The sequence below is a fragment of the Curtobacterium sp. ABR8 genome (assembly GCF_057812125.1).
Window position 1 is genome coordinate 392,501 of the sequence record NZ_CM173818.1, and the last position, 54,562, is coordinate 447,062.

Annotated in this window: 58 protein-coding genes (1 of these 58 only partly in view); 41 read left to right on the forward strand and 17 right to left on the reverse strand. The window is 71.6% G+C overall.

Annotated elements, in window-relative coordinates; genetic code table 11:
* Together ACXKZB_RS01925 and ACXKZB_RS01930 are read left to right on the forward strand one after the other, a co-directional pair.
* Positions 1-2,092, forward strand: partial view of an MMPL family transporter gene (locus ACXKZB_RS01925; protein ID WP_488824492.1) — the 3' portion only. Its footprint begins 35 nt before the window's first position; only the last 2,092 of its 2,127 coding nucleotides appear in the window; the start codon falls outside the window, past its left edge; the stop codon is at positions 2,090-2,092.
* Positions 2,093-2,104: 12 nt separating this feature from the next.
* Positions 2,105-2,755: a GntR family transcriptional regulator gene (locus ACXKZB_RS01930; protein ID WP_488824493.1), complete on the forward strand. Its 651-nt coding sequence runs from the start codon at positions 2,105-2,107 to the stop codon at positions 2,753-2,755.
* Between the two features lie 16 nt (positions 2,756-2,771).
* Here ACXKZB_RS01930 and ACXKZB_RS01935 read toward each other — a convergent pair whose 3' ends face one another.
* Both ACXKZB_RS01935 and ACXKZB_RS01940 read right to left on the reverse strand, forming a co-directional pair.
* A complete protein-coding gene (locus ACXKZB_RS01935; protein ID WP_123310817.1) occupies positions 2,772-3,548 on the reverse strand; it encodes an IclR family transcriptional regulator in 777 nt (258 codons plus the stop codon).
* A 29-nt stretch (positions 3,549-3,577) separates the two neighbouring features.
* The gene (locus ACXKZB_RS01940) at positions 3,578-5,824 is read right to left on the reverse strand and encodes an FAD-dependent oxidoreductase (protein ID WP_488824494.1); all 2,247 of its coding nucleotides are present in this window, start codon (positions 5,822-5,824) and stop codon (positions 3,578-3,580) included.
* A gap of 108 nt (positions 5,825-5,932) precedes the next feature.
* Here ACXKZB_RS01940 and ACXKZB_RS01945 point away from each other — a divergent pair, with 108 nt between their 5' ends.
* The 3 genes from ACXKZB_RS01945 (at position 5,933) to ACXKZB_RS01955 (ending at position 9,685) form a co-directional block, all read left to right on the forward strand.
* A complete protein-coding gene (locus ACXKZB_RS01945; protein WP_488824495.1) occupies positions 5,933-7,285 on the forward strand; it encodes an MFS transporter in 1,353 nt (450 codons plus the stop codon).
* 88 nt (positions 7,286-7,373) lie between these two features.
* Positions 7,374-8,867 (forward strand): LCP family protein, encoded by a 1,494-nt coding sequence (locus ACXKZB_RS01950; RefSeq protein ID WP_488824496.1) that lies wholly within the window; start codon positions 7,374-7,376, stop codon positions 8,865-8,867.
* A gap of 35 nt (positions 8,868-8,902) precedes the next feature.
* A complete protein-coding gene (locus ACXKZB_RS01955) occupies positions 8,903-9,685 on the forward strand; it encodes an endonuclease/exonuclease/phosphatase family protein (RefSeq protein ID WP_488824497.1) in 783 nt (260 codons plus the stop codon).
* A 1-nt stretch (position 9,686) separates the two neighbouring features.
* Here ACXKZB_RS01955 and ACXKZB_RS01960 read toward each other — a convergent pair whose 3' ends face one another.
* Positions 9,687-10,418, reverse strand: coding sequence for a hypothetical protein (locus tag ACXKZB_RS01960; RefSeq protein ID WP_488824498.1), 732 nt, complete (start codon positions 10,416-10,418; stop codon positions 9,687-9,689).
* A gap of 198 nt (positions 10,419-10,616) precedes the next feature.
* Between ACXKZB_RS01960 and ACXKZB_RS01965 the strand changes: the two genes are divergently transcribed.
* The gene (locus ACXKZB_RS01965; protein WP_222659239.1) at positions 10,617-11,558 is read left to right on the forward strand and encodes an SDR family oxidoreductase; all 942 of its coding nucleotides are present in this window, start codon (positions 10,617-10,619) and stop codon (positions 11,556-11,558) included.
* Between the two features lie 91 nt (positions 11,559-11,649).
* Here ACXKZB_RS01965 and ACXKZB_RS01970 read toward each other — a convergent pair whose 3' ends face one another.
* Positions 11,650-11,967, reverse strand: coding sequence for a hypothetical protein (locus ACXKZB_RS01970; protein WP_148061697.1), 318 nt, complete (start codon positions 11,965-11,967; stop codon positions 11,650-11,652).
* A gap of 173 nt (positions 11,968-12,140) precedes the next feature.
* On the opposite strand from ACXKZB_RS01970, the gene ACXKZB_RS01975 reads away from it, so the two are divergent.
* Entirely contained in the window at positions 12,141-12,824 is a 684-nt protein-coding gene (locus tag ACXKZB_RS01975; protein ID WP_340196004.1) for a TetR/AcrR family transcriptional regulator, read from the forward strand.
* 10 nt (positions 12,825-12,834) lie between these two features.
* On the opposite strand, the gene ACXKZB_RS01980 is transcribed toward ACXKZB_RS01975, so the two are convergent.
* The 3 genes from ACXKZB_RS01980 to ACXKZB_RS01990 form a co-directional block, all read right to left on the reverse strand.
* Positions 12,835-14,355, reverse strand: coding sequence for a threonine/serine exporter family protein (locus tag ACXKZB_RS01980; protein WP_340196003.1), 1,521 nt, complete (start codon positions 14,353-14,355; stop codon positions 12,835-12,837).
* Positions 14,356-14,413: 58 nt separating this feature from the next.
* The gene (locus tag ACXKZB_RS01985) at positions 14,414-14,662 is read right to left on the reverse strand and encodes a hypothetical protein (RefSeq protein WP_488824499.1); all 249 of its coding nucleotides are present in this window, start codon (positions 14,660-14,662) and stop codon (positions 14,414-14,416) included.
* Between the two features lie 94 nt (positions 14,663-14,756).
* Complete coding sequence (locus ACXKZB_RS01990; RefSeq protein ID WP_111085865.1) at positions 14,757-15,197, reverse strand: OsmC family protein; 441 nt, start codon at positions 15,195-15,197, stop codon at positions 14,757-14,759.
* A 266-nt stretch (positions 15,198-15,463) separates the two neighbouring features.
* On the opposite strand from ACXKZB_RS01990, the gene ACXKZB_RS01995 reads away from it, so the two are divergent.
* On the forward strand, positions 15,464-16,507 hold the full coding sequence (locus ACXKZB_RS01995) for an NAD(P)-dependent alcohol dehydrogenase (RefSeq protein ID WP_488824500.1): 1,044 nt from the start codon (positions 15,464-15,466) through the stop codon (positions 16,505-16,507).
* Positions 16,508-16,624: 117 nt separating this feature from the next.
* Here ACXKZB_RS01995 and ACXKZB_RS02000 read toward each other — a convergent pair whose 3' ends face one another.
* Positions 16,625-18,502, reverse strand: coding sequence for a gamma-glutamyltransferase family protein (locus tag ACXKZB_RS02000; RefSeq protein WP_488824501.1), 1,878 nt, complete (start codon positions 18,500-18,502; stop codon positions 16,625-16,627).
* 163 nt (positions 18,503-18,665) lie between these two features.
* On the opposite strand from ACXKZB_RS02000, the gene ACXKZB_RS02005 reads away from it, so the two are divergent.
* Both ACXKZB_RS02005 and ACXKZB_RS02010 read left to right on the forward strand, forming a co-directional pair.
* The gene (locus ACXKZB_RS02005; protein WP_123310787.1) at positions 18,666-19,862 is read left to right on the forward strand and encodes a peptidoglycan DD-metalloendopeptidase family protein; all 1,197 of its coding nucleotides are present in this window, start codon (positions 18,666-18,668) and stop codon (positions 19,860-19,862) included.
* Between the two features lie 116 nt (positions 19,863-19,978).
* Positions 19,979-20,629 (forward strand): DNA alkylation repair protein, encoded by a 651-nt coding sequence (locus tag ACXKZB_RS02010; protein ID WP_488824502.1) that lies wholly within the window; start codon positions 19,979-19,981, stop codon positions 20,627-20,629.
* Between the two features lie 37 nt (positions 20,630-20,666).
* Here ACXKZB_RS02010 and ACXKZB_RS02015 read toward each other — a convergent pair whose 3' ends face one another.
* The gene (locus tag ACXKZB_RS02015) at positions 20,667-21,035 is read right to left on the reverse strand and encodes a nuclear transport factor 2 family protein (protein ID WP_222659252.1); all 369 of its coding nucleotides are present in this window, start codon (positions 21,033-21,035) and stop codon (positions 20,667-20,669) included.
* 22 nt (positions 21,036-21,057) lie between these two features.
* On the opposite strand from ACXKZB_RS02015, the gene ACXKZB_RS02020 reads away from it, so the two are divergent.
* From ACXKZB_RS02020 to ACXKZB_RS02050, 7 genes are all read left to right on the forward strand, one after another.
* A complete protein-coding gene (locus ACXKZB_RS02020) occupies positions 21,058-21,945 on the forward strand; it encodes an aminoglycoside phosphotransferase family protein (protein ID WP_488824503.1) in 888 nt (295 codons plus the stop codon).
* A gap of 124 nt (positions 21,946-22,069) precedes the next feature.
* Entirely contained in the window at positions 22,070-23,263 is a 1,194-nt protein-coding gene (locus ACXKZB_RS02025; RefSeq protein WP_488824504.1) for a zinc-dependent alcohol dehydrogenase, read from the forward strand.
* Positions 23,263-24,351 (forward strand): NAD-dependent epimerase/dehydratase family protein, encoded by a 1,089-nt coding sequence (locus ACXKZB_RS02030; protein ID WP_488824505.1) that lies wholly within the window; start codon positions 23,263-23,265, stop codon positions 24,349-24,351. Before ACXKZB_RS02025 ends, ACXKZB_RS02030 begins: the two co-directional genes overlap by 1 nt.
* 107 nt (positions 24,352-24,458) lie before the next feature.
* The gene (locus ACXKZB_RS02035) at positions 24,459-24,812 is read left to right on the forward strand and encodes an SHOCT domain-containing protein (RefSeq protein ID WP_488824506.1); all 354 of its coding nucleotides are present in this window, start codon (positions 24,459-24,461) and stop codon (positions 24,810-24,812) included.
* On the forward strand, positions 24,809-25,063 hold the full coding sequence (gene ccmI / locus ACXKZB_RS02040) for a c-type cytochrome biogenesis protein CcmI (RefSeq protein ID WP_488824507.1): 255 nt from the start codon (positions 24,809-24,811) through the stop codon (positions 25,061-25,063). The genes ACXKZB_RS02035 and ccmI overlap by 4 nt, the downstream gene beginning before the upstream one ends.
* Before the next feature lie 9 nt (positions 25,064-25,072).
* Entirely contained in the window at positions 25,073-25,483 is a 411-nt protein-coding gene (locus ACXKZB_RS02045) for a DUF6314 family protein (RefSeq protein ID WP_488824508.1), read from the forward strand.
* A 34-nt stretch (positions 25,484-25,517) separates the two neighbouring features.
* On the forward strand, positions 25,518-26,183 hold the full coding sequence (locus ACXKZB_RS02050) for a pentapeptide repeat-containing protein (protein ID WP_488824509.1): 666 nt from the start codon (positions 25,518-25,520) through the stop codon (positions 26,181-26,183).
* Here the strand turns inward: ACXKZB_RS02050 and ACXKZB_RS02055 are convergent.
* Complete coding sequence (locus tag ACXKZB_RS02055) at positions 26,168-27,145, reverse strand: NAD(P)/FAD-dependent oxidoreductase (protein ID WP_488824510.1); 978 nt, start codon at positions 27,143-27,145, stop codon at positions 26,168-26,170. The two genes, ACXKZB_RS02050 and ACXKZB_RS02055, sit on opposite strands and share 16 nt — an antisense overlap.
* Positions 27,146-27,203: 58 nt before the next feature.
* Between ACXKZB_RS02055 and ACXKZB_RS02060 the strand changes: the two genes are divergently transcribed.
* A complete protein-coding gene (locus ACXKZB_RS02060; protein WP_425340789.1) occupies positions 27,204-27,821 on the forward strand; it encodes a helix-turn-helix domain-containing protein in 618 nt (205 codons plus the stop codon).
* 42 nt (positions 27,822-27,863) lie between these two features.
* Here the strand turns inward: ACXKZB_RS02060 and ACXKZB_RS02065 are convergent, their stop codons facing one another.
* Positions 27,864-28,541 carry a hypothetical protein gene (locus ACXKZB_RS02065; protein ID WP_488824511.1) on the reverse strand — a complete coding sequence of 226 codons (678 nt, stop codon included), beginning with the start codon at positions 28,539-28,541 and terminating at the stop codon, positions 27,864-27,866.
* Positions 28,542-28,635: 94 nt separating this feature from the next.
* Positions 28,636-29,391 (reverse strand): glycosyltransferase family 2 protein, encoded by a 756-nt coding sequence (locus ACXKZB_RS02070; RefSeq protein ID WP_488824512.1) that lies wholly within the window; start codon positions 29,389-29,391, stop codon positions 28,636-28,638.
* Positions 29,392-29,539: 148 nt separating this feature from the next.
* On the opposite strand from ACXKZB_RS02070, the gene ACXKZB_RS02075 reads away from it, so the two are divergent.
* The 9 genes from ACXKZB_RS02075 to ACXKZB_RS02115 all read left to right on the forward strand — a co-directional run bounded on the left by ACXKZB_RS02075 (position 29,540) and on the right by ACXKZB_RS02115 (position 36,170).
* Positions 29,540-30,316: a hypothetical protein gene (locus ACXKZB_RS02075; protein WP_488824513.1), complete on the forward strand. Its 777-nt coding sequence runs from the start codon at positions 29,540-29,542 to the stop codon at positions 30,314-30,316.
* Entirely contained in the window at positions 30,313-30,756 is a 444-nt protein-coding gene (locus ACXKZB_RS02080) for a phage holin family protein (protein ID WP_488824514.1), read from the forward strand. Before ACXKZB_RS02075 ends, ACXKZB_RS02080 begins: the two co-directional genes overlap by 4 nt.
* Positions 30,753-31,325 carry a DUF3618 domain-containing protein gene (locus ACXKZB_RS02085; protein WP_488824515.1) on the forward strand — a complete coding sequence of 191 codons (573 nt, stop codon included), beginning with the start codon at positions 30,753-30,755 and terminating at the stop codon, positions 31,323-31,325. Before ACXKZB_RS02080 ends, ACXKZB_RS02085 begins: the two co-directional genes overlap by 4 nt.
* Before the next feature lie 78 nt (positions 31,326-31,403).
* Complete coding sequence (locus ACXKZB_RS02090) at positions 31,404-31,829, forward strand: MarR family winged helix-turn-helix transcriptional regulator (RefSeq protein WP_123671116.1); 426 nt, start codon at positions 31,404-31,406, stop codon at positions 31,827-31,829.
* 57 nt (positions 31,830-31,886) lie between these two features.
* Positions 31,887-32,528 carry an MBL fold metallo-hydrolase gene (locus ACXKZB_RS02095; protein WP_488824516.1) on the forward strand — a complete coding sequence of 214 codons (642 nt, stop codon included), beginning with the start codon at positions 31,887-31,889 and terminating at the stop codon, positions 32,526-32,528.
* A 55-nt stretch (positions 32,529-32,583) separates the two neighbouring features.
* A complete protein-coding gene (locus tag ACXKZB_RS02100) occupies positions 32,584-33,273 on the forward strand; it encodes an HAD family hydrolase (RefSeq protein ID WP_488824517.1) in 690 nt (229 codons plus the stop codon).
* Between the two features lie 40 nt (positions 33,274-33,313).
* Entirely contained in the window at positions 33,314-33,796 is a 483-nt protein-coding gene (locus tag ACXKZB_RS02105) for a GNAT family N-acetyltransferase (protein WP_488824518.1), read from the forward strand.
* A gap of 50 nt (positions 33,797-33,846) precedes the next feature.
* Positions 33,847-34,467 (forward strand): TetR/AcrR family transcriptional regulator, encoded by a 621-nt coding sequence (locus ACXKZB_RS02110; RefSeq protein WP_488824519.1) that lies wholly within the window; start codon positions 33,847-33,849, stop codon positions 34,465-34,467.
* Positions 34,464-36,170 (forward strand): MDR family MFS transporter, encoded by a 1,707-nt coding sequence (locus tag ACXKZB_RS02115; RefSeq protein ID WP_488824520.1) that lies wholly within the window; start codon positions 34,464-34,466, stop codon positions 36,168-36,170. The genes ACXKZB_RS02110 and ACXKZB_RS02115 overlap by 4 nt, the downstream gene beginning before the upstream one ends.
* 282 nt (positions 36,171-36,452) lie before the next feature.
* On the opposite strand, the gene ACXKZB_RS02120 is transcribed toward ACXKZB_RS02115, so the two are convergent.
* A complete protein-coding gene (locus tag ACXKZB_RS02120; RefSeq protein WP_488824521.1) occupies positions 36,453-37,451 on the reverse strand; it encodes a LacI family DNA-binding transcriptional regulator in 999 nt (332 codons plus the stop codon).
* A 163-nt stretch (positions 37,452-37,614) separates the two neighbouring features.
* On the opposite strand from ACXKZB_RS02120, the gene uriH reads away from it, so the two are divergent.
* Genes uriH through ACXKZB_RS02150 form a run of 6 tightly spaced genes read left to right on the forward strand, consistent with a single transcriptional unit; the run spans position 37,615 to position 43,250 of the window.
* The gene (uriH, locus tag ACXKZB_RS02125; RefSeq protein WP_488824522.1) at positions 37,615-38,628 is read left to right on the forward strand and encodes a uridine-preferring nucleoside hydrolase UriH; all 1,014 of its coding nucleotides are present in this window, start codon (positions 37,615-37,617) and stop codon (positions 38,626-38,628) included.
* Positions 38,629-38,633: 5 nt separating this feature from the next.
* Entirely contained in the window at positions 38,634-40,064 is a 1,431-nt protein-coding gene (gene uriT, locus ACXKZB_RS02130) for a uridine transporter UriT (protein ID WP_123310749.1), read from the forward strand.
* Complete coding sequence (locus ACXKZB_RS02135) at positions 40,061-40,942, forward strand: ribokinase (RefSeq protein WP_488824523.1); 882 nt, start codon at positions 40,061-40,063, stop codon at positions 40,940-40,942. Before uriT ends, ACXKZB_RS02135 begins: the two co-directional genes overlap by 4 nt.
* 28 nt (positions 40,943-40,970) lie before the next feature.
* Positions 40,971-41,915, forward strand: a complete 945-nt coding sequence (locus ACXKZB_RS02140; RefSeq protein ID WP_123310745.1) for a Ppx/GppA family phosphatase — start codon at positions 40,971-40,973, stop codon at positions 41,913-41,915.
* A gap of 19 nt (positions 41,916-41,934) precedes the next feature.
* On the forward strand, positions 41,935-42,645 hold the full coding sequence (locus ACXKZB_RS02145; RefSeq protein ID WP_488824524.1) for a DUF998 domain-containing protein: 711 nt from the start codon (positions 41,935-41,937) through the stop codon (positions 42,643-42,645).
* The gene (locus tag ACXKZB_RS02150) at positions 42,642-43,250 is read left to right on the forward strand and encodes a TetR/AcrR family transcriptional regulator (RefSeq protein ID WP_488824525.1); all 609 of its coding nucleotides are present in this window, start codon (positions 42,642-42,644) and stop codon (positions 43,248-43,250) included. Before ACXKZB_RS02145 ends, ACXKZB_RS02150 begins: the two co-directional genes overlap by 4 nt.
* Here ACXKZB_RS02150 and ACXKZB_RS02155 read toward each other — a convergent pair.
* Together ACXKZB_RS02155 and ku are read right to left on the reverse strand one after the other, a co-directional pair.
* A complete protein-coding gene (locus tag ACXKZB_RS02155) occupies positions 43,247-43,867 on the reverse strand; it encodes an antibiotic biosynthesis monooxygenase (protein ID WP_488824526.1) in 621 nt (206 codons plus the stop codon). The two genes, ACXKZB_RS02150 and ACXKZB_RS02155, sit on opposite strands and share 4 nt — an antisense overlap.
* 46 nt (positions 43,868-43,913) lie before the next feature.
* Positions 43,914-44,921 (reverse strand): non-homologous end joining protein Ku, encoded by a 1,008-nt coding sequence (gene ku, locus ACXKZB_RS02160; RefSeq protein WP_488824527.1) that lies wholly within the window; start codon positions 44,919-44,921, stop codon positions 43,914-43,916.
* Between the two features lie 92 nt (positions 44,922-45,013).
* Here ku and ACXKZB_RS02165 point away from each other — a divergent pair, with 92 nt between their 5' ends.
* The 8 genes from ACXKZB_RS02165 to ACXKZB_RS02200 all read left to right on the forward strand — a co-directional run bounded on the left by ACXKZB_RS02165 (position 45,014) and on the right by ACXKZB_RS02200 (position 53,265).
* Positions 45,014-46,336 (forward strand): MFS transporter, encoded by a 1,323-nt coding sequence (locus ACXKZB_RS02165; RefSeq protein WP_488824528.1) that lies wholly within the window; start codon positions 45,014-45,016, stop codon positions 46,334-46,336.
* A complete protein-coding gene (locus tag ACXKZB_RS02170; RefSeq protein WP_488824529.1) occupies positions 46,333-47,817 on the forward strand; it encodes a class I adenylate-forming enzyme family protein in 1,485 nt (494 codons plus the stop codon). The genes ACXKZB_RS02165 and ACXKZB_RS02170 overlap by 4 nt, the downstream gene beginning before the upstream one ends.
* Before the next feature lie 33 nt (positions 47,818-47,850).
* On the forward strand, positions 47,851-48,741 hold the full coding sequence (locus tag ACXKZB_RS02175) for an SDR family oxidoreductase (protein ID WP_488824530.1): 891 nt from the start codon (positions 47,851-47,853) through the stop codon (positions 48,739-48,741).
* The gene (locus tag ACXKZB_RS02180) at positions 48,738-51,254 is read left to right on the forward strand and encodes an ATP-dependent DNA ligase (protein ID WP_488824531.1); all 2,517 of its coding nucleotides are present in this window, start codon (positions 48,738-48,740) and stop codon (positions 51,252-51,254) included. The genes ACXKZB_RS02175 and ACXKZB_RS02180 overlap by 4 nt, the downstream gene beginning before the upstream one ends.
* 166 nt (positions 51,255-51,420) lie before the next feature.
* A complete protein-coding gene (locus tag ACXKZB_RS02185) occupies positions 51,421-51,576 on the forward strand; it encodes a hypothetical protein (protein ID WP_488824532.1) in 156 nt (51 codons plus the stop codon).
* 266 nt (positions 51,577-51,842) lie between these two features.
* Positions 51,843-52,373 (forward strand): RNA polymerase sigma factor, encoded by a 531-nt coding sequence (locus ACXKZB_RS02190; protein ID WP_340195976.1) that lies wholly within the window; start codon positions 51,843-51,845, stop codon positions 52,371-52,373.
* Positions 52,370-52,939, forward strand: coding sequence for a hypothetical protein (locus ACXKZB_RS02195; RefSeq protein WP_488824533.1), 570 nt, complete (start codon positions 52,370-52,372; stop codon positions 52,937-52,939). Before ACXKZB_RS02190 ends, ACXKZB_RS02195 begins: the two co-directional genes overlap by 4 nt.
* Positions 52,936-53,265: a hypothetical protein gene (locus ACXKZB_RS02200; protein ID WP_123310728.1), complete on the forward strand. Its 330-nt coding sequence runs from the start codon at positions 52,936-52,938 to the stop codon at positions 53,263-53,265. The genes ACXKZB_RS02195 and ACXKZB_RS02200 overlap by 4 nt, the downstream gene beginning before the upstream one ends.
* A gap of 3 nt (positions 53,266-53,268) precedes the next feature.
* Here ACXKZB_RS02200 and ACXKZB_RS02205 read toward each other — a convergent pair whose 3' ends face one another.
* Positions 53,269-53,445, reverse strand: coding sequence for a hypothetical protein (locus ACXKZB_RS02205; protein WP_488824534.1), 177 nt, complete (start codon positions 53,443-53,445; stop codon positions 53,269-53,271).
* A gap of 11 nt (positions 53,446-53,456) precedes the next feature.
* Positions 53,457-54,443 (reverse strand): sugar phosphate isomerase/epimerase family protein, encoded by a 987-nt coding sequence (locus tag ACXKZB_RS02210; RefSeq protein ID WP_488824535.1) that lies wholly within the window; start codon positions 54,441-54,443, stop codon positions 53,457-53,459.
* Between the last annotated feature and the right edge of the window lie 119 nt (positions 54,444-54,562).

The following is a 54,562-nucleotide window of genomic DNA, read 5'->3' on the forward strand; positions in this document are numbered from 1 at the left end:
CGTCATCGTGGTCTGGCTCGCGATCGCCTCCGTCGGCGGTCCGTACTTCGGCAAGATCTCCGAGGTGTCGACGAACGACCAGACCTCGTTCCTGCCGGCGTCGGCCGACGCCACGACGGTGCAGGAGCGGTCGTCCGAGTTCCGGCAGGAGTCGGGCGCACCCGCGATCATCGTGCTCGAGCGCGACGGCGGGATGTCGTCGTCCGACCTGTCCGCGGCGAAGGGCCTCGCGACGCAGCTCGGCGACCGCGACGACGTCGAGTCCGTCAGCCCGGTGATCCCGAGTGCGGACGGCGACGCGGTGGAGATCGTCGCGACCCTCACCACGGCAGCCGACACCGGCGATGCCGTCGAGGCGATCCGCACCGACGTCCAGGACGCCCTGCCCGCCGGTGTGCGCGGCTACGTCACCGGACCAGCCGGGTTCACCGCCGACCTGACCGAGGCGTTCGCCGGCATCGACGGCCTGCTGCTCGGGGTCGCGCTCGCCGCGGTGTTCGTGATCCTGATCATCGTCTACCGCTCACCACTGCTGCCGATCCTCGTGCTCGGCGCCGCGACGTTCGCCCTGTGCGCCTCGATCCTGGTGGTGTGGTGGCTCGCGAAGGCCGGGATCGTCACCGTGAACGGCCAGGTGCAGGGGATCCTGTCGATCCTGGTGATCGGTGCGGCGACGGACTACGCCCTGCTCTACACGGCGCGCTTCCGCGAGGCGCTGCGCGACCACCGCACCGGCTGGGGTGCGACGAGGGCAGCCCTGCGGGGGAGCCTCGAACCGATCCTGGCCTCGGGCGGCACCGTCATCGTGGGCGTGCTCTGCCTGCTGCTCTCCGACCTCAACTCGAACAAGGCGCTCGGTCCGGTCGCGGCGATCGGCATCGCGTTCAGCCTGCTCGCCGCCCTGTCGCTCCTGCCCGCACTGCTGCTCGCGTTCCGTCGAGCCGCGTTCTGGCCGCTGCGTCCCGCGTACGGCAGCGCCCACCCGGTGCTCACCGGTCCGGAGGCCCGCGGCGTCTGGGCCCGGGTCGGTCGACTCGTCGCCAAGCGCTCCCGGGTCGTGTGGATCGTCTGCACGGTGGGTCTGATCGCGATGGGCACGGGCCTGGTCGGGCTCAAGGCCGACGGGGTCCCGCAGAGCGACCTCGTCATCGGGGCGTCGCAGGCACGTGACGGGCAGGACGTCCTCGCCGACCACTTCCCGGGAGGCTCCGGCAGTCCGGCGCAGGTCATCGGGTCGGAGCGTGACCTCGACGCCCTCGTCGACGCCGTCACGGCGGTCGACGGCGTCGACGGGGTCGTCGCCGCCGCGAAGGACGCCCCGTCCGGCACCGTGCCCGTGACGAGCGCCACGAGTTCCGCCGGCGGCGTCGCCGCCGAGCCCACCGTCTCGCGTGGGGACGTGCTGCTCGAGGCCACGTTGTCCGACCCAGCCGACTCCGACGCGGCCGAGCAGACGGTCCGTGACCTCCGCACCGCCGTCGAACGGGTCGATCCCGATGCGGTCGTCGGTGGCGTCACCGCGACCGCCGTCGACACGAACGACACCGGGATCCGTGACCGCACGCTGATCATCCCCGTGGTGCTGGTCGTGATCCTGCTCATCCTGATGCTCCTGCTCCGAAGCATCGTCGCCCCGCTCGTGCTCATCGGCAGCGTGATCGTGTCGTTCGCCGCGGCCCTCGGCGTCGGGGCGCTCGTGTTCGACCACGTGTTCCACTTCCCCGGTGCGGACCCGAGCGTGCCGCTCTACTCGTTCGTGTTCCTCGTCGCGCTCGGGGTGGACTACAACATCTTCCTCATGACGCGGGTGCGGGAAGAAGCGCTGCGGCACGGCCCGCACGAGGGGGTCCTGCGAGGACTCGGCGTCACCGGCGGGGTCATCACCTCGGCCGGCGTGGTGCTCGCGGCGACGTTCGCGGCCCTCGGCGTCATCCCGATCCTCTTCCTCGTGCAGATCGCGTTCGTGGTGGCGTTCGGCGTCCTGCTCGACACGATCGTCGTCCGTTCGCTGCTCGTGCCGGCGCTCGCGTACGACCTGGGACGGCGGGCCTGGTGGCCGTCGCGCCTCTCGCGCGCGAACCATCACATGTGACACGCTGGGTGCATGCCAGTTCCTTCGACGCAGCCCGCCGCCGAGCGCAAGCTCCTCCGTGACACCGTGCAGGACAAGATCCGCGACGCGATCATGGACGGCACGCTGGAACCCGGCGAACGGCTCAACGACGACGACCTGATCGCGTGGCTCGGGGTCTCACGCACCCCGATCCGCGAAGCGCTCGCGGAACTCGCCCGCGCCGGCCTGATCGAGATGGCGCCGAACCGCTACACCCGCGTGGCGGCCCCGACGAAGGACGAGCTCCTCGACGCCTACCGCACGCTCGGCGTCATCTACGGCGGCGTCGTGCGCCTGGCCGTGCCCAACTTCACGGAGCCGCAGCGCAAGAAGATCGTGAAGATGCTCGACGACGTCATCGCGCGGGTCGGTGCCGACGAGCAGGACCAGGTCGCCCGCGACGGCGCGGACATCTACTCGCAGTGGGCGGACGCCTGCGGCAACCCGTCGCTCGTGCAGCTCTGCCGATCGACCACCGATGGACTGTCCTTCAAGCTCCGGGTCCCCGAGCTCGCCGAGCTGGTGCCGGCCGCGGTGGTCCTGCCCGAGCTCGACAAGCTCAAGGCCGCCGTCCTGGCGAAGGACCCGATCGCGGCAGAGCTCGCGATGGAGGCCATCCACCTGCTGCCGTCGCGCGCGTAGCGCCGTCACGCGCGCGTCAGTGCGCGACGGCGCTGATCATCCCGAGGCCGACGCTGATGCGGTCGGCGACCTCGATGAGGTCCTCGGCGAGGGAGTCCAGGTCGCGGTCGCGCAGCTGCGTGAGGCGCCCCGAGATCGACAGTGCCGCCGCGATGCGCCCGGAGGCGTTGCGGATCGGTGCCGCGATGCAGAACCGGCCGAGCGCGAGCTCCTGGTTCTCCTCGCACCAGCCGCGCCCGGCCGAGGCGACCAGGTCGGCCGTCAGCGCGTCGTGGGTCGTGATCGTGTGGTCGGTGTACCGGGCCAGGTCGTCCCCGAGCAGTGCGCGCCGCTCGTCCTCCGACAGGTCGAGCATCAGCGCCTTGCCGAGCGCCGACGCGTGCATCGGCTGCCGCATGCCGATCATCGTGTGCGACTTCGGTGCGAGCGAGCCCTCGAAGTGGCAGAGGTAGATGCACGACGCAGCGTCCTGCACGCCGACGTTGGCGGTCAGCCCGACGCGGTGCGCGAGTTCCTGCGCCGCCGAGCGGCTCTCGCGGTGCACCGGGTTGTGGTTGAGTCCCTGGCTGGCGAGCTCGAGCACGGCTCGACCGACCGAGTACGCCTGGGTCTCCGGGTCGCGTCGGACGTACTCGAGCGACTCGAGCGTCGCCAGGAGCCGTCCCGTGGTCGAGGTCCCCAGTCCGATGGCCCGCGCGATGTCGGAGGCGCGCACGGCCCCGTCGGATGCGCCGAGCGCGCCGAGGACCGCTGCGGCTCGCTCGATGCTCTGGTTCGGAGGGGTGGTCGCCATCCCCTCATTCTGGCCCGTCCCGGCGCGCGTCAGGAGACCTTCACGGCGCTCGCGGTGACGAACGGGGATCCGTTCGTCGCGGTCACGACGACCCGCAGTGCGGCCGTGCGCACCGGTTCCACGTCGTGGATGCGGTGGCGGTGCCGGTTCGCGTCGACCGCGGCCAGCGTGCGCCAGGCCCCTTCGACGCACGCCTCGATCCGGTAGTCGCGGGCGAGTGTGGGCACGGCGTCCCAGGGGGTGCGGTGGTGGTGCAGGTTGATGAGGTCGGCGTCGACGTCGTCGTTCCAGACGATGCGCACTTGTCGGACGTCGACGGGCTCCGCCCAGTCGAGCGAGAGCACGGCTGCGCCGGCACCCGCGTCGGACGACCACATGTGCGGTCCGCCGAACGGGCGCTGCTGGCCGTCGGCGACCCGGGAGGCCCGCCACGCGTCCGTCTCGCCGGCTGCGGTGAACGCGAACGCGTGTCCGCGCAGGGCGCGCGCCTCCCAGCCGGTCACCGGCTGTCCGGACTCCTCGGGGATGTGGTCGTCGAACTGCTCGTCGTCGGCGCTGCGTGCGCGCAGCGCCATGACGCCGTACGGGTGGCCGTCGGTCAGGACGAGACGGACGCCGGGCTGCCGTCGGACCACGACGACCGCGTTGCACGACTCGTCCGGGTGGAAGGCCAGATCGACCACCGCTTCGTCCGGTCCGGCGGCGACGTGTGCGGTGTGGGTGCTGACGTGGTCGATCGGGGCGTAGTTCTGGGGTCTGCCGGTGGTCCAGAGCTCGAGGGTCAGGTCGGTGCCCTCGTCCGCCTCGGTGCGGAGCCGGAACTCGCCGAGCGCGGGGTCGGCGGGCAGGAGGACGGCGACGTCGCGGTCCAGGTCGAAGCGGTTCTCGGTCGCGAACGGCGTCGTGTCGATCGTGGTCAACTCGCTGCTCGCGGTGATGCGGGCGGTGCGGGCCAGGTCGGCGGGGTCGTCGGCGCGGACCCCGATGAGCGGTGCGTCCTCGCGCAGCAGGGTCTGCTGCAGCAGTTCGATCCGATCGGTGCCGAGGGACCGCGGTGTCGTGCCGTGCCGTGCCACGAGGTGCGCGGCGGTGCCGGCGGCCTGCCCCTGGGCGGCGCAGGTGGCCATCACCCGGGTGGACCCGAACGCGACGTGCGACGCGGAGATGTCCCGGCCGGCGAACAGCAGGTTGGACACGTTCGCCGAGTACAGCGAACGGAACGGGATGTCGTAGGTGCCGTCGGTGTACCGCTGCTGGGCGCCGGCGGTCTCGGCGTAGACGCCCTCGACGGGGTGCAGGTCGATGGACCAGCCACCGAACGCCACCGTGTCGGGGAACGCGCGCTGCTCGAGCAGGTCCTGCTGCGTCAGGGTGTGGTCGCCGACGAACCGGCGGTACTCGCGCTTCCCGGGGATCGCGCCCACCCAGTCGAGCGTCAGGGTGTCCGCGTCGAAGGCCCCCGAGTTCTTGATGTGGTCCCAGATGCCGTAGACGACGCCCCACAGCTCGTCGCGGATGCGCTCGTTCTCGGTGACGGTGTCGAGCGCTCCGCCCCACTCGATCCACCAGTAGTTGCAGCCGTTGTCGCCGGTCCTGATCGCCCGGTTCGCCAGGATCGGCGTCGTGGACAGGTCGACGGCGATCGACGGCGGGACGAACCGGTCGTGCCTGCCGGTGTCGTGCGTCGAGAAGAAGATCGAGCTGCCGAGCAGTTCGTCGTCCGCCTGTTCGGGTGCCCAGGCCTCGCCGTGTTCGTCGCGGCCCTCGCGCCCGATGCGGTACTCGGCGCCGGCGAGGGCCCCGACGAGGCCGTCTCCCGTGCAGTCGAGGAACACCGGGGCCGTGAACGTCGTCTCGATCTCGGACCCCATGGTCCAGCCCGTGACGGCGGTGAGGCGCGGTGCGCCGCGGTCGTCGTCCGCCGTCTGCACGGTCCGGACGTCGGTGTTGAGGTGGAGGTGCACGTTCGGCTCGGCCCGGACGAGGTCGAGCACGACCTGGTCCCAGTAGACGGCGTTGCCCTGCGGGTTCCGGTACTGGTTCTCGAGGAAGAGCTCGCCCATGATCCCGGTCTCGCGGGCGAACCGGTGCGTGCCGTGCGCCGTCGCGCCGACCACCCACACCCGGATCTCGCTCGAGGCGTTGCCGCCGAGGACCGGGCGGTTGGTGACGAGGGCGACGCTCGAGCCGAGGCGGGCGGCGGCGACGGCGGCGCTGACACCGGCGAGACCGCCGCCGACGACCACGACGTCGTGGTGCTGTTCACGGGATTGCATGCTCGGGACGGTATCACTCGGCGGCTCTTGTTTCCCACTGTGTGGCAATGTGTGCCCGGCGAGTGCTATCGTCAACGAATTCTCGACAACGAAGTGTGAGGCCCACCCATGAGCGACGGAACCCGGACGCAAGCCAGCGTCGATGCCGCCACCGCCCCCGACGTCCAGGTGGCCCTGGGCGACGACGCACGCCGCCAGGGCATGCGGAAGGTGATCGTCGCCGCGGGCGTCGGTCACTTCGTCGAGTGGTTCGACTTCGGCCTCTACGGCACGTTGGCGACCGTCATCTCGCTGTACTTCTTCCAGCAGGGCGATCCGCAGGTCGCACTCCTGTCGGCCTTCGCCGTGTTCGGCGCCGGCTTCGTCATGCGTCCGCTCGGCGGGCTGTTCTGGGGCTCGCTCGGCGACCGCGTCGGACGGAAGACCACGCTGGCGACGGTCATCCTCATCACGAGCGGCGCGACCGCCGTGATGGGCATCCTGCCGACCTACCAGAGCGTCGGGATGCTCGCACCGATCCTGCTCGTCGTGGTGCGTCTGGTGCAGGGGTTCGCCGCGGGCGGCGAGGGCGCCGGGGCGACGACCCTGTTGGCGGAGTACGCCCCGTCGAACCGGCGCGGCTTCGTGACGAGCTTCATCGACGTCTTCGGGTTCGCCGCGTTCATCGTCGGTGGCGGCCTGGTCTTCCTGTTCACGGCGCTCGCCGGGGACGGAGCGCTCGAGTCGTGGGGGTGGCGCGTCCTGTTCCTCGTCGCGGTGCCGCTCGGCCTGGTCGGGTTGTACCTGCGCACCAAGCTCGAGGACACCCCGGAGTTCCGCGCGCTCAAGGCGAAGGGCGAGGTCGCCGCGAACCCCCTGCGCCGCTCGCTCCGGACCGGCTGGAAGGCCCTGCTCTTCTGCGTCGGGTTCGTCGTCCTCAAGGCCGTCGGCCACTGGATCCTGCAGACCTTCATGCCCTCCTACCTGCAGGCGGACCTCGGGTACTCGCCGCTGGTGTCGTACGGCGTCGTCGTCATCGGCTTCCTGGTGATCGCCGGCCTCGTCCCGTTCTTCGGGCTGCTGTCCGACAAGATCGGCCGGAAGCCCGTCATGCTCGCCGGCTGCGCGGGGTTCCTCGTGCTGACGTACCCGACGCTCATGCTCATGGACGCCGGCAACTTCTGGGCGGCCGCAGCCGCGATGGTGCTGCTCGGCCTGTTCATGGCGGCGTTCGACGGGGCGGTGAGCGCGGCGATGGCCGAACTGTTCCCGACCGCGATCCGCTACGGGTCGATGGGCATCGCCTACAACATCAGCGTGGCGCTCTTCGGCGGCATCACGCCGTACTTCGCCACGTGGCTCATCAGCGCGACGGGGAACACCTTCGCGCCGGCCTTCTACGTGATGGCGGCCGCCGCGATCACCGGTGTGACGGTGCTCCGTGCACGCGAGACGCACAAGCAGGGACTCGTCGCCGAGTGAGCCGAGCGCGGGCCCGTCGCAGGGGCTGTGGAGTGACCTTCCAGGCGGATTCCATGTCCCCTGCGCGCGCTGCGGTTATGGTTTCCCGGTGAGCAACGAACCCGAGCAGACGACGGAGCCCGCGCGCCGCGGTGCCGTGACGCCGCGCCACGGGCGCCAGAAGCGACGAGCGGGAGTGGTGTTCCCGGCGATCGCGGGCGTGCTCACCATGGCCGTCGTGTTGAGCGTCGGGTACACGGCGTACGCGTACAACCAGCTGTCCGGCGGCGTCACGATCGTCAACGCGATCACCGGCAAGAAGGACACGAAGGACGACGTCGACGGCAAGGCGCAGAACATCCTGCTCGTCGGTGACGACCACCGGCCGGACAACGCCACCCCCGAGCAGATGGCAGAACTCAGCACGACGTCGGACGGCGGTGCGACCAACACCGACACGATGATCGTCCTGCACATCAACGCCGACGGCTCGCAGGCGACGATGATCTCGTTCCCGCGTGACTCGTACGTCGACATCCCGGACGTGGGCAAGGGCAAGCTCAACAGCGCCTTCTACTACGGCACGCTCAACGGTGGCGGCGACACCGGTGGTGCGAAGATGCTCATCAAGACCATCGAGAACCTGAGTGGTCTGCAGATCGACCACTACGTCCGTGTCTCGCTGCTCGGCTTCTACCAGGTCGTCAAGGAGCTCGGGCCGGTCGAGGTCTGCCTGAACCAGGCGACCAACGACCCGTACTCCGGCGTCGACCTGCCGGCTGGCAAGTCCTCGCTGAACGCGAAGGAAGCCCTGTCCTTCGTCCGTCAGCGCCACGGCCTGCCGAACGGCGACCTCGACCGCAACGTCCGCCAGCAGTACTTCCTGTCGCAGGAGGCCCGGAAGGTCACCTCCGCCGGCACGCTGCTCAACCCGGTCAAGATGGGCAACATCCTCAAGGCCGTCGGGGGGTCGATCCAGACCGACACGAACCTGATCGACCTCGCCTCGCAGATGCGCAACCTGCGACCCGCGAACATCCAGTCGGCCACGATCCCGACCCTCGGCACACCGACCGTCTACGTCAACGGTTCGGCGCTGTCCATCGTCGAGGTCGACACCGTCGGGCTGCCCGCCTTCGTGCAGGGCCTGGTCGGCGAGCCGGAGGCCTACGCCAAGGCCGGTCGCGCCCAGCCGGCGAACACCTCGGTCACCGTGCTGAACGGCAGCGGCGTCGAGGGGGCCGCGACCACGGCCGGTCAGGTCCTGACCAGCCGCGGGTTCCAGGTCGCACCGGCCGGTTCCTCGGCCACCACGAAGGTCACGCAGGTGCAGTACCCGGCCGGCCAGGAGTCGCAGGCGAAGGCGATCGCGGCGGCCGTGCCCGGTGCCGTCGCCGTCCGCACCAGCGCGGTGACCGGCGTCACGCTCGTGCTCGGCACCGACGGCAAGACCGCGAAGCCCGCGAGCGAGCCGAGCGCGACCGCGTCGAAGCCCGCCAGCACCGGCTCCGGGTCGAAGCCGAGCAAGCAGGCGACGAAGGAGCCCGCGCCGAAGTCGACCGACGTGCACAACTACGGCACCGAGGGCACCTGCATCAACTGAGGCCACGGCCGGGACTTCCTCGCTAGGTTCGAGGGGTGAGCAGCGCAGCGCGTCCGATCGTCCTGATGGCCTACAACATCAAGAACCCGGACCCGGAGCACGACTGGCCGGCCCGGCTCCCCGTCCTCCTCGACGTCATCCGACGGCACGACCCCGACCTGGTCTGCGTGCAAGAGGCGTTCGCGCACCAGCTCGACGACCTGCGTGCCGGCCTGCCGGACCACGCGGACGTCGGACAGGGCCGCGAGGGCGGCACCGCTGGCGAGCACCCGGCGGTGTTCTACCGACGCGACCGGTTCCGGCCGACCGACGAGGGCTCGTTCTGGCTGTCGGACACCCCGGACGAACCGGTCTCGAACACGTGGGACAGCCTGTACCCACGGATCGCGAACCACGCCGTGTTCCTGGACACCGACGGCCCGGCCATCACGGTGCTCACCACGCACCTGGACCACGAGCCGGGCGAGCACGGTGACGAGGTGCGCGGCAAGAGCGCGGCGCTGATCGTCGAACGGCTCGCGCGCGAGACCGGTCCCGTCGTCTTCGCCGGTGACTGCAACGAGCCGGCCGGCGCCGGCCCCGCGTCACGGGTCTTCGCCGAGGCCGGGTTCGACGACACCTGGCTGCTCGCGGGCGACCCGGAGGACCGGACCGCGACGTTCAACGACTGGCAGCCACCGGTCGACACCGCGGAGCGCATCGACTGGGTGCTGACCCGCGGCGTCTCCGGCGTCGACCGCGTCGTCATCGACCACGACGGTCCGGAGACGTGGTTCGCCAGCGATCACTTCCCGGTGATCGCGACGATCCGCGTGTGAGTCAGCAGCTCCGCTGCGCGTGCACGGGCATCGGTGATCCGAGCACCGTGACCGTGGTCTCGTCCGTCAGCGCCGAGACCCCGTTGGTGCCGGCGGGGTCGGCCGGGTGGTCGTCGCCGGAGGTGTCGTCGGCCCAGCCCTCGCGCAGCAGCAGCTGCCACGCGCGCGAGTCGTCCGAACCGTAGGACACCCGCTCGGAGCGGGGAGCGTCGGCGATCTCGTCGGCGATGTCGTCGCCGACCTGCACGCCGTCGGGGCCGGTCAGCTCGATCCGTGCACCGAGTCGGCTGCGGACCTGGTCACGCAGGACGCGGATCTCGACGGCGTTGCCCGCGCGCGCCTCGGTGGTCAGGGCCGCGACCCGGATCGCACCGCCCCACGTGGACGTGGTGCCGGCCGGGAAGCACGCGCCGCCGACGCCTTCAGCGGTCTGCGTGCGAGTCGGGGTGCCGAGCAGACGGTCGAGCAGGCTCACGGTCAACCGGGAGTCGCGCATCGACGACTCGACGACGGTCTTCCCGCCGTTGCGGAGCACCAGGGACTCGGCGTCGAGCTCGATCGAGTCGACCCGACGGAGCTTCGCGTTCGACACGTGCACCGGAGCGGCGTCGTGTGAGGTCTCGGCGGCCACGGCCGCGTCGGTGCCGATCCCGGTGGTGCCGTCGAACGCGAGCGCGCCGGCCGAGAAGGCGAGCACGGCAGCGCCGAGCGCCAGCAGGGTCCGAGGAGTCACCGTTCGACGGTACGACCCCGACCCGTCCAGAACGACAGGTGTTACCGAATCGGGTCCTGGCCGTCACCGGACCGTGACAATCGAGGAAGACGCAGGTGTGGCCCTGGACCGGTGGGGCCGGCGGACGTCAGCCGGTCCGCGCGCCGGGGGACAGCCTCCTGGACGGCCCGTGGTGGGCCCCTGCGTACCGTCGGCGGCATGACGGACCAGCAGAACGACCAGGCAGGGCTCGACCAGGCAGCGCTCGACCAGTACTCCATGCAGGACCCGACGAAGATGTACGCCGACAAGAAGCCGGACGAGCAGTACCTCGAGGGTGCCGGCACCGACGCCGAGATGGCGGAGAACGTCCCCGCCGACCACGGCGAGGACACCTACCGCGGCTCCGGCCGACTCGCGGGCCGCAAGGCACTCGTCACCGGTGGCGACTCCGGCATCGGCGCAGCGGTCGCCATCGCCTACGCACGCGAGGGCGCCGACGTCGCGATCTCGTACCTGCCCGAGGAGCAGGAGGACGCCGACCGCATCGTCGCGCTCATCGAGGCCGCCGGTCGCAAGGCGGTCGCGCTGCCCGGCGACATCACGTCCCTCGCGGTGTGCGAGCAGATCGTCGCCGACACCGTGGCGCAGCTCGGCGGGATCGACATCCTCGTGAACAACGCGGGCAAGCAGCAGAACGTCGACGACATCACGAAGATCTCCGACGAGGAGTTCGACGAGACCTTCAAGACGAACGCCTACGCGACCTTCCGGATCACCAAGGCCGCCGTGCCGCACCTGCAGCCGGGCTCCACGATCATCAACACGACGTCGATCCAGGCCTACGCGCCGTCGCCGCACCTGGTGCACTACGCGGCCACGAAGGCGACCGTGAACAACCTGGCGAAGGGCCTGGCGGCGCAGCTCGCGCCGAAGGGCATCCGCGTCAACGCCGTCGCGCCGGGGCCGATCTGGACCCCGCTGCAGCCGGCCGGTGGCCAGCCGCCCGAGGCGCTGCCGTCCGCGGGCGAGCAGACCTACCTCGGCCGCTGGGGGCAGCCCGCCGAGCTCGCGCCGGCCTACGTGTTCCTGGCGAGCGGTGAGTCGTCCTACGTCGTGGGTGAGACGCTGCACGTCGACGGCGGGATGCCGACGCCGTAAGGCGTCGCCGACGGGCTGACGGGAGGCGCGGTGCCGGTGGGCACCGCGCCTCCCGTCGTCCGTGTGGTCGGGTCCACGGCGCCTGGTCGCGTCAGCAGGTGACGGCGCGTGCCATCCGCTCGAGGAGCTCCCGCGCGGAGAGCGCGGCGGCGAGTTCGACCTCGACCGGGTTGATGCCGATCGCGTGCTCGAACGCGCGTCGGCGTGCCTGGTCGACGATCGGGACCTCGGGGCGTTGCGGCAGCACCGCGATGGCCCGTGCCGCGGCGTCGAACGCGCCGGCGGGGCGGCCGAGCTGCTCCCACATCGCGCGGACGTCGTGCGCGACCTGTTCCGGGTCGCCGCCGAACTCGAAGCCGGCCGAGGCCATCGTCGCGAGTCCCTGTGCGGTGGGGTCGTTCGGGGTCATGCCCGGCATGGTCACACGGATCCGTGCGAACCCGCTGGGCGTCGCTCCCGTGTCCCCCCATGTGCCGACACCCGTACCGGGGATTCTGTTGTCCCCCGTTCTGCGTTTGGATGGACGTGCCCCGGCTTCGGGGCGACCCCGGACAGGACGTCCGTGGAACGACGGAGGGCACGATGCTCGAACACACCAGCGCCGACACGCAGGCCGCAGCGGCCGCGGCGGCGACCCTGCACCTCCGGATCACGATCGTGGGGGCCACCGTCGACCTGCTCCGCGACGTCCCCTTCCACGAAGCACGCGCCGTGCAGGTCGCCGAACGGATGGGCATCTCCGTCGAGGAGCTCGAGCAGCACTTCCCGTCATGGGACGGCCTGGTGCTCGCCGCCGTCGACCGCTGGAACGGCGGCCGGATGGACGAGGTCACCCGGGAGGTCGGCGACGGCTCGACCGTCGAACTCCTGCGCGCGATCGTCGCGTCGAACGCCGAGGACCCCGCGCTCATGCGCCTGCTGGTCGCGCTGCTGTCCGTCGCGGGCAACCCCGAGCACCCGATGGCGACGTACCTGCGGTCGCGGTACCAGCTCTTCTACGCCCAGGTGAAGCGCGGCCTCGAGCGCGACATCGCCGTCGGTCGCGCACCGCACACGATGGAACCCCGTCGCGGCGCCGAACAGCTCATCGCGCTGTACGAGGGGCTGCAGCTGCAGGCCCTGCTCCGCTCCGACCTCGACCTCGTCGCGGCGTTCGACCGTGCGGTGGCCCGCCTCGAGCGCGGCTGGATGGAACGCTACGAACCGCACGCCGCACGCCGGCACGCCACGTGGAGCGACGGCGACGACGGCAGCTGGGACATCTGACCCCGGACCGTCAGCGCCCGTCGGACGCCGACCGCGACCCGCGCGGCACCGAGCCGTCGCCGGGGTCGTACCCGGTGTCGCGGATGACCCGGAGCGCCGTCGTGTCGTTGTGGACCGAGTGCACGACGACCCGGCGGGTCCGACGGAGCGCCCGGCGCGCGCCCGGTGTCGCGAACAGGCCACCGAGCACGAGCCCGGCGCCGATCCCGAGTGCCACGGACACCGCCGCCACGAAGTCGAGGGCCGCGCTCGACGACCCCGACATGAAGTTCAGCAGCGCGTTCGACACCGCGACACCGGGCAGCAGCGCCCCGCAGAACGCCGGCACCGCGATCGCCGCGACCGCGGTCCGCATCCGTGCCGCCGCGTAGGTCGAGAGCACACCCAGCAGGACGGCGGCCAGGAACGTCGCGCCGAGCAGCGGCAGGCCCAACTGCCGCAGCCCCCACAGCGAGGCACCGGCGGCCACCGAGAACACCACGGCGACGGGGATCACCCGCGCACTGGCCTGCTGCACGAAGCAGTTCGCCCCGGCCGACACCACGGTGAGCGAGAGCGAGGCCCACAACGGCAGCGCCTGGGTGACGATGCCGGACGGGTCGACCTCGAGGTGCAGCCACTTCGTCATCGCGATCCCCGCCGGCACCCCCACCACGATCGCGGCGATGACCAGCCCGATGTAGAACGCACGGGCGACCGCCATCGCCCGGAAGCCGGAGATCGCGTCCTGTGCCCAGGTCACGAGCGAGACGTGCGGCAGGAGCAGCACCACCAGCGCGGCGACCATGGTGGCGGCCCCTGCCGGGTGCAGCACGCCCGCGCCGATCGCCAGGGTGCCGATCACGGACGCGACCGCCCCCTGGGCCCCGGACACGAAGAACTGCGGGTAGCCACGACCCGTCAGCCAGCGCCCGGACAGGATGATCCCGAACATCAGCACGAACGCCCCGATGCCCGCCCGCCACCCGCCACCGGCCTGCATCGCGATCGAGGTCCCCAGGATCGAGAGCCCCACGTCGGCGAGCCACGTCGGCCAACGCGGCGGCATCCGCAGCACCGCGACGAGGGCGCTCACGGCCGAGGTCATGTCGCGCTCGTCGTGGACCAGGTCGTCGACGATCTGGTTCGCGCGCGCCAAGCGGTCCAGGTCGGAGCCGTCGGAACTCACTGTCCGGACCTTCACGAGCGGCGGGATGTCGGCCGGCGCGTACTGGATCGTCACCGAACTGCCGGAGAAGTCGAGGTCGAGCGGCGCCAGGTTCCACTTCGTCGACACCGCGACGACGGCGGTCTCGACGCTGCGGGTGTCGGCACCGGAGGCGAGCATCACCTCGGCCAGGTCGAGGCAGAAGTCGACGATCTGCGTCGCCGTGTACTGGTCGCGCCCCTTCGCGTCGGGCTCCACGTGCTCGTAGATCGTCCCGCGCAGGCGGGCCCGCGCGTCGCGCAGGTCGTGCTGCGCGAGACTGCGGCGACGTGGCCGGGGTGGGCGGCCCGGCTTGTGCGGGCCCGGGTGGTGCTGCTCGGCCATCCCGCCATGGTGCCAGTCCGCGGACCCCGAGTCCGGACGTCCGCTGGACGCGCTCGGGTCAGCTCCGGCGGCGCACGCTGAGCCGGCCGAGTGCGAAGCCCGCGACGACCGCGCCCACCAGCACGAGGACCGGGCCCACCGTCGCCTGCCAGGGGAGACTCCCCGCGACGAAGGCGTAGTCCGCCTCCGGTGCGAAGGCGGCGAAGCCGAACGTGGACGGCGGGGTGAGCAGGTTCAGGAGGATGCCGGCGGCGACGCCGGCCAGGCCGACCCAGAGGGTCACGTGGGTCCAGGTCGCGCGACGCATGGTGCCAGCGTACGTGCCGACGGACGGGAGGCCCGGTGCCAGCTGGCACCGGGCCTCCCGTCCGTCACGTGGTGACGTCGCCTGCGTCGCTCGCCTACTGCTCGAACGTCGCGTCGAGCGTGATGTCGACGCCGGTGAGTGCCTTGCTGACGGGGCACGTGGCCTTGGCGTCCTCGGCGGCCTTCAGGAAGGTCGCCTCGTCGATGCCGGTGACCTCGCCGTGCACGGTCAGGGCGATGCCGGTGAGCTTGAAGCCGCCGGCCGAGTCCGGGCCGAGCGAGACGTCGGCCTTGACGTCGAGGGCCTCGACCGTGCCGCCGGCCTCGCCGAGGACGGCCGAGAACTGCATGGCGTAGCAGGCCGAGTGTGCGGCTGCGATGAGCTCCTCGGGGCTGGTGCTGCCACCGGCCTCGTCAGCGGCGCGCTTCGGGAACGAGACGTCGTAGGTGCCGACCTTCGAGCTGGAGAGCTCGACCTGACCGGAACCGTCGTTGAGACCGCCGTTCCAGGCGGTGCGTGCGGTGCGCGTGGGCATGGCCGCTCCTTTCGTGTGGGGGATCGGTCCCGGACGGGACCGTCGCAGCCGAGTCAAGCGGAGAACGCTCGTTCTCGCAACCGGCTCACGGTGAAGACGCAGGGTTCGCCGGTGTTCCGTGCGTCCTTGGTGCCCCCGGCAACACCCGTTGCACAGGGCAACAGGTGTAGTATTACTGACCGGATCGTTCGATCCGCCGCGACGCCGCACCCCTCCTGACGCCCGACGGATCCCCGTCGACCCGCCGTCCACATCAAGGAGAACCCATGCGCGCCGTCGTGTTCGAGCAGTACCAGACCTTCCCGTCCCTCACGGACGTCCCCAAGCCCACGCCGGGTCCGGGGGAGGTGCTCCTCAAGGTCGCCGGTGCCGGTGCGTGCCACTCGGACGTCGCCGTGTACCGCGAGTTCCAGGAGGGGCAGCCGGGCGCGCAGTCCCCGTCGTTCGTCCTCGGGCACGAGAACTCCGGCTGGGTCGAGGCTGTCGGCGACGGGGTGACCGGGTTCACCGAGGGTGACGCCTACCTGGTCTACGGGCCGGTCGGCTGCGGGCACTGCTCGTACTGCTCGAAGGGGCAGGACACCTACTGCGAGAACGCCGCGACGAACCCGTACATGGGCATCGGTCTCGGGCGGGACGGCGGCATGGCGGAGTACGTGAGCGTCCCCGCCCGCAACCTCGTGCCGCTCGGCGACGCCGACCCGATCGCCGCCGCACCGCTCAGCGACGCCGCGCTCACGCCGTACCACGCGATCAAGAACTCCTTGCCGAACCTGGCGGGTGGCGGTCGCTTCGCGCTCGTCGTCGGGCTCGGCGGCCTCGGGCAGATCGCCGTGCAGATCCTCACCGCGCTCACCGGCGCCACGGTCATCGCCACGGACATGAAGCAGGACGCCATGGACCGCGCTGCTGCCCGGGGCGCGATCACCGTGCCCGGAGGACCGGACCAGGCCACCGCGATCCGTGAGATCACCGGCGGTCGTGGCGTCGACGCCGCGTTCGACTTCGTCGGTGCCACCCCCACGATCAAGGTCGCGCAGGCCTCGATGGCGGTCGGTGGCCGGTTCACCGTCGTCGGGATCGCCGGCGGTACCACCGAGTGGAACTTCTTCGCGACGCCGTACGAGTCGACGATCACGAACACCTACTGGGGCACGATCGAGGACCTGCACGAGGTCGTCGCGATGTACCGCGCCGGGCAGATCGTCCCCGACGTCGAGCGCTACGCGCTGGCCGACGCGCTCGAGGCGTACCGGAAGCTCGAGGCCGGCGAGCTCTCGGGCCGCGCGGTCGTCGTCCCGACGCTCTGACCACGGGTCGTCTCGCGGCGTACCTGGGCGAATCGGGCGTACCTGGTCGGGAGTTCTGACCAGGTACGCCCGATTCCGCTTTCCATCGCGAGTGTTCTGGGAAGGAACGAGCGCGGGTCAGCGGCCGGCGGCGTAGCCCTGCGCACCGCGGGGGTTCGCCGCGGCGCCGAGCACACCCGTCGCCGGGTCCCGCGTCACGCACGTCAGACGGCCGAGGCTCCAGTCGCCGGCGCGGGTGACCACGTGACCGCGTGCCTCGAGTTCCGCGATGACGTCGTCGCCGAGCCGGTCCTCGACCACGAGCCCGGCCGGCTCCCACGTGCGTGGCCAGAACGACCCCGGGAACGACGTCGTGTGCAGCGCCGGGGCGTCGATCGCCTGCTGCGGGGTGTACCCACCGACGATCCACCGCAGCAGGAACAGCAGCTGCCACTGGTCCTGCTGGTCGCCGCCGGGTGAACCGAGCGCCGCCACGGGCACGCCGTCACGGAGCACCAGGGTCGGCGTCAGCGTCGTGCGGGGCCGCTCGCCGGGGCGCAGGGTCGATGCCGTGCCCGGCTCCAGCCAGGTCATCTGCAGTCGGGTGCCGAGGCAGAACCCGAGCTCGGGGATCGTCGGCGACGACTGCAACCAGCCGCCGGACGGCGTCGCGCTGACGATGTTGCCCCAGCGGTCCACGACGTCGATGTGGCAGGTGTCGCCCCGGGTCTCGCCGTCGGGGGCCACGAACGGCTCGCCGCGGTCCTCGACGGGGACGACTGGGGTGGCCGGCGCGCGGTCGGCGTCCCGCGCGACCTGCACCGTGGGTTCGCCGAGACCAGCGCCGCCGCCGGAGGAGTACGACGTCCGGACCGGCGGCAGCACGTGGTCGACGCCAGCGACCGAGCCCGGTCGCAGCTCGGCCGATGCCCGGTCGCCGATCAGCGCCCGTCGCTCGTCGGTGTACGCGTCGGACAGGAGCACGTCGAGCGGGACGTCGCCGTCGCCGTAGAACGCCTCGCGGTCGGCCAGCGCGAGCTTCTGCGCCTCGACGACGGTGTGTGCGCCGACCGACGTCGACGGGTCGAGCAGTGCGTCGTCGAGCGGTTCGAGCAGCCGCAGGGTCTGCAGCAGCGCCGGCCCCTGACCCCACGGCCCGGTCTTCGCGATCGTGCAGCCGCGGAACTCCGCCGTCGCCGCGGGCTCGTACGACGCCCGGAACGCCGCCAGGTCCGACGCGCGGATGACCCCGGCGTGGTCGGTGCCCGACGCGTGTCGGTGCGGCGCCCGCACGAAGCGGTCGATCGCCTCGGCGACGAAGCCCTCGGCCCACTCGTTCCGTGCGGCGTCGATGCGCGCGGTCCGACTGCCGGAGCCGTCGCCGGCGTCGACGAGCCGGTCGAGCACTGCGGCCAGCGCCTCGTTGCGCACCAGGTCCCCGGGGACCGGCACGGTGCCTCCTGGCAGCCACTGCGCGGCGGACGTGGGCCAGTGGTCACGGAACAGGTCCTGCACGGCGGTGATCGTCCGGACCACCCCGGCTGCGACCGGGTGGCCGTCACGGGCGTAGCCGATCGCCGGCGCGAGGACGTCCGCGAGCTCCCACGTGCCGTGGTCACGGAGCAGCAGGAGCCACGCGTCGACGGCACCCGGGATGGTGGCGGCGAGCGCGCCGGAGCCGGGGACGAGGTCGAGACCCTCGGCGCGGTAGTGCTCGGGCGTCGCGCCCGCCGGTGCCGGGCCCTGCCCGACGAGCACGACCGGGGTCGGGTCCGACGCCGTCGCGAACACCGCCGTCAGGTCGCCGCCGGGGCCGTTCAGGTGCGGCTCGACCACGTGCAGGACGAACGCGCCCGCGACGGCTGCGTCGAAGGCGTTGCCGCCGCGCTCGAGCACCGACTGCGCGGTGGCGGTCGCGATCCAGTGCGTCGCGGCCGCCATGCCGAACGTGCCCTGGAGGTCCGGGCGCGAGGTCTGCGTGGTGGGCGGGACGAAGGCGGGGTTCGGAGTCGGCATGCACCCATCCTCTCCCCGGGGTCCGCCGCTCAGCCGCCGTGCGCACCCCCCTGTCAAGGGGTTGTGCGCCCCGCGCAGAAAAGCGAACATCGTTCGGTGACTCGTACAGGGCGAGCGCCGAACGACCGCGCAGTGGCGTGGTCGGTTCCGAGTCAGGGGATCCATGACCACCACTCCGTCGACCGTCGCACGTGCGCGCCGACTCCCACGCTTCGCCGGTGCCCTCACGGTGCTGGCCCTCGCAGCCGGTGCCCTCGTCGCGACGGCTGAACCCGCCGCAGCGTCGGCGGTGTGGGTCGGATCGGCACCCGCCGGCACGAAGATCAACCCGGGCGACCAGGTGACGTCGCCGAACGGTCAGTTCAAGCTCATCATGCAGGGCGACGGCAACCTGGTCGAGTACGGCATCGGGAACCGCGTGCTCTGGGCCTCGAACACCGCCGGTTCGCCCGGCGCGATCGCCGTCGTCGGCAAGAACCGTGCCCTCGACATCACCAAGAACGGCAAACGCCTGGCGCGCTGGGCCTCGGCCGGCACCGCGAACTCGACGGCACTGAAGATCCGCGCGGACGGCACCATGGCGCTGCTCGCCGGCAGGTCCGTCGTCGTGAACTGGACCACCTACCAGGACCGGGTCCCATCGGGGAACACACTGCTCGGCGGCACCGTGCTGCGCTCCGACACCACGAACACGCGCATCCTCAACATGCGCACCGACGGCAACCTCGTGCAGAAGGTCAGCGGCCGTGTCGTCTGGCAGTCGCGGACCGGCGGGCACCCCGGTGCCTGGGCCGAGCTGCAGCCCAAGGGCAACTTCGTCATCTGGACCCGTGACGCATCGCGCAAGAAGGTCGCGCTCTGGACCTCGCGCACCGGCACGGCCGGCTCCGGCAACCTGCTCGTGCAGGTCGACGGCAACGTCGTGCTCTACGGGTCGAAGGACACCCGCGTCTGGTCGAGCCGGCCCGTCACCGGACTGGCATGGCCCGTCAACGGGACGAGGATCACCGGCAAGTACGGCGACGACCGCGGTGCCGGGCACGTCCCGCGCTACCACCAGGGCACCGACGCGCCCGTGCCGGTCGGCACCCCGGTGTACGGCTCCGGCACCGGCGAGGTGACCAAGACGGTGGCGAACGACGCCTCGTACGGCAACTACATCGTCGTGACCTACGGCATGACCGCGGTGCTCACCGCCCACCTCAGCAAGATCGAGGTGAAGAAGGGCCAGATCGTGAAGCTCGGCACCGAGATCGCGAAGTCCGGCAACACCGGGCAGTCGACCGGCCCGCACGTGCACGTCGAGACGCGGCGCAACGGCACGCTCGTCGACCCGTTGAAGAACATGCACTTCCGCTGATCCGCGGTCTGTTGCGTTGTTCCGCTTCGTGAGCAGGAATGGTCGGGTCGCCTTCGGGCACCCGACCGTTCCTGCTCACGAAGTGCGGGCGGGGCGGCGCGGATACCCTTGACCGGATGACATCGCGCGGCGGGACCGGGGCTGGCAGCGCTGCCGATGCGGAGGCCGTGCTCGCGGCGTTCGCACGCACCGACGGCGACGTCGCGGCGGCGCGGCGCATCGCACGGCAGTTCCAGGGGCTCGACGACGGTGAGCGGTCGGCACTGCTGTGGAGCGAGGACGACGGGGCGAAGCTCGTCGCGGTGCTGCTCCTGGTGCAGGCGATGCGCGAGCACCCCGATCCGGAGCTGACCGACGAGTACCTGTCGGCGGCGAAGGCCGAGCGGTTCGACGACCCGGCGCTGGTCGACCTGGCGGCCGAGGAGCTCGTCGGTGCACCGCTCGTGGACAGCTCGACGGGCCCGCTGTTCGCGCTCGTGAAGTCCGACGTGGCGATGGTGCGGCGGATCGCGATCGTGGCGACCCTGGCGTTCGTGAAGCAGGGCGACGCCGAGGTGCCGCTCGGGATCGCCGGACGCCTGGTGCGGGAGCGGAGTGACACCGTGCAGTCGGCGCTGGGGTGGGTGTTGCGGGAGACCGGCAAGCGGGCGTCGGAGCCGGCGCTCGTGGCGTTCCTCGAGAAGAGCGCGAGGTTCCTGACCCCCGCGGCTCGCCACACGGCGACCGAGCACCTGTCTCCGCCCGATCGCGACCGCCTGCGCGGCTGACAGCAGGCCGGGGCGGGTGGCCGGCCGCCCCCGCGGTTCAGTCGGTCTCGAGCGGCTCGGCGAAGAAGGTGGTCAGGGAGACCACGACGCCGTCGCGGACCTCGATCACGTCGATGCCGCGCACCGCAGGGGCGCCGACCGGACCGAAGCCCCACGCCAGGGCGCCGTGCGTCTCGGAGGCGTAGCGGCGGCCCTCCTCGACGAACTGGAACGCGCCGGGCACCTGATCGAGCAGTTCGCCGGCCTTCTGGTCGAGGGCGTCCCAGCCGACGGCGGTGCCCTCCGGATCGGTGAAGGCGACATCGGGGGAGTACGTCCGCTCGATCGCGGCACGGCGGGAGGTGGCGTCTCGGTTCCCGAAGACGTCGTGGAGGTTCGCGGTCAGCAACTCGGACACGGTGGCCATGCCCGGAGCCTAACCTGGGGCGATGCACACCGAGGTGCCCCGGATCGACGTCGCACTCGTGGAACGACTCGTCGCGACGCAGTTCCCCGAGTGGAGCGGGCTGCCCGTGCACGAGGTGGAGCACCAGGGCTGGGACAACCGCACGTACCGACTCGGCGACGAGCTGTCTGTCCGGCTGCCGAGCGCCGCGGGCTACGTGCCCGCGGTCGAGAAGGAGCAGGCCGTCCTGCCGTACCTGGCCCGACGGGTGGACGTCGCGGTCCCCGAGCCGGTCGGCCTGGGCGAACCCGGCGAGGGGTACCCGTTCCCGTGGTCGGTCATGCGGTGGCTCGACGGCACGGTGGCCGCGCGTGCGGTCGACCTCGACCACGACCGCTTCGCCGCCGAGGTGGGTGCGGTGCTCCGGCAGCTCCGGAGTCTTCCCGCCACCGGGGGCCCGACCGCCGGCGCGCACTCGTTCCACCGCGGCGAGCACCCGTCGGTGTACGGCGCGCAGGTCGTCGCGGCGTTGGACACGCTGGGCTCGGAGGTCGACCGCGCGGCGTGCGAGCGCGTCTGGTCCGCAGCGACCGAGACCCTCTGGGGGCGCCCCGGCGTCTGGTTCCACGGCGACGTCGCGCCCGGCAACCTGCTCGTGGACGACGGCGGACGGCTCACCGCCCTGATCGACTTCGGCACGTGCGGGGTCGGCGACCCGGCCTGCGACCTGGTGCTCGCGTGGACGTTCCTCGACCCGGCGGCGCGCCCGGTGTTCCGCGAGGCGGTGGGGCTGGACGCCGATGCGTGGGCGCGGGCTCGCGGCTGGGCGTTGTGGAAGGCGCTCATCATGCTCGCCGGCAGTGCCGGGCCCGGCGACCGCACGGAGCACGAACGCGTCCTCGCCGCGGTGCTCGCGGATCCCGTCCCCTGACGCGGCGGCGCGCCCGGGGCCGTGCGTGGGGCTGTGAACGCACCACGGGACGGGCGCGTACCGAGGAGGCAGAAGCGAACCGCGCCTCCCGGCCGGCTCGAAGCGACCACGAGAGGAACGCGACGTGCGCGCACTGACCTGGCAGGGCACCGAGAAGGTGTCCGTCGAGACCGTCCCCGACCCGACCATCCAGGAACCGACCGACGCGATCGTGCGGATCACGTCCACGGCGATCTGCGGCTCCGACCTGCACCTGTACCGGGTCCTCGGCCCGTACATCGACAAGGGCGACGTCCTCGGCCACGAGCCCATGGGCATCGTGGAGGAGGTCGGCAGCGCCGTCACGAACCTGAAGGTCGGCGACCGCGTCGTCGTCCCCTTCAACATCTCGTGCGGCCACTGCTGGATGTGCAAGAACGGCCTGCAGTCGCAGTGCGAGACCACCCAGGTCACCGAGTACGGATCGGGTGCGGCGCTGTTCGGCTACACGAAGATGTACGGCCAGGTCCCCGGCGGCCAGGCCGAGTACCTCCGCGTCCCGCACGCGGACTACGGCCCCATCGTCATCCCGGACGACGGCACGCCCGACGACCGGTGGCTGTTCCTCAGCGACATCCTGCCGACGGCGTGGCAGGCCGTGCAGTACGCCAACGTGCCGGAGGGCGGCACACTCGCGGTGCTCGGCCTCGGACCCGTCGGCCAGTTCGCCGCCCGCATCGCCAAGCACCTGGGCTACCGCGTGCTCGCCGTCGACCCCGAACAGGTCCGACGCGACCTCGGGGCGAAGCACGGCGCCGAGGTCTTCGACCTGTCGAAGGACACCGTGCCGGAGCTCGTCGACCTGACCGACGGTCGCGGCCCCGACGGGGTCGTCGACGCCGTCGGCATGGAGGCACACGGCAACCCCGTCGCAGGCTTCGCCCAGCGGGCTGCCGGTCTGCTGCCCGACGCGCTGGCGAAGAAGGCGATCGAGACCGCCGGCATCGACCGGCTCGCAGCCGTGCACGCCGCGATCGACCTGGTCCGCCGCGGCGGCACCGTGTCCCTGAGCGGCGTCTACGGCGGCATGGCCGACCCGATGCCGATGATGACGATGTTCGACAAGCAGATCACCATCCGCGAGGGACAGTGCAACGTGAAGCACTGGATCGACGACATCATGCCGCTCGTGCAGGACCCGTCGGACCCGCTCGGCACGCTCGACCTCACCACGCACCGGGTGTCGCTCGAGGACGCCCCGCACATGTACGAGGTGTTCCAGAAGAAGCAGGACGGCTGCGTCAAGGTCGTGCTCGACCCCGCCCTGGCCGCCGCCTGATGCGGATCGTCGTCGTCGGCGGGACCGGCAACGTCGGGACGGCGGTGCTCCGCCGCCTCGCCGAGGCCCGGGCCGCCGCGCGAGCGGCGGGCGGCGCAGTCGCGCCCCCGTCCGACGACGGGCGGCACGACGGCAGCGTCGAGATCGTCGGCGTCGCCCGACGGCTGCCGGACGTGCACGCGGAGCCGTACGGTTCCGCGGTGTGGCACGCCGTCGACGTCGGGGCCTCCGACGCGGTCGGCCAGCTCACCGCGATCTTCACCGGCGCCGACGCGGTGATCCACCTGGCGTGGGCCCTCCAACCGACGCACGACATCCCCGCGCAGTACCGGACGAACGTCACCGGTACCGCGAACGTGCTGTCGGCCGTGGCGCGAGCAGGGGTGCCGCAGGTCGTCGTCGCGTCGTCGGTCGGGACCTACCGCGGCGTCGACGCTGCGGGCAAGCGGACCCCGGTCGACGAGAGCTGGCCGACCGACGGCATCCCCACGGCGACGTACTCGATCCACAAGGCCGCGAACGAGTCGGCGATGGACGACTTCGAGGCGGACCACCCGTCCGTCGTCGTCACGCGCCTGCGCCCCGGGCTGATCTTCCAGCGGGACGCCGCCGCCGAGATCCGCGGGCTGTTCCTCGGGCACCTCGTGCCGATGTCGATCGTGCGGTGGATCCGGTGGCTGGTGCTGCCCCTGCCGTACCCGTTCGTGTTCCAGGCGGTGCACGCCGACGACGTCGCGGACGCCTACTGGCGGACCGTCGACCAGCGGGCCGGCGGTGCGTTCAACATCGCCGCATCGCCCGTGCTCAACCCGCCGCGGTTGGCCCGGGCCTTCGGCATGCTCGGTGCCGTCCGGATCCCGCTCGGACTGCTGCGCGGGATCGTGACGCTCACGTGGCGGCTGCGGTTGCAGCCGACGGACGCCGGCTGGATCGACATCGCCGCCGGCGTGCCGATCATGCGGACCGACCGTGCCCGGTCGGTGCTCGGATGGGAGGCCCGGCACACCTCCGAAGACGCGTTGCGTGCGCTCGTGGCCGGGTTCGCGGACGGTGCGCACGTGGCCGCGTCGGACCCGCTGCGGGGGTAGCGGGGGCTGGCGCTGCCGGGTCTGATCTCCATCGCGGGTGTTCTGGGGAGGAACGGGCGCTCGGATCGCGCTACGCTTCGCTCGTCGTTGTGAGAAGGGGGAGCGCGATGGTGCTCAGTTGGTCGGCGTTCAGTGAACTCGAGGGACCGGGCGGCTCGGGGATGTCCGACCTGTTCGGCGGTTGGTTCGGCATCGCGTTCGGAGTCGTCGCAGCCCTGACCATCCTCACCACCCTGACGATCGTCGTCCTGACGCTCTACCGCGGCAAGCGGATGGCCGACCGCGGTCAGAACCCGCTCACCCTGCAGGAGGACATCGCGTACCAGGCGATGCGGAGCCGCACCCTCGCGCCCGAGAAGCCGCTCGAACATCGGCTCGCCGAACTCGACGACCTGCACGCTCGCGGTGTGATCTCCGACGAGGAGCACCGGGCGGCACGAGCCGAGGCGCTGCGCGGATGATCGCCTCCGAGGAGCTGCACAACCCGCTCATCCCGCCGCTGTACGACATCGTGTGGAGCGTGGCGATGGCGCTCATCGTGGTCGCCGTCGTCGTCATCGTGTGGATCGCGGTCGTCCGGAGCCGTCGCTCGAACGGAGCGCCGCGCACGCTCCGGGAGCAGCGGCTCGCCGAGCTCGACGACCTGCACGCCCGCGGGGTCATCTCCGACGACGAGCGCCGTGCTGCGCGAGCCGAGGCCCTGCGCGGTTAACCTGGGGCGGTGCTGCTGCCGACGGACCTGCTGGGGGACTGGGTCCTCCGCCGGACGCTGGACGACCGGCGTGCCGGCCTGCAGGGCGTCGTCACCGGCACCACGACCCTCACCGCGGTCGGTGACGACGAGGTCCGCTGGGACGAGACGGGCGTGATGACCTTCGACAGCCGGACCACCCCGGTGTCTCGGACGCTGACCGTCCGGCGCGACGATGACGACGGGTGGACCGTGCACTTCGCCGACGGCCGGGTGTTCCACGACTGGGTCTGGGGCACGAGTGTGGATCACGCCTGCGCACCGGACGACTACACCGGCGCCCTGGACGGCGACGAGCAGCGGTGGACCGTGCGCTGGGAGGCCCGGGGCCCGGCGAAGGACTACCGGCTCGACAGCGTGCTCACGCGGTCGCCGGCGTGACCACGACGTCACCGGTACGCGCCAGACTGAGCCCATGGCACGCTCTTCCGGCACCGACGCCCCGCGCATCACCCTGACCGAACCGACGGACCTCGAGGACTGGGCCCCGGCTCCCGGCGACGTCCTGACCGGTGACCGCATCGAGGGCAAGCGCATCGGCGTGCTCGACCTGGCGGGCGAGCGGCTGCCCGACCTCGAGATCGAGGAGTGCGTCATCGACACACTGCGGGGCGACGGCGCCGACTTCCGCGGGCTGCGGGTGCACGACTCGGTCATCGACACGCTCGACGCCCCGGTGCTGCGGGCGTCGAGCAGCTCGTGGCGCGAGGTCCGGGTGTCCGGCGGTCGCATCGGTTCCGGCGAGCTGTACGACTCCGGGCTGAGCGGCGTCGAGTTCGTCGGGATGAAGTTCGGGTTCGTGAACCTGCGCGGGTCGACGCTCACCGACGTGGTGTTCCGCGACTGCGTCATCGACGAGCTCGACATCGCGGACGCGAAGCTGCTCCGAGTGTCGTTCGAGGGCAGCAGCATCCGCGACGCCGAGGGGTCGAACACCCGGATCGACCACGTGGACCTGCGGGGCGCCGACCTCGACCGGGTCGAGCGCCTCGAGGGGTTCCGCGGCGCGACGATCGGCGCCGACCAGCTGTACACGCTCGCCCCGCTGCTGGCGGCGCAGGCGGGCTACCGCGTCGACTGACCGCCCGCAGCCAGCGCGGCGGCGAGGTCGGCCTGCACCAGGTCGCCGTGCGCGGCCGCTCCGGCCTGGACCCCGGCGGCTGCGGACGCGATGACCGTCGCCATCGGGTTCGCGACGTTGCCGGCCGCGTACACCCCGCGCACCGACGTCTGTCCGGCCGGGTCGACCGTCAGCGCGCTCGCGTACCGGAAGTCGCCCATGAACTGGTCGGTCGCGACCAGACCCAGGTCGGACAGGAAGTCCACGCGCGCCTCAGCAGTGCTCGCCGCGGCCAGGGCATCGAGTTCGACGACCTCGCCGGAGCCGAGCGTGACCCCGGTCAGTGTGCCGTCCGACGAGCGGACCTGCGTGACGGTGTCGTCCACGACTTCGATCCCGCGGGCCCGCAAACCGGCCAGGGCGGTGTCGTCGACGAGTGCCGGATCGGTGACGAACGCGGTCACGTGCTCGCTCAGCGCCCGGAACATGAGCGCGTGGTGCACGCCGTTCGGAGTGGTCACGAGCACGCCGATGCGCTGGTCGCGGATCTCCCACCCGTGGCAGAACGGGCAGTGCACGACCCCGCGCCCCCACTGCTCGGCGAGCCCCGGGATCTGCGGCAGGACGTCCACGGCGCCGGAGGCGACGACGAGCCTGCGGGCGGTGACGGCCGCGCCGGAGTCCAGCGTGACCGAGAAGCCGACCGGGTCGGTGCCGTCACCCGTCGTGGCGGACGCGGCCACGATCCTCCCGGTCGTCACCTCGACTCCGTAGGCGGCGACCTCGTCGCGACCGATCGCGGACAACTCGGCGGGCGCGATGCCCTCGCGCCCGAGGTAGTTGTGGGCGCCGGCCGACGGCGCGTTGCGGGGCTCGCCCGCGTCGACGACGAGGACGGAACGGCGGGAACGCCCGAGGACGAGGGCGGCGGAGAGGCCGGCGGCTGCTCCGCCGATGACGATGACGTCGTAGTGATCACGCATGTAAGGAGCATGCGGCCCCTGCCGTACGGACGGCAAAGAACCTTGCCGATGTGGCAACATGGGCAGCATGCCCCACGGCCCGCAGGAACCCGTCGTCCCCCGCACGACCGCGCAGGTCGTCGACGGGGTGGGCCCCCGGTTGCGCGCACTCCGTGCCCACCGCGACGTCACGCTCGCCGCGCTGTCCGAGCAGACGGGGGTGTCGGTGAGCACGCTCTCGCGGCTCGAGTCGGGGCAGCGCAAGCCGACCCTCGAACTGCTGCTCCCGCTGGCGCGGGCGTACCAGGTGCCGCTCGACGACCTGGTCGGAGCGCCGCAGACGGGCGACCCCCGGGTGCACATGAAGCCCGAGGTGCACGGCGGGCGGGTCGTCGTGCCGCTGACGAAGCGCACCGGCGGCGTGCGGTCGTTCAAGCAGCTCTTCCCGCCGAACGAGCCCGGCGGCGAGCCGTCGCTGAAGACGCACGAGGGGTACGAGTGGCTCTACGTGCTGTCCGGTCGGCTGCGCCTGGTGCTCGGCGAGCACGACCTCGACCTCGGGCCGGGTGAGGTCGCCGAGTTCGACACGCACACCCCGCACTGGATCGGCAACGTCACCGACTCGGTCACCGAGGTGCTGTGCCTGTACGGGCCGCAGGGCGAACGAGCGCACGTGCGGTCGAGGCCGACGCGCTGACCCGCTGGCCAGCGCGGCCGCGCGCCAGCTGGCCCGCTCGGTCTACGCCGTGAAGACGTGGTCCATGACGTCGTCGAGGAGCCCCGAGGTCTCGGTGTTCGACTGCTGGATGTGGATGCCGATGTCGCCACGCGTGAAGTAGGTGTCGCCGTCGGTCACCGGGTACTGCGGGTTGTCGGAGATCTTCTGGCACTGGAGGCCCTCGGCCTCGGTGCCGCAGTCGTAGCCCTTCGCCGAGAGCTTCTGCAGTTCCGTGCTCGCCGTCGCCGAGTCGACGACGTCGACCGCGATTGACAAGAAGGTGATGTCGGCTTGCGGGTCCCGCCACACGCAGTACAGACGCTTGCCGTCGGCCTGCAGGACGGGAGTGAAGGCGCTCTTCGGTGTCGCGATCGGGTCGCCGACGACCGAGGGGTCGTTCAGCGGAGCCGAGGCGAAGGCCTTGTCCCACTTGCCGGGGGTGATGAGATCGGTGCAGCTCGCCGGCACCGTGCCGCCGTCGTAGTCGACCCCGGGGACCTGCGTGATCGTGGAGGTGGGCTCCGGCGTACTGCTCGGGCTGGCGCTCGGCGTGCCCGTGCTCTCCGCCGTCGTCGCGGACGGCGTGCCCGGCCCCGCCGGAGCGCTCTGGGCGCAGCCCGACAGGGCGAGTCCGATCGCCAGCGCCGCCGTCAGCGTCGCCGTGATCCCGGATGTCGTCGTGCGCGCTCGTCGCCGCATCGTTCCCCCTCGTTCGTCGTGCGGACGTCGCCGCGCATCCGAACATAGGCGGCGGAGCCGGCGGCGTCCGCGAGCGTCACCGTTCCGTGACCCGTCAGCGGGTGCGCCACCCGCGCCGCACGCGCAGCGCAGCGCGCACCCGACGCGCCCACCGGCGCACCGGGTTCGCGCGTCGCCCGTTCACGCGGAACGTGTGGAAGGCGCGTCGCGTCCGCAGCAGGGCGGACGGGAGGCCCGACAACGGTCGCGCGGACACCTGCACCGTCAGCACGGGGTCGGCCACCACCCGCCAGGCCGGGTCGAGCTGCATGCTCAGGTCGACGTCGTCGTGGACCTCGGGGTCCTCGCGGTGCGCTCGGCCACGGATGGCGTCCCAGGTCGACCGCCGCATGGCCATCGCGGACCCGAACAACGGTGGCCGGCCGAGCGCGGCCCACATGAGCGCGAAGTACGGACGCATGTAGACGGCGTCCCACAGCCGACCGATCAGCGGACCGCCGTCGTGCGGTCGTCCGGGACCGGTCACCGCGACGACCTCCGGATCGGCCAGCAGTCGCAGCGCGTCGGCGATCCACCCCGGCGGCGGCACGGAGTCGGCGTCGAGCCGGACGAGGACGTCCCCGGAGGCCCGGTCGTAGCCGCGCGCCGATGCCCGGGCGATGCCCCGGATGCGCTCGGTCAGCACGACCGCCCCGGCCGCCTGGGCGACCTCGGCGCTGTCGTCCTGGCTGCCGTTGTCGACCACGACCACCTCGTCGGCGAGCAGCGTCTGCACCGCGAGGGCGTCGAGACAGCGTCGCAGGTGCGCGGAGTCGTCGCGCACGGGGATGACGACGGAGACGCGGACCATCCTCCGATCCAACCGGAGGTTCGCTGTGCGGACAGTCGGTCCGCGTTCCGTGGCGTTCCTGCGTGCGGGCACACCGCGGAGCGCGCACCTTCGGTCACGCAACGCCGCCGGTACTCGCCGACGGTGACGGACAACCGGAAGGCCGACCATGACCACGAACCCACCCGGGAACGACTCCGGGACGCCCATCCACGACCGCGCGGCCGCCTCCGACGGTCACGAGGTCCGGCCCGGTGTGACCGTGCCGTCGTTCGCGAGCGGCGTGCCTGCAGCAGGACCGTCGAACCCCGACGTCGCGCAGGCGTACGACCCGTTCGGCGACGACGAGGGCCCCGGCCGGGCCGACACCGGCACCACCGTCGACGCCGGCTCCACCCCCGACGCCGGCTCCGGCAAGGCCGACGCTGCGAAGGGCGCCGCACAGGACGTCGCCGGTGACGCGAAGGCGAAGGTCTCCGACGTCGCCGGCACCGCCAAGGAGCAGGCCGCGAAGGTCGCCTCCGAGGCGACCGACCACGCGAAGCAGCTCTACGGCCAGGCGTCGGAGAACCTCAAGCAGCAGGCCGGCGAGCAGCAGGAGCGCGCCGCCGGAGGTCTCCGCAGCCTCGGCGAGCAGCTCGGCCGCATGGCCGAGAACGACGAGGACCAGGGCGTGGCGGCGAAGGTCGTCCGCGACCTGTCCGGCCGTGCGACCTCGGCCGCCGGGTTCCTCGAGAACCGCGACCCGGGATCGCTCCTCGACGAGGTCAAGTCCTTCGCTGCGAAGCGCCCGGGCACGTTCATCGCCATCGCCGCCGGCGCCGGCATCCTCGCCGGACGGCTCACGAAGGCGCTCGCCGCCGATGCGAAGCACGAGAAGGAAGCCGGGGACGGGCCCACCTCGACCCACACCGGCACCGGTACCGGTCCCGGGAGCGCCCTGTGAGCCACACCGTCCCGGGGGCCACCCCGACGGGCGAGCCCACCCCAGAGCAACGCGCGGCAACGACCCCGCTCGGTGAACTCCTGTCCGACGTCTCGCGCGACCTGTCCAGCCTGTTCCGGCAGGAGATCGCGCTCGCGAAGGCAGAGCTGACCGACTCGGCGAAGAAGGCCGGCAAGGCGGGCGGGATGTTCGGCGGCGCCGGACTCACCGCGCTCTTCGCCCTGCTGTTCCTGTCGATCGCCGCGTGGTGGGCCCTCGGGTACCTCGTCGGCAACGCGTGGTCGGCCCTGATCGTCGCCGCGGTCTACGCGATCGTCGCCGTGGTCCTCGCACTCCGCGGTCGAGCAGCGGCCAAGGAGATCACGGGTCTGCCGCAGACCGTCGAGACCGCCAAGGAAGTCCCCGAAACACTCAAGCCCACCACCGGGAGGAAGCCATGAGCACCCCAGACGAGATCCGCGCCGACATCGAGCGCACCCGCGGCGAACTCGGCTCCGACGTCGACGCCCTGGCCGACAAGGTCAGCCCGTCGTCGATCGCCCACCGCCAGACCGAGAAGGTGAAGAGCCGGTTCCAGGGCGTCCGGGAATCCGTGATGGGCGCCGCGGACTCGGCCCGGTCGAGCGCCTCGGACTCCGCGTCCGGCGCGACCGACCAGGCGAAGGACGTCGCACAGCGGGGCGTCGAGAAGGCCAAGGGCAACCCGCTGGCGATCGGACTCATCGCGTTCGGTGCCGGTTGGCTCGTGTCGTCGCTCATCCCCGCCAGTGACAAGGAGGAGGAGCTGGCCGTCGAGCTCAAGGACAAGGCAGCGCCCCTGGTCGACGAGGTCAAGGAGCAGGCGAAGGACGCCGGGTCGCAGCTCGGGGACGTGGCGAAGGAACATGCGCAGGACCTCACGGGGACTGCGCAGGACGCCGCCCAGACCGTCAAGGACGAGGCGCAGGGCGCCGCGTCGGACGTGCAGGAGCACGCGAAGGGCGCCGCGGACGACGTCCGCAGCAGCTGACGCGATCGGGAGACCGACGGGAGGCCCGTGGCGACTCCGCCACGGGCCTCCCGTCCGTCACGCGGTAGCGTTCCGGGCATGGACCGGACCGACGAACTCGCCGTGGAGCTCCGCCACGCGATCGGTCGCGTCGTGCGCGCTGCGAAGCGCGAGGCGGACTCGCTGCCGACCGCCCACGCGACGACCCTCGGGTTCCTCGAGCGCGAGGGGCCGATGCCGATCGCGGAGCTGGCTCGTCGCCGAGCCGTCAAGCACCAGGGGCAGTCGCGCACGGTGGGGGAGCTCGCGGACCTCGGGTACGTCGAGCGGACGGCGTCGGACACCGACCGGCGCGTGTCGGTCATCCGCATCTCCGACACGGGCAGCGAGGTCCTCCGCCGGGACATGACGGCGCGGGCCGACTGGTTGGCGACGGCGATCCGTGAGGAGCTCGACGACGAGGAACGGGCGGCCCTCGAACGCCTGCCCGGCATCTTCGAACGGTTGGCCCGGCGCGCCGACTGAGCGCTTCCTCACGGAGATCCGCGACCAGAAGTACAACATGGTTGTACTGTTGTCGACATGGAGTTGACGAAGTACAACCACGCCACCGTCGTCCTCGAGCAGGACGGCACCACGCTCGTCATCGACCCGGGGGTGTTCACGCCCGAGGCCGCCGACCTCGTCCGCGCAGCCGCCGGCGTCCTCGTCACCCACGAGCACCCCGACCACTTCGACGTCGAGGCCGTCCGTGCCGGGCTCGCCGCGAACGACGCCCTCGTGGTCCGGGCCCCCGGGTCGGTCGTCGAACAGCTCGGCGACCACGACGGCCGCGTGACCGCGGTGCACGCCGGTGACGTGTTCGAGATCGGCCCGTTCTCGGTGCAGGCCTTCGGCGAGGAGCACGCGGTCATCCACCGTGACATCCCGACGATCGCGAACGTCGGCTACCTGGTGGACGGTGCCGTGTTCCACCCGGGCGATGCGTACCTCGAGCCGGGTGTCCCCGTGCAGACGCTGCTCCTGCCGACCAGCGGTCCGTGGACGAGCACCGCCGCCGCGGTCGACTACGTCCGATCGGTGGCGCCGGAGCGTGCCGTCCAGATCCACGAGGCCATGCTGAGCGACCTCGGCCAGCAGTCCACCACGCGGTTCCTCGGCTCCGACGGTCTCGGACCGGTGCCGGTCCTGATCCTGCCCGCGGGGGAATCGATCACCGTCTGACGGACCCGACCGTGCTCCTGGGAGGCGATCCGTGCCTCCCGGGCAGCATGGAGGGATGTCCGACGCTCCCTCGACCGCAGTCCTCTTCGACATCGACGGCACGCTCGTCGACTCGAACTACGCCCACATCGACGCCTGGTGGCGCGCTGCCCGCGCAGCGGGCGAGTCCGTCGACGCGTGGCGCATCCACCGAGCGATCGGCATGGACTCGGCGAAGCTGCTCGAGACGCTGCTGCCGGACGCCTCCGACGAGACGCGCGAGACCGTCAAGCAGTTCAACACCGCCTACTTCGCCGAGCACATGCCCCAGCTGCGGCTGCTGCCGGGGGCCCGCGACCTGCTCCGTGCGGTCGCCGAAGCGGGGCACGCCGTCGTCCTGGCGACGAGTGCGCCGGAGAACGAGCTGACGCGGCTGCGTGGACTGCTCGACGCCGAGGAGTGGCTCACCGCGGTGACGAGCTCCGAGGACGTCGAGCAGGCGAAGCCTGACCCGGGGATCATCCAGGTTGCCCTGGACCGGGCTGGAGTGCGTGCCGACGCCGCCGTGATGGTCGGCGACGCGATGTGGGACGTCGAGTCGGCCGGACGCGTCGGCGTGACCTCCGTCGCGGTGATGACCGGCGGCATCGGCGGCGACGAACTCCGCGGAGCCGGTGCTGCGGAGGTCCACGACGACGCCGCTGCCGTGCTCGCCGCGCTGCGGTCCGGGGGCGGTGCGATCGCCGCGCTGGGCAGGCGTGCGTGAGCGTGCACCGCGGTTGGCATCCGTGACAGGATCGTCGACCGTGATCACGATCGAACGCGTGTCCTGGGACGACCCCCGAGGCGTGGTGCTCCGCGCCCGTATGGACGACGAGATGCACGAACGCTACGGCTCGTCGAACGGCGACGAGGACCCGGCGATCACGGCCGAGCGGGGCCGTGCGCTGTCCGTCGACCCGTCGACCGTCGTCACCTCGGTCCTCGCCCTCGACGAGTCCGGCGACGCCGTCGGGCACATCGCGATCCGGCGCCTGGGTGACGAGGTCGAGCTGAAGCGCCTGATCGTGCTGACCTCGGCCCGCGGCCAGGGTGCCGCCACCACGCTGCTCGACGAGTGCGAGCGCATCGGCCGTGAGCTCGGTGCGCCCCGGCTGATCCTGCAGACCGGCGACAAGCAACCCGACGCGGTCGCCCTGTACGAGAAGACCGGGTGGAACCCGATCCCCGTCTACGCGCCGTACGCGGCGACCATGCCGTGGTCGTTCTGCTTCGAGAAGGCGCTCTGAGCGTACCGACCCGTATTGCACTCTCGTCGAGATAGTGCAATTCTGTGTCGGTGAGCACCACCGAACGCACCCGCGCACTGCGCCGACGCATGATCGGCGAGGCGCGTCGGGCGACGGTCGAGCACGGGTTGAGCGGTTTCACGATCGAGCAGCTCTGCGAGAGCGTCGGGGTGTCGCGCCGCACGTTCTTCAACCACTTCGCATCGAAGGACGACGCCGTGCTCGGCATCGAGCTGCACGCCGACGTCGAGGCGATCGACCGGTACGCCGCGGGCGGCATCGTGCCCGGCGGACTCGACCCGCTCGACTCGATCGTCGCGCTGGCCATCGACCAGTTCCACCGCGTCGGCATCGACCGGGCGGACGAGGTCCTGGTGCGCCGGGTCTTCGAGCGGGAGCCGGCGCTCGTCGCGCGGTTCCTGTCGGCGACCGACGTGCAGCTCGCCCGGATCACGGACGCCGTGCGGCTGCGGTTCGGATGGGACGATCCCGCCGACCGCCGTGCGCGCCTCGTCACCGAGGCCGCCGCGGGGCTGCTCAAGGTGACGGCGGAGACCTACTTCGACGACGCCTTCGACGAGGCCACCGGCCCGACGTTCGACGCGCTGCTCACCGAGAACCTCCGCCTGCTCAGGGCGGTCACCACGACCGAACGGGAACACACCACATGAGCGCAACCGCGCCGGGCACCACCAAGCGTGCCCGCCCCGGCACCGACGGGCCGCTGCTGCTGACGCAGCGACGGATCTGGATCATCTTCTCCGCGCTCATCGCGGGGATGCTGCTGTCCAGCCTCGACCAGACCATCGTCTCGACGGCGATGCCCACCATCGTCGGCGAACTCGGCGGCGTCGCGCACCAGGCATGGCTGACGACCGGGTACCTGCTCGCGTCGACCATCGTGATGCCCGTCTACGGCAAGTTCGGCGACGTCCTGGGGCGCCGCAACCTGTTCCTCATCGCGATCGCGCTGTTCACCATCGCGTCGGCGGGGTGCGCCTTCGCCGGTGACTTCACGCAGCTCGTCGTGTTCCGTGCGATGCAGGGGCTCGGCGGCGGCGGTCTGATGATCCTGTCGCAGGCGATCATCGCCGACATCGTGCCCGCCTCGCAGCGCGGCAAGTACCTCGGCCCGCTCGGTGCGATCTTCGGCCTGTCCGCGATCGGCGGCCCGCTGCTCGGTGGCTTCTTCGTCGACCACCTGACCTGGAACTGGGCGTTCTACATCAACATCCCGGTCGGCATCGCGGCGTTCTTCGTGGCGTGGTTCGCGCTGACCCTGCCGAACAAGAAGGCAACGAAGCGCATCGACGTGCTCGGCGTGCTCTTCATGTCCGCCGCGACCACGTGCCTGGTGTTCTTCTCGGAGTTCGGCGGCAGCAAGGACCACGGCTGGGACGCCCCCGAGACGTGGGCTTGGTTCGCGGGGCTCGTCGTCTCGGCCGCGCTCCTCGTGCTCGTCGAGTCCCGCGCGCAGGACCCGGTCCTCCCGCTGTCGTTCTTCAAGAACCGCACGTTCCTGCTGGCGACCGGCATCGGCCTGGTGCTCGGCATCGGCATGTTCGCCGCGATCGGGTTCGTCCCGACGTTCCTGCAGATGGCTTCGGGCACCTCGGCCGCGGTGTCGGGGCTGCTCATGCTGCCGATGATGGTCGGTCTGATCGGGACGTCGATCGCGTCCGGCAACCTGATCACCAAGACCGGGCGCTACCGGATGTTCCCGATCATCGGCACGGTCCTGGTCGCCATCGCGATGCTCGCGATGACCCAGCTCGCAGCGGACACCCCGATCTGGCTGATCTGCGCGTACCTGTTCGTCTTCGGCGCCGGGCTCGGCCTGATCATGCAGGTGGTCGTCCTCGTCGCGCAGAACGCCGTGCCCGCCGAGCAGGTGGGCACCGCGACCTCGACGAACAACTACTTCCGCGAGGTCGGCGCCTCCCTCGGCACCGCGGTCTTCGGTGCGCTGTTCACGGCCCGGCTCACGACGTCGCTCACCGACGTGTTCCGCGGCGCCGGCGGCTCGGCCACCGATGCGGCGTCGTCGGCGGGCAGCATCGACCCGTCGACCGTGGCCGGGCTGCCGCCGGCGGTGCAGGACGGCATCGTGAACGCGTACGCCGACTCGCTCGCGCCGGTGTTCTGGTACCTGCTGCCCTTCATCGCGGTGGCGTTCCTGCTCGCACTGTTCCTGCCGCAGATCACGCTCTCCGACACGGCCGGCATGGTCGCCCGTGGTGAGGCCGTCGGCGGCGACGAGGCCGACGAGCTCGAGCGCGCGCAGCGCGCGGGCCGCGCGGCGGAGTCCGTGTCGTCCGAGTCCGTGTCGTCGGGTGGTGAGAGTCCGGCGTCCCGCCGGGACGCCTCGGACTGAGTGAGACGCCGCCGGATCCGGCGGCGTCCTGCGGATCGCGGGGCGCGTCGTGGAGACGACGGCGTGCTGACGGGAGGCGCGGTGCCAGCTGGCACCGCGCCTCCCGTCCGTCGTCCGGTCGCGCGCACGGCCCCTGCCGGCCCCGAGACTCGACCCGGCTCGCGAAAGCGACAGTGTGCCGCCGACCATCCGCGGCACACTGTCGCTCTTGCGGGGGAGAACGGGCGGGCTCCGCGAGGAGTGTCGCTTCCGCGGACAAGACCGAGCAGCGGGCGCCGGGTGTCACGCGCCGGTGCTCGCGCGGCGGACCAGGCGGGTGGGGAGCGCTGCCGGCTCCGCCGCGGTGCCGTCGAGGGTCGCGAGCAGGCGTTCCGCAGCCGAGCGTCCGAGGTCGGCGCCGGGCAGTGCGACGCTCGTGAGCGCGGGGGCCGTGACCGACGACGACGGCAGGTCGTCGAAGCCGGCGACCGCGAGATCGCCGGGGACCGCGATGCCGAGCGCTCCGGCGACGCGCAGGACGCCGTACGCCAGGGTGTCCGCAGCGGCGACGACCGCGGTGACGTCGTCGTCCTGCCAGGCCTCGATGACGTGCTCGGTGGCCGAGGCCGCGGCGTCCACCGTCAGGTCGGCGCGGGCGGTGACCTCGGACACCGTGATGCCGGCGGCGGCGCACTCCTGTTCGAAGAGCTCGCGGCGGACGCCGAACGTCGTCGCACGGGAGGTCCCGTCCAGGTACCCGACGCGCCGGTGCCCCTGTGCGTGCAGGTGCGCGACGAGGTCGTGGACGCCGGGGGAGAGGTCGTAGTTGACGGCTTCGGTGCCACCGGGGGCGTCGAGGAGGACCACGGGCACGCTCGCCGACATCGACTCGCCCGCTGCCGGGGCGTCGACGAGGATGCCCGCGGGCCGGAGGCGTTCGAAGCGCCGGACGTCGGCTGCCAGGGGCTGGGCGCCGCGCTCGGTGACCGACAGCACGAGCTGGAACCGGTCGCCGATGGTGTCGCGCACGCCGCGGATGACCTCGGCGAAGAACGGGTTCGACAGGTCCGGGGCGATGAGGACGACCAGGTCGCCGCTGCCGCGCGCCAGGGAGCTGGCGGCGTGGTCGACCACGTAGCCGAGTTCGTCGACGGCGTCGCGCACCCGCGTGGCGATGGGGACGGACACCCGACCGCGGTCCTTGCCGTTCACGACGAGGGAGACCGTGGCGATGCTCGTCCCGGCGCGCTCGGCCACCATGGCGGCGGTCACACGACGGCCCGGAACGACGGATGAAGGCACGGGTCGATGCTACCGAGGACGCCTCGACGACTTGACGTCAAGCGCTTGACGTGTTTCGATGTCAAACGCTTGACGCGCTGCGGGACGACGCTCTGTCGGACCGCGGACCCCCACCGCGTCGAGCACAGACCCCTCGATTCCCCGAAGAAGTGGAGCGCCCAGCGTGCCCAGTGCGACCCAGCCAGCGAAGATCATCCTCGACTGCGACCCCGGCCACGACGACGCCGTCGCCATCCTGCTGGCCCACGGCAACCCGGACATCGAGCTCCTGGCCGTCACCACCGTCGTCGGCAACCAGACCCTGCCGAAGGTCACCCGCAACGCCCTCGCCGTCGCGCGCATCGCCGGCATCACCGGGGTGCCGTTCGCCGCGGGCGCCGACCGTCCACTCCTGCGCCAGATCGAGGTCGCGCCGGACATCCACGGCGAGAGCGGGCTCGACGGCCCGATGCTCCCCGAGCCGTCGTTCGACCTCGACGAACGCCATGCCGTCGACCTGATCATCGACACCGTGATGGCGCACGAGCCCGGTACGGTCACGCTCGTGCCGACCGGCGGCCTGACGAACATCGCCCTCGCCGCCCGCAAGGAACCCCGCATCGTCGAGCGCGTCAAGCAGGTCGTGCTCATGGGCGGCGGCGTGCACGTCGGGAACTGGAGCCCGGTGGCCGAGTTCAACATCGTCATCGACCCCGAGGCCGCCTCGATCGTCTTCGACGCCGGCTGGGACGTCGTCATGGTCGGCCTCGACCTGACCCACCAGGCCCTCGCCACCCCGGAGGTCGCCGCGCGCATCGCCGCCGTCGGCACCGCCCCCGCCGCGTTCGTCGGCGAGCTGCTCGACTTCTTCGGCCAGACCTACAAGGACGCGCAGGGCTTCGACGCCCCGCCGGTCCACGACCCCTGCGCCGTCGCGTACGTCATCGACCCGACCATCGTCCGCGCCGTGAAGGTCCCCATCCACATCGAGACCCAGGGCACCCTGACGCTCGGCATGACCGTCGCCGACTTCCGTGCGCCCGCGCCGGAGGACTGCCGCACGAGCGCCGCGATGGAGCTCGACCACGGCCGCTTCTGGGACCTGGTCGTCGACGCCCTCGAACGCATCGGTGAGACCCCCGACACCGGTTGGACCCCTCGCGCCGCCTCCACCACCGCCACGACCCCGGAGATCTGAGAACCATGACCACCACATCGACGAAGAAGTCGATCGGCGCCCTGACCGCAGCGCTCCTCGCCGCGTGCATCGCGTTCCAGCTCAACGCGAGCATGCTCAGCCCCGCGCTGGTCACCATGGCGCGCGAGCTCAAGACCGACGACGCCACCATCGGGCTGTCGCAGACCCTGTACTTCACGCTCGCGGCGCTGTTCTCGCTGTTCCTGCCGCGCCTGTCCGACATCGTCGGGCGCAAGCGCGTCCTGATCGGCATGCTCGCCGTGATGCTCGTCGGCAGCATCGTCGCCGCGCTCGCGGTGAACGTGCCGATGCTGTTCGCCGGCCGGATCATCCAGGGTGTCACCGGCCCGGTCGTCCCGATCTGCCTGCTCGTCCTGCGCAACGAGATCGCCGACCCGAAGCGCTACGGTGCCGCGCTCGGCCTGCTCACCGCCGTGAACGGCGGCATCGCCGGTGTCGACGCGCTCGCCGGCGGCTGGATCGCCACGAACTTCGGGTTCCGTGGGATCTTCTGGGTCATCGCCGTCGTCACCGTCATCGCGCTGGCACTCGTCGCCGTGTGGGGCGTCGAGTCGAAGCCGTCCGCCGGCACCCGGATGGACTGGATCGGTGTCGTCCCCCTGGTGGTGAGCGTCGGCGCACTCCTCACCGCGTTCAACGAGGCCGGCAAGCTCGGTGCCGCGAACCCGGCACTGGTGATCGGTGGCGTCGTCGTCGCACTCGCCGCCTTCGCGGTCTTCTGGGCGGTCGAGTCCCGGGTGCGGGAGCCGCTCGTCGAGACCCGCTTCCTGAAGCGTCGTGCCACGTGGGCGCTGCTGGCGACGACGTTCCTGACCATGACCGGCGTCTTCGCGGTCGTCAACGGTCTCGTCACGTCGCTGGCGCAGAACGGCGACGCCGGCTTCGGCATGGAGGCGGACCTCGCCTCGCTCGTGTTCCTCACCCCGTACGCGCTGGTCGGCTGGATCGTCGGTCCGTTCGCGGGACGCCTCGCACCGACCATCGGCTACCGGGCCGTGCTCCGCGTCGGTCTGGTCGGCAGCATCGTCTCGACGGTCCTGATGGCGCTCGTGGGCGTGCACTCGCTGCCGGTCCTGGTGACCGCGACCGTCCTGATCGGCATCACGTACGCCGGCATCGCGAACATCATCCTCAACGGCCTCGGCATCGTGCTCTCGCCGGAGTCGAACCCCGGCTTCCTGCCCGGCCTGAACGCCGGTGCGTTCAACCTCGGCGCCGGGGTCAGCTTCGCCGTGCTGCCGGCGCTGCAGATCGCGCTCGGGGTCGGCGGGTCCGCGGGCACCGCCGGGTACTCCGGTGGCATGCTGCTCGGTGCCGTGATCACGACCGCCGCGCTCGCGATCTCGTTCCTCATCCCCCGCCCGGAGAGCGCCGAGACCACGTCCGTCGCACCGCAGAAGGAGACCGTCCGGTGACCCAGACCATCGTGATCGTCGGATCGCTCAACGCGGACCTGGTGGTCCGGACCGAGCGGTTCCCGAAGCCCGGTGAGACCCTGCACGGGTCCGACCTGGCGATCCTGCCCGGTGGCAAGTCCGCCAACCAGGCGGTGGCTGCCGGGAGGCTCGGGGGCACGGTCCGCATGATCGGTGCGGTCGGCGACGACGGGAACGGTGCACTGCTCCGCGACTCCGTCGCGGCTGCGGGTGCGGACACCACGCACGTCGCCGTCCGGGAGGGCGTGGCCACCGGCACCGCCGTCATCACGGTCGACGGCGCCGGCGAGAACACCATCGTGATCTCCGCCGGCGCGAACGGCACGCTGTCGCCGGACGACGTGCCCGCCGACGCCTTCGACGACGCCGGCGTGCTCGGCCTCTGCCTCGAGGTGTCGATCGACGTCGTCCTTGCGGCAGCCCGGGCAGCGCACGCCGCCGGCGTCACGGTGCTCACGAACCTGTCGCCCTTCGGCGCCGTCCCCGCCGAACTGCTCGAGCTGACCGACGTCCTGCTCGTCAACGAGCACGAGGCCGCCGAACTCGGCGAGCACGGCGTCGCGCGCTCCATCGTCACCCGCGGCGGCTCGGGGTGCGTCGTGCACGACGGCGACGACGAACCGGTGTCGATCGACGCCGTCCGGGTCGAGCCGGTGGACACCACGGGCTGCGGTGACGCTTTCATGGGCTCGGTGGCCCTGCGGCTCGCAGCGGGGGACTCCCTCGTCGACGCCGCACGGTTCGCGGTGGGGGTCGGGGCGTACGCCGCGACCAAGGCGGGCGCACAGGCCTCGTACCCGACCACGGCGGAACTCGAGGCCTTCCTGCGGGCGGAGGACGGGCCTCCCGGCCGTTGATCGCTTGCCCGGCCGCTAGCGTTGTGCCATGCGCGTGGGAGTCCTCGACATCGGGTCCAACACCGGCCACCTGCTCGTCGTGGACGCCCACGGCGGCGCCGCGCCGCTGCCGGCGTCCTCGTTCAAGCAACCGCTGCGGCTGGCCGAGCACCTGGACGAGGCCGGCGCGGTGACGCCGCAGGGCGTCGACGCCCTGACGCGGTTCGTGGCGGACGCCGTCCGGGTCGCCGAGGAACGCGGCTGCGAGGACATGCTCGCCTTCGCGACCTCGGCCGTCCGCGACGCGGTGAACTCCGACGCGGTCCTCGCCCACGTCGAGTCCTCGACCGGTGTGGAGCTCGCCGTCCTGTCCGGTGGGGACGAAGCGCGGCTGACGTTCCTCGCCGTCCGGCGGTGGTTCGGGTGGTCCGCCGGACGGCTCGCGGTGTTCGACATCGGCGGCGGCTCGCTCGAGATCGCCGGGGGAGCCGACGAAGCGCCGGACGTCGCGTGGTCGATGCCGATCGGTGCCGCCCGGCTCGCTCGCTCCTACTTCGCGGCGGGCACCCCGACCGAGGACGACGTCCGCCGCATCCGGCACGAGATCCGGGTCGAGATCGCCCGCGACGCCGGCAAGCTGCTCCGCGCCGGGCGTCCGGACCGTGCCGTGGCGACCTCGAAGACCTTCCGGTCGATCGCCCGGATCTGCGGAGCGGCGCCGTCGGCTGCCGGTCCGCTCGTGCCGCGGGTGCTCGACGGAGACGTGCTCCGGTCCAAGCTGCCGGCGTTGCTGACCATGTCGGTCGCCGAGCTGGCGGAGCTCCCAGGGGTCTCGGCGAGCCGGGCGCACCAGGTGGTGCCGGGAGCGCTCGTCGCCGAGGCCTGCCTCGACATCTTCGACCTGGCGGCACTGGAGATCTGCCCGTGGGCGCTCCGCGAGGGCGTGATCCTGGAGCGGCTCGACCAGCTGTCGGTGTTGGGCAACTCCCAGTAGTGACCGTTATGGTCAGTGCATGACCAATTCGGACACTCCCCGCGCGCTCGTCCCCGGAGCCCTCTGGACGGTCGCGGGCGTCGGCTGGCTCGTCGGCGAAGCCGTCTCCGCATCGGCGTTCCCCGGCTACAGCTACGCGACCAACTACATCTCCGACCTCGGCGTCCCCGACGTCGGCGCGTTCCAGGGCCGGACGATCGACTCGCCGCTGCACGTGCTCATGAACACGACCTTCATCGGGCAGGGCGTCCTGTTCGGCGTCGCCGCGGTGCTCGCCGTCGGGGTGTTCCAAGCCGCGTCACGCCGAGCGCGTGTGACGACAGCGGTCCTCGCCGTCGTCCACCTGATCGGGATGGTCCTGGTCGGGTCGTTCCACGGCAGCCAGACGAGCACCGACGGCGGCACGATCGTGTTCCACGTCCTCGGTGCCGCGGCAGCGATCACGACCGGCAACCTCGTCGCGATCACCGTCGGCATCGGGTCGCGTGCGCTGCGGGCCCCGGCGGCCTACCGGATCGCGAGCGTCGCGCTCGGGATCATCGGCCTCGTCTCCCTCGTGATGCTGGTGGTGGACTCGTCCTCGACGGTGGTCGACGTGTTCCCCGACGGCGTGTGGGAGCGTGCTGCCGTGTACACGATCGTCGCGTGGGAGCTCGTGACCGGGATCACCCTGCTGGTCGCGGGGACCCGACGCCGGCGGGCGGCACGGGCCTCGGCGGTGCGCGCATGACCCGCCCCGCGCGCCGTGCTCGGCCCTCCGCCGAGGAGATCACCGCCGACGTCCTGGACATCACCGCCGGACTCATCGCCCGCCGCGGCGTCAAGGACACCGCCGTGCAGGCCGTCGCCGACCAGGCCGGGTACTCGAAGGCGGGCATCCTCGCCCGGTTCACGAGCAAGGAGCAGCTCGTCGAGGCCGCGCTCGCGCAGTGCACCGCGCAGACCGACACGGTGCTCGAGGCGGTTCGGCTGATGCCGCTCGGTCCGGACCGCGACGCCGCGGCGCTGGCCGGGATCACCGACCTGGCACTCGCCCGGCCGGGGTGGGCGGAGCTCGCCCTCGCCGCGTTCACGCTGCGACGCGGTGACGACGTCGGTGAGCGGCTGGTCCCGGTGGCCGCGATCCTGCTCGAACTCTTCGGCCTGGACCTCGGCGACCCCGCGGCCGCGTCGCTCGACCGACGAGCGCGGGTGTCCGGTGCCTTCGGCGCGATCATGATGCTCGCGCTGACCTACGAGGACGACGCCTCGGCGACCGAGGCGCGGCCGTACGTGCTGCGGGTGGCGTGGGATGCGCTCGGGTACGGCGGCGACGTGCCCGAGGTGGTCGGCTAGGTCCGTGTCGCCCGCTCGGACCGCGGCGGCGCGAGCAGCCACGGACGGATCAGCTTCGTCACGAACGGCAGCACCCAGAAGGTCATGATCGGCGTGAGCACCAGTGTCGTGATGAGCACCCGCGGCAGCGCTGCGAGTCCCGCGAACGACGGCACGAGCAGCCCGACCAGGATCGTGAAGACGAGGTTCACGGGGAAGAATCCGAGCCAGATGCTCACCGCCTGCTTCCACCGCGGCGGAGCGCTCGATGCCGGGGCATCCTGCGGGACGTCGAACCAGCCCTCGATGCCGGTGCGCTTCTCGACGCGGGACTCCACGACCAGGTCGCGCCCGAGGTCGAGCCAGCGGAGCCGGTCGTCGGAGTTCTCCCACGTGGCCAGGGAGTCGTGGTCGGCGAAGCGGTAGAGCATGTGCCACTCGCGGGACTGCGCCCTCGACCGGACCCACCCGGAGCCGAGGAAGCCCGGGTAGCGGTTGGCGAGGTTCACCCCGGACTGCACCCAGTGGGTGACCTCGGGGATGCGGTCGGGTTCGACCAGGCGGGTGATGGACACGGTGACGGGCGGGCCTGCGGTCTCGGGTGACGAATGCAGGCTCCCTGGCTCTTGTGGAGTCATGCGTCCAGTCTCGCGGACGCGTGTTACCGGCTCGTGTCGCGTGCTGCTAGCTCGCCTGCTTCTTCTCGGCGGGCGCCTTCTTCGCCGCGGGCTTCTTCGCGGGTGCTTTCTTCGCCGGCGCCTTCTTCTCGGTGGCCTTCGCGGGCGCAGTCTTCTTCGCCGGCGCCTTCGCGGCCGGTGCCTTCTTCGTCGAGCCCGACGTGCTCGAGTCCGAACCCGACGACGAACGCGAGCTCGACGCCGAACGCGACCCCGAGCCTCCCGTCCGCTTCTTGTCCACGGACGCACGCAGGGCGGCCATCAGGTCCAGGACGTCGCCGCCCTCGCCCTCGTCGTCCTCGTCGTCCTTCGCGCCGAACGTCTTCTCGGTGTCGATGTCGTCACCGGCGTCGAGCTTGGCGTCGATGAGTTGCTGCAGTTCCTCTTGGTACGAATCGGTGTAGCGGTCGGGGTCGAAGTCCGTCGACATGCTCTCGACCAGCGACGACGACATCTTCAACTCGTTCGCGCTGACCTTCACCGACGAGTCCAGTGCCGAGAAGTCGGCCGCCCGTACCTCGTCGCCCCACAGCAGCCCCTGCAGCAGGATGACGTCGTCGTGGACCCGGAGTACGCCGAGCCGGGTCTTCTGGCGCAGCGTGAACTGCACGATCGCCAACCGGTCGGTCTTCGCCAGGGTCTCGCGCAGCAGCACGTAGGCCTTCGGCGAGCGCGAGTCGGGCTCCAGGTAGTACGTCTTCTCGAACATCATCGGGTCGACCTGGTCGACGGGCACGAACTCGAGCACCTCGACCTCGTGCGACTGCTCCTCGGGGAGCTGCTTGAAGTCGTCCGCGGTGAGCACCACGGTCTTGTCGCCGTCGTCGTAGGCCCGCTGGATGTCGGCGTACTCGACCTCGTGCCCGAACTCGCAGACGCGCTTGTAGCGGATGCGGCCCTTGTCCTCGTCGTGGACCTGGTGCAGGGACACGTCGTGCGTCTCGGTGGCTGCGTACACCTTGATGGGCACGTTGACGAGCCCGAACGCGATGGAGCCCTTCCAGATCGACCTCATGCGCACATGATGCCCGCTCTTCTCCGAACGCGCTCGACAGGTTGGTGTATCTGACATACGATATAGGCATATTTCAACCCGAGAGGTCTGTCATGCGCGCCCACCGCCCGAGTCCGATGCGCCGCCGAGTTCGCGGTCGAGTCCTGCTCATGCTCTGCGTGATGTACGCGATCGCGTACATCGACCGCACCAACATCTCCACGGCGCTGCCGTACATCAAGGCAGACCTCGGTCTCACGGACACGATGGCCGGTTACGTCGTGGCGGCGTTCGCCCTGCCGTACGCGTTCCTGCAGATCTTCGGCGGGGCGTTGGGTGGACGGATCGGGCCGCGCAAGATGCTCGCGATCGTCGCCGTCCTCTGGGGCGTGGCCACCGTCCTGACCGGCTTCAGCGTCGGGATCGTGTCGTTGATCGGCGCACGACTGCTGCTGGGACTGACCGAAGCGGCGGCGTTCCCCACGGCGACGCAGGCGATGAGCAAGTGGATCCCGATCGACCGGAACGGTTTCGCGCAGGGGATCACGCACTCTGCCGCCCGCCTCGGGAACGCCCTCGCACCGCTCATCGTCGCCGGCCTGATCGTCGTCGCCGGCTGGCGGAGCTCCTTCCTGGTCGTGGCAGCCCTCAGCGTGATCTGGGCTGGGGTGTGGTGGGTCCTGTTCCGCGACCGCCCCGAGGACCACCCGAAGATGACGAAGCAGGAGCTCGTCGAACTCGGTGACCTGCACGCGCCGGGTGTCCCCACGGCGCGCGAGAAGACGCCGTGGCGACGTTTGATCCCCCAGATCCTGCCGGTCACCTTCGTGGACTTCGGCTACGGCTGGACGCTCTGGGTGTTCCTCACCTGGCTGCCGACGTTCCTCAGCGACACCTACGGGCTCGGCATCGGCGGCTTCGCTCTGTACACGTCGATCATCCTGCTCGCCGGAGTCGTCGGGGACACCGTCGGCGGGATGCTCAGCGACAGGATCGTGGCGAGGGGCGGCGACGTCCGGCACGCGCGACGGGTCATCCTCGTCATCGGACTCGGCGGAGCACTCGTGTGCCTGACACCGCTGCTCTTCGCGCAGAGCCTGTTGACCGCGACGGTGACGCTCACCCTGTCCTTCTTCTTCCTGGAACTCTGCAACGCGAACCTCTGGGCGATCCCGATGGACGTCGCGCCGCAGTGGTCCGGTGCTGCTTCCGGCCTGATGAACACCGGGTTCGGCGTCGCCGGGGTCGTCTCGCCGATCGTCTTCGGTGTCCTCATCGACGCATCCGGATGGGTGGCGCCGTTCGGACTCTCGATCGGGCTGCTCGGGGCGGCCATCGTCGTCGCGTGGTTCATGCACCCGAAGCGCGTGCGGTCCGTGAACGGGACGATCGTGGTGGGCTCGAGCACCACCGAGCAGGCGGAGGTCCTGCGATGACGGCCGATCGCCCCCTCCGCGAACTCATCACGGAGCGCGCCGGCGGGTCCGGTGAACACCCGTTCCTCGAGGACGCCCGCTCCGACCGCACCCTGACGTACGGCGGACTCGACGCTGCCGTCTCCGCGTGGTCCGCGACCTTCGACGCGATCGGTGTCGGACCGTCCGGCGCCGTGTTGGTGGACGTGGGCGATCCGCTGTCGTTCGCGGTCGTGCAGTTGTCCGCGCTCGCCTCCGGGCGGCGGGCAGTACCGGTGGACACCGGGCAACCGGTCTCCGAACCGGCTCGGCTGGGTGCCCTGATCGGCGGCGCGTCGATCGTGGTGTCGGACCGTGCGCTGGACCGGGACCTCCTCGGGACTCCCTCGTGCGGGATCGACGCGACCACGTTCCTCCCGTCTGCCGTCCGGGACGGCGACGTCCCGTCGGCGAGCCCGGACGCACCGGGTGAGGGTTCCGTGGTGTTGTTCACGTCCGGGTCGACGGGGACTCCGAAGGGCGTCGAGCTGCCGGAGTCCCAGCTGCTCTTCGTGGCACGCGCCGTCGCGCGGCACAACTGCCTCTCGGACCAGGACCGTGGCTTCAACTCGCTGCCGTTGTTCCACGTGAACGCGGAGGTCGTCGGTCTGCTCGCGACGCTCGTCGCCGGTGCGACGCTGGTGCTCGACCGGAGGTTCCGTCGGACGGGGTTCTGGGACCTGCTCGCCGAGCGCCGCATCACCTGGCTGAACGCGGTTCCGGCCATCCTGGCGGTGCTGTCGAAGACCGGCCCGCTCGCTTTCCCGGCCGGGCTGCGCTTCGTGCGGAGCGCTTCCGCCCCGTTGCCCGAACCCGTTCGAGCGGCACTCGGCGACGTGCCGCTCGTCGTCAGTTGGGGAATGACCGAGGGCGCGTCACAGATCACGGCCACACCGCTCGGTGCACCCACACGCCCTGGCTCCGTCGGCGTTCCGGTCGGGTCGGAGGTCCAGGTCCGCGGCGAGGACGGCCGCGTGCTGCCCGCCGGTGAACTCGGTGCATTGTGGGTGCGGGGGCCGGGCATCGTCCGTCGCTACCTGTTCGGCCGTGTCCCGGAGCGCTTCGACGCCGACGGGTGGCTCAGCACCGGGGACCTCGGCTCGGTCTCGCCGGACGGCTGGGTGTCGCTGGCCGGGCGTTCCGACGACGTGATCAACCGGGGCGGGGAGAAGGTCTACCCGGCCGAGGTCGAGGACGTGCTGCTCGGTGATCCCCGCGTCCTCGAAGCCGTCGTCGTGGGTCGTCCGCACGACGTCCTCGGTTCGGTGCCGGTGGCGTACGTCATCCCGCAACCCGGCGACGAGGACGACAGCGATCTCGCCGTGGACCTCACCGCACGTGCCGAAGCCCACCTGACCCGGTTCCGGCGACCCGTCGAGATCATCGTCGTCGCGGACCTGCCGCGCGCACCGACCGGGAAGGTGCAACGGGCGGAACTGCGCAACGACCTGTCGCGTCCCTGACCGTTCACGGCGCGAGCCGAGCACGATGGGCGCATGAGCCAGCTCGACAAGCAGGACCCGCGTGAGCAGTTCCCGCGCCCGCCCTTCCCCGCGCAGACACAGCAGGGGTCAGGGCTGGCGAGTGCCATGGACCCGCCGCCCGACCACGGCGAGGGCTCGTACCTCGGCACGGGGCGGATGCGCGGGTACCGCGTGCTCGTCACGGGTGCCGACTCCGGCATCGGTCGGGCGGCGGCGATCGCGATGGCGAAGGAAGGGGCCGACGTCGCACTGAACGCCCTGCCCGAGGAGATCGACGACCTGACCGAGGTCCGTGACGTCATCGCCGACCTCGGCCGCAACGCCGTGATGCTGCCCGGTGACCTGACGGACGAGGGCTTCTGCGACGAACTCGTCCGGACCGCGGTGCGCGACCTCGGCGGGCTGGACGCCCTGGTGCTGGTCGCCGGCCACCAGCTGGTGCACGAGGACGTCACCGAGCAATCGACCGAGGACTTCGACCGCACGATGAAGGTCAACCTGTACTCGCTGTTCTGGTTGGTCCGCGCCGCGGTCCCGCACATGGCACCGGGTAGTTCGATCGTGACGACGAGCTCGGTGTCCGCCTACCAGCCGCAGGACCGCATGATCGACTACGCGGCGACGAAGGCCGCGATCATCACGTACACGAACGGCCTCGCGCGGCAGCTCGCCGCGAAGGGTATCCGGGCGAACACGGTGGTGCCCGGGCCGGTGTGGACGCCACTGCAGCCGATCAGCTACCCCGGCGACGAGATCGCGCGCTACGGCCAGGACACCCCGTTCGGGCGGCCGGCGCAGCCCGTCGAGCTCGGCAGCGCCTACGTGTACCTGGCGGGGCCGGAGTCGTCGTACACCTCGGGCACGACCCTGACGGTGGCGGGAGCGACCGGGGTGGCGCTGTGAGTCCGGCGTCCCGCAAGACCGTCGTCCTGGTCGGCGACCGACGACTGGCGCTCACCAACACCGACAAGGTCCTCTACCCCGAGACCGGCACGACCAAGGGACGGGTGATCGAGTACTACGAGCGTGTGGCGCCGTGGATGATCCCGCACGTCAAGGACCGCCCGGTGACCCGGAAGCGGTGGGCGAACGGCGTCGACGGCAAGGTCTTCTTCGAGAAGAACCTGCCGGACTCCGCCCCGGACTGGGTCCGTCACCGCACCATCCACCACTCCGAGCACGACAACGAGTACCCGATCGTCGACGACCTGCCGACCCTCGTGTGGATGGCGCAGCAGGCCGCACTCGAGCTGCACGTGCCGCAGTGGCGGTTCGGTCCCCGTGGCGGGCAGCAGAACCCGGACCGTCTCGTGCTCGACCTGGACCCCGGCGAGGGAGTCGGCCTGCCCGAGTGCGTCGAGGTGGCCGTCGCGGCGCGCGAGATCCTGCACGGCATGGGCCTCGACCCGTACCCGGTGACCTCCGGTTCGAAGGGCATCCACCTGTACGCCGCCCTCGACGGCCGGTCGACCACGGGGAACGTGTCCGACGTCGCGCACGAACTCGCGAAGGCCCTCGAGCACGACCTGCCCGACCTGGTGCTGTCGTCGATGAGCCGGGCCGAGCGGACGGGCAAGGTGTTCGTCGACTGGTCGCAGAACAACGGCAACAAGACGACGATCGCGCCCTACTCGTTGCGCGGGCGCGAGCGCCCGACGGTCGCCGCTCCCCGCACCTGGAAGGAGCTCGAGGAGCGCGGGCTCGCGCAGCTCACGTTGGACGAGGTCCTCGAACGCCTGGAGGCCCGTGGGGACCACCTGCACCCGGTTGCGTCCGGCTCGTTGGCCGTCGGGCGCGACGACCACGGTCACTGGGATAGCGACCGGACCGAGCGTGCGAACGAGGCCGAGCAGCCGGCGCGCGACCGGCTCACCGCCTACCGCGCGAAGCGTGATGCCTCGAAGACGCCCGAACCGGTGCCCGAAGGAGCCCCCACGGTCCGGAAGGACGGCACCCCGACGTTCGTGATCCAGGAACACCACGCCACCCGCGACCACTACGACTTCCGGCTCGAGCACGACGGCGTGCTCGTGAGCTGGGCCCTGCCGAAGGGCGAACCGACCGACCCGGGGAAGAACCACCTGGCGGTGCAGACCGAGGACCACCCGCTCGAGTACGGCGCGTTCGAGGGCACGATCCCGAAGGACGAGTACGGCGGCGGCACGGTGACGCTCTGGGACGACGGCACGTACGAGCTGGAGAAGTGGCGCGAGGGCGAAGAGGTCATCGTCACCCTGCACGGCCGGACCGGCGGCGCTCGCCGACTGGCGCTCCTGCACACCCGCGGGCGGGGTGGCGCCGGGGACGAGAAGAACTGGCTCATCCACCGCACGAAGGAGCAACCCGACCGTCTGGCGGACGGCGGTGGCGCGGCGGACGCGGGGCGAGCCTCCCGGTCGACCGCCGCACACCGCGACGGGCAGCGGCGCATCACCGGAGCCAGCCGTGCGGACACCGCGCCGGCGGACCGGCGGACCATGCAGGCCACACTGGCGAAGGACGCGCCCCGGCTGGACCCAGCCGACTGGGCGTTCGAGATGAAGTGGGACGGCGTCCGTGCACTCGCCACCGTCCGGGACGGCTCGGTGACGCTTCGCAGCCGGAACGACAACGACCTGACGGAGCAGTACCCGGAACTCCAGGAACTCGGCGACCGTGCCGGGGTCGACGGGGTCTTCGACGGTGAGATCGTCGCGTTCGACGACCGGGGCCGCCCGAGCTTCCAGCTCCTGCAGAACCGGATGGGCCTGACGAAGGCGCGCGAGGTGCGGGCAGCGCAGCAGGCGACCCCCGTGCGGTTCCTGCTCTTCGACGTGCTCGAGGCCGACGGACACGAACTCACCCGCCTGGCGTACGACGCGCGTCGGCAGGCACTCGAGACCGTCGTGGAGCCCGGCGGGGCCATCGACGTGCCGCCGGCCTCACAGGGCGACCTGGACGGCGTGATGGCGTCGTCACGGGAGCAGGGCCTCGAGGGCGTCGTCGCGAAGAAGCGCAGCTCGAAGTACGCCGAGGGCAGGCGGTCCGAGGCATGGCTGAAGCTGAAGCACCACGCCACGCAGGAAGTGGTGGTCGGTGGGTGGAAGCCGGGCAGCGGTCGTCGTGCGGGCGGGGTCGGCTCGCTGCTGCTGGGCGTACCCGGGCCGGACGGACTCGAGTACATCGGCAAGGTCGGCACGGGGTTCCGTGATCGCGACCTCGATGAGATCGCCGCAGCGTTGCGCCCGCTCGATCGGAAGACCTCGCCGTTCGTCGACGTCCCACGGGTCGACGCACGGGACGCACAGTGGGTCACACCGAAGCGGGTGGGCGAGGTCGAGTTCGCCGAGTGGACCGGTGACGGGCGCCTGCGGCAGCCGTCCTGGCGGGGCTGGCGACCGGACAAGGAGCCCGAGGACGTGGTGCGCGAGCGCTGACCTGCCCGCCGTGTGCCAGCTTGCGAACGCGCTGATGCGTGCGCATGGGGTCCGCCCGTGGCGAAATTCCGTCCCCCGTCCGTCGCCCCGGCGGGGGACGTTTCGACCCGGTCGACCGCTGGTCCGCCGCCGACTGTTACGTTCGCCGGGACGAAAGGGCCTGGGGATGAGCTCGAGCAAGTACCTGCCGCCGTTCACGGCCGAGGAGCGCGTCGCGATCGACGGGGATCGTGCCGCACGGAGCCCGGTCGATCCGGGGACCGTGGTGACCGACACCGAAGTGACCTACGCGGACTTCCTCGCCGACGAGACCGACGAGTAGGCGCGTCGGCGCGTCGGCGCGTCGGCGAGTGGACACCGGGGCGGGGGAAGGCGACCCGTGCACCGGATCAGGGAGCGCACGGGCCGCCGTTGAGGCACCGTGACCGACCCTTCAGGGATGGCCGGCCACGGCGCGCTGGCACCAGATGCGCGGAGGCGCGCCTGGTAGGCACGTACTAAGGACGTGACGAACGCCCGATTCGTCACACGAGAACCCGAGATCGCGCAGAGGAGCTGCTCCTGTCCAGCGACGAAGCCCTCGCGGCGTTGTCCGACGCGTCGCTCGTCGAGCGCAGCGCCGACGGCGACACGGCCGCGTTCGGGGTGTTGATCCGCCGGTACGGACCCCACATGCGGGCCTACGCGGCGCGGATCCTCGGGTACGGCGACGGGGAGGCCGACGACGCCGTCCAGGAAGCCGCTCTGCAGGCCTGGCAACGCATCGACCGGGTCGAGGACCCGGAGCGGGTGCGCAACTGGCTGTTCCGCATCGCAGCGAACAAGGCGCTCGACCGGCTCCGCCGTCGGCACCCGCACGCGGACCTCGAAGCGATGGTCGACGCGCCGGACGAACGGCCCGTCGACGAGGTGGTCGCCGCCCGGATGCAGGTGCGGGAACTCGCGCGTATCGTGCAGGCACTCCCGGATGCACAGCGCGCCGTCTGGGTGATGCGCGAGGTGGGTGGGGCGCCCTACGCCGAGATCGCCGAGGCGACCGGGCTGTCCGCACCGACCGTCCGCGGGTTGCTCGCCCGTGCGCGGCGACGCGTGATCGAACAGATGGAGGGGTGGCGATGAGCGACGACGTCGACGACCGTCACGGTGCCTTCACGCTGGACGAACTCTCCGACTACCTCGACGCCGACCGGACCCCGGCCCGGGCCGACATCGAGGGTGACCCCGATGCCGTCGCCGCCCTCGAGCGGCTGCAGGTGCTGCGACGGGCATCACAGGACCTGCTCGACACCGAGGCGTCCGCCGACGGCGACGAGCGCTGGATCAGCTCGGTGCTCGCGTCCATCCGGACGACCGCTCACGCCGGACGGGACATCCCGGTCCCCGACGACGATCCCGCCGCGCACCTGGTCGTCACCGAGGGCGCACTGCGCGGGCTCGTCCGCACCCTCGGCGACGACGTACCCGGCGTCGTCGTCCGTCGGACCCGCTTCAGCGGCGACGTCGGGGTCCCCGGCGGTGCCGTGGACGTCGACATCACCGTCGTGGCCACGCTCGAGGCATCCGTGTCGGACCGTGCCGAGGCGCTCCGCGCGCACGTCACCGCGGTGCTCGGTGCGCACGCACCGTTCAGGATCCGCAGCGTGGTCGTCCGCGTCGCCGACGTCGTGGTCGGAGGGACACCGTGACCGCCGACGTCCGCGCCGTCTCCCGTGAACTCACCGCGGTCGTCCTCGCGGTGCCCGGAGTCCGATCGGTGCTGCCGCCCGGACCCGGACTCGCCACGCTCGTCCGCGACGTCCGCTCCGTGCTCGAGATCCCGCGGGACGGAGGGGCCGTGCTCGTCCAGGACCGGCCGGACGGAGCACGTGTCCGTGTGGTCGTCACGACCGACCGGGCCGTGCCGACGATCGCGGTCCTCCGGTCGGTGCGGGACGCCGTCGTGGCGGCCGCGCACCACTCCCTCGGTGCAGCGCCCTCCGACGTCACGGTCCGCGTCGTCGAGATCGACTGAACGTCAGGGAGCCGGTGCCGGTCCGTCCGTCGGCTCGGCATCGTCCGCGACGGGCAGGTCCTCGTCGACGAGCTCGTCCTCGCCGGGTTCGGACACCTCGGCCGCAGCGGCCTTGGCCTCGTCGATGGACGCCTGCGAGCGGCGGAGGAGATCGTCGTCGTGTGCTGTCTGGTCGCTCATGCTCCAGCAGGCTACGCGGGCGTGCCTGTGTCGGCGTCACGGCGTCCGGCCGGGCGGCGGGATCCCGGCTGGGTCGAGCCGCGCGTGCCGGGGTGCGCCGGCTCGAAGTCGACCGCCGAGGTCGGCGCCGGCGACGAGGGCATCGCGGGCGCGGCCGGTGCGCCGTACGCGTCGGCTGCGTCGAGCACGGCGCGGGTCGCCGCCGCGGCCGTCCGGAGTGCGTCCCCGATGGGCATCGCCCGGTGGCCGGGCGTCCGGACCTCGACGCCCCACGGCTCGTCGAAGCCGAGCTCCCGCACCGTCCGCACGAGCCCCGGCAGGTCCCATGCGCCCGCTCCGGGCAGGTACCGCGCCTCGCGGGCCTCCTCGGACAGGGTCATGCCGGACGGGGTGTGCAGGAGCCCGTCGCTCAGCTCGACCGCCGCGAGCGTCGCGGGCGCGACGCCCTGCCGGATCGACGCCAACGTGGATCCACCGCGCAGGGCGTGCATCGCGTCGAGCAGCAGCCCACCGTTCGGGTGGCCAGCCGCTGCGACGAAGCGTGCAGCCCGTTCGATCGTCGGCAGGTTCGACCACGGCTCGGGTTCGAGGACGAGTTGCGCACCGACGGCGGCGGCCTGGTCGGCGAGCACCGTCCAGTCGTCGGCCATCGTGAGGGGTGAGGCTCCGGGCAACGACGTGTCGGCCCGAGCGATCACCTGCCAGGCACGGAGCGCCGCCGCCGCCTCGAGGACCACCCCGCGGTCGGCGTCGTCGTCGTCCGTCCGGTTCGTGCACGTCCACCAGCGGTCGAGCGGCCCCAGCTGGACCCAGACGATGCCCGCGCCGTCGAGCACGCGGCGGAGTTCGGCGAACCCCGTCGTCGCGCGCACCTCGTGCAGGTCGTCGAGGGACAACGAGAGTCCCGCGAACCCTGCGGCACCGACCGCGTGGACGCGCTCGCGGATGGTCTCGTCGCCCGCCCACGTCCACGACGTCGCCAGCAGATCGTGCTCCATCACGGCCGTACCTCCGTCATCCCGGAGCAGCTGCAGACGCCCGTCGCGATGGTCCTGCCCCGTGTGTGCGACGCCGCGATCCCCACCTGGCGTCGCACCAGGGATACCCGTCGCGCCTG

Excerpts from the sequence above, each read along its gene's own strand:
- ACXKZB_RS01930 (WP_488824493.1), top strand. The coding sequence starts at position 2,105 with ATGCCAGTTCCTTCGACGCAGCCCGCCGCCGAGCGCAAGCTCCTCCGT.
- ACXKZB_RS01935 (WP_123310817.1), bottom strand. The coding sequence starts at position 3,548 with ATGGCGACCACCCCTCCGAACCAGAGCATCGAGCGAGCCGCAGCGGTC.
- ACXKZB_RS01940 (WP_488824494.1), bottom strand. The coding sequence starts at position 5,824 with ATGCAATCCCGTGAACAGCACCACGACGTCGTGGTCGTCGGCGGCGGT.
- ACXKZB_RS01945 (WP_488824495.1), top strand. The coding sequence starts at position 5,933 with ATGAGCGACGGAACCCGGACGCAAGCCAGCGTCGATGCCGCCACCGCC.
- ACXKZB_RS01965 (WP_222659239.1), top strand. The coding sequence starts at position 10,617 with ATGACGGACCAGCAGAACGACCAGGCAGGGCTCGACCAGGCAGCGCTC.
- ACXKZB_RS01970 (WP_148061697.1), bottom strand. The coding sequence starts at position 11,967 with ATGACCCCGAACGACCCCACCGCACAGGGACTCGCGACGATGGCCTCG.
- ACXKZB_RS01975 (WP_340196004.1), top strand. The coding sequence starts at position 12,141 with ATGCTCGAACACACCAGCGCCGACACGCAGGCCGCAGCGGCCGCGGCG.
- ACXKZB_RS01980 (WP_340196003.1), bottom strand. The coding sequence starts at position 14,355 with ATGGCCGAGCAGCACCACCCGGGCCCGCACAAGCCGGGCCGCCCACCC.
- ACXKZB_RS01985 (WP_488824499.1), bottom strand. The coding sequence starts at position 14,662 with ATGCGTCGCGCGACCTGGACCCACGTGACCCTCTGGGTCGGCCTGGCC.
- ACXKZB_RS01990 (WP_111085865.1), bottom strand. The coding sequence starts at position 15,197 with ATGCCCACGCGCACCGCACGCACCGCCTGGAACGGCGGTCTCAACGAC.
- ACXKZB_RS01995 (WP_488824500.1), top strand. The coding sequence starts at position 15,464 with ATGCGCGCCGTCGTGTTCGAGCAGTACCAGACCTTCCCGTCCCTCACG.
- ACXKZB_RS02000 (WP_488824501.1), bottom strand. The coding sequence starts at position 18,502 with ATGCCGACTCCGAACCCCGCCTTCGTCCCGCCCACCACGCAGACCTCG.
- ACXKZB_RS02005 (WP_123310787.1), top strand. The coding sequence starts at position 18,666 with ATGACCACCACTCCGTCGACCGTCGCACGTGCGCGCCGACTCCCACGC.
- ACXKZB_RS02010 (WP_488824502.1), top strand. The coding sequence starts at position 19,979 with ATGACATCGCGCGGCGGGACCGGGGCTGGCAGCGCTGCCGATGCGGAG.
- ACXKZB_RS02015 (WP_222659252.1), bottom strand. The coding sequence starts at position 21,035 with ATGGCCACCGTGTCCGAGTTGCTGACCGCGAACCTCCACGACGTCTTC.
- ACXKZB_RS02020 (WP_488824503.1), top strand. The coding sequence starts at position 21,058 with ATGCACACCGAGGTGCCCCGGATCGACGTCGCACTCGTGGAACGACTC.
- ACXKZB_RS02030 (WP_488824505.1), top strand. The coding sequence starts at position 23,263 with ATGCGGATCGTCGTCGTCGGCGGGACCGGCAACGTCGGGACGGCGGTG.
- ACXKZB_RS02035 (WP_488824506.1), top strand. The coding sequence starts at position 24,459 with ATGGTGCTCAGTTGGTCGGCGTTCAGTGAACTCGAGGGACCGGGCGGC.
- ccmI (WP_488824507.1), top strand. The coding sequence starts at position 24,809 with ATGATCGCCTCCGAGGAGCTGCACAACCCGCTCATCCCGCCGCTGTAC.
- ACXKZB_RS02050 (WP_488824509.1), top strand. The coding sequence starts at position 25,518 with ATGGCACGCTCTTCCGGCACCGACGCCCCGCGCATCACCCTGACCGAA.
- ACXKZB_RS02055 (WP_488824510.1), bottom strand. The coding sequence starts at position 27,145 with ATGCGTGATCACTACGACGTCATCGTCATCGGCGGAGCAGCCGCCGGC.
- ACXKZB_RS02060 (WP_425340789.1), top strand. The coding sequence starts at position 27,204 with ATGGGCAGCATGCCCCACGGCCCGCAGGAACCCGTCGTCCCCCGCACG.
- ACXKZB_RS02065 (WP_488824511.1), bottom strand. The coding sequence starts at position 28,541 with ATGCGGCGACGAGCGCGCACGACGACATCCGGGATCACGGCGACGCTG.
- ACXKZB_RS02070 (WP_488824512.1), bottom strand. The coding sequence starts at position 29,391 with ATGGTCCGCGTCTCCGTCGTCATCCCCGTGCGCGACGACTCCGCGCAC.
- ACXKZB_RS02075 (WP_488824513.1), top strand. The coding sequence starts at position 29,540 with ATGACCACGAACCCACCCGGGAACGACTCCGGGACGCCCATCCACGAC.
- ACXKZB_RS02085 (WP_488824515.1), top strand. The coding sequence starts at position 30,753 with ATGAGCACCCCAGACGAGATCCGCGCCGACATCGAGCGCACCCGCGGC.
- ACXKZB_RS02090 (WP_123671116.1), top strand. The coding sequence starts at position 31,404 with ATGGACCGGACCGACGAACTCGCCGTGGAGCTCCGCCACGCGATCGGT.
- ACXKZB_RS02095 (WP_488824516.1), top strand. The coding sequence starts at position 31,887 with ATGGAGTTGACGAAGTACAACCACGCCACCGTCGTCCTCGAGCAGGAC.
- ACXKZB_RS02100 (WP_488824517.1), top strand. The coding sequence starts at position 32,584 with ATGTCCGACGCTCCCTCGACCGCAGTCCTCTTCGACATCGACGGCACG.
- ACXKZB_RS02115 (WP_488824520.1), top strand. The coding sequence starts at position 34,464 with ATGAGCGCAACCGCGCCGGGCACCACCAAGCGTGCCCGCCCCGGCACC.
- uriT (WP_123310749.1), top strand. The coding sequence starts at position 38,634 with ATGACCACCACATCGACGAAGAAGTCGATCGGCGCCCTGACCGCAGCG.
- ACXKZB_RS02140 (WP_123310745.1), top strand. The coding sequence starts at position 40,971 with ATGCGCGTGGGAGTCCTCGACATCGGGTCCAACACCGGCCACCTGCTC.
- ACXKZB_RS02145 (WP_488824524.1), top strand. The coding sequence starts at position 41,935 with ATGACCAATTCGGACACTCCCCGCGCGCTCGTCCCCGGAGCCCTCTGG.
- ACXKZB_RS02150 (WP_488824525.1), top strand. The coding sequence starts at position 42,642 with ATGACCCGCCCCGCGCGCCGTGCTCGGCCCTCCGCCGAGGAGATCACC.
- ACXKZB_RS02155 (WP_488824526.1), bottom strand. The coding sequence starts at position 43,867 with ATGACTCCACAAGAGCCAGGGAGCCTGCATTCGTCACCCGAGACCGCA.
- ku (WP_488824527.1), bottom strand. The coding sequence starts at position 44,921 with ATGAGGTCGATCTGGAAGGGCTCCATCGCGTTCGGGCTCGTCAACGTG.
- ACXKZB_RS02165 (WP_488824528.1), top strand. The coding sequence starts at position 45,014 with ATGCGCGCCCACCGCCCGAGTCCGATGCGCCGCCGAGTTCGCGGTCGA.
- ACXKZB_RS02170 (WP_488824529.1), top strand. The coding sequence starts at position 46,333 with ATGACGGCCGATCGCCCCCTCCGCGAACTCATCACGGAGCGCGCCGGC.
- ACXKZB_RS02175 (WP_488824530.1), top strand. The coding sequence starts at position 47,851 with ATGAGCCAGCTCGACAAGCAGGACCCGCGTGAGCAGTTCCCGCGCCCG.
- ACXKZB_RS02185 (WP_488824532.1), top strand. The coding sequence starts at position 51,421 with ATGAGCTCGAGCAAGTACCTGCCGCCGTTCACGGCCGAGGAGCGCGTC.
- ACXKZB_RS02195 (WP_488824533.1), top strand. The coding sequence starts at position 52,370 with ATGAGCGACGACGTCGACGACCGTCACGGTGCCTTCACGCTGGACGAA.
- ACXKZB_RS02205 (WP_488824534.1), bottom strand. The coding sequence starts at position 53,445 with ATGAGCGACCAGACAGCACACGACGACGATCTCCTCCGCCGCTCGCAG.
- ACXKZB_RS02210 (WP_488824535.1), bottom strand. The coding sequence starts at position 54,443 with ATGGAGCACGATCTGCTGGCGACGTCGTGGACGTGGGCGGGCGACGAG.